This window comes from Bradyrhizobium cajani, assembly GCF_009759665.1.
In the GTDB taxonomy this organism is placed as follows: domain Bacteria; phylum Pseudomonadota; class Alphaproteobacteria; order Rhizobiales; family Xanthobacteraceae; genus Bradyrhizobium; species Bradyrhizobium cajani.
Map to the genome: position 1 here is coordinate 1 of NZ_WQNE01000014.1, position 57,671 is coordinate 57,671.

A 57,671-nucleotide genomic window follows, 5' to 3' on the forward strand; every position below is an offset into this window, starting at 1 on the left:
GCCCCATGTGGTCCCCCAACCCCATGTAGCGCGATCAGAGGGTGATGCCCGTGGAAGTGGCCGCCGATCGATGCGCGCGATGTACGCGAGATCGGGATAGGATTCCATTCCGGATCACTACGGACACAAATGTGGTTGCGTCGGCGCGCTGATGCGTCATCGGCATGCGCGGCGACCGCGGCTGCCTGAATTCGATGCACGCGATCGCCCCGATGTCCACATCTGCCCGATGCTTCGGAAGCTGCCTTTCACGGGCCTGTCACTGAACTGGTCTAGCGCTGCCTTGTCATCTCCGACGGCAAGAGGGAGCAAGCCATGTCCAAGCCGGTGTTGGGCGCCGCGTTGTCCATCAGATCGATCCCCGCGCATCGCGACTGGCTTCTGGAACGGCAGCGCGATCTCGAAATCCAGGATTTCTTTCGCGCCGATCTGCTCGATAGCGACTGGCGCGCGACGGCCGGCGAAATCAAGCAGATGCTCGCCGGCCACACCGGCCGGCTCGGCATTCACGGCCCGTTCTGGGGCTTCAAGATCGACAGCCACGATCCGATGATCCGTCAGGCGGTGACGAAGCGGCTGCTCCAAGGGCTCGACGCTGCCGAGTTCCTCGGCGCGACGCAAATGGTGATCCATTCGCCCTTCACGACCTGGGACCACAACAATCTCGACCTCTATCCTGACAATCGCGGCAACCTGGTCGAGCGTGTGAAGGCGACGCTCGCCGAGGTGATCGCGCGGGCGGAAACCATCGGCTGCGAGATCGTCATCGAGAACATCGAGGACAAGGATCCGCGCGACCGCGTGCGGCTCGCCAAGGCGCTCGAGAGCAGCAAGGTCCGCGTCTCGCTCGATACCGGACACGCCAACTACGCGCATGTCTCCACCGGTGCCCCGCCGGTCGATTATTACGTCGATGCAGCCGGCGACATGCTGACGCATGTGCACCTCCAGGACACCGACGGCTTTGCCGACCGTCACTGGGCGCCGGGCGAGGGCAATATTCCATGGATCGCCGTGTTCCGTGCGCTCGGCCGGCTGACCTCCAACCCGCGGCTGATCCTCGAACTCCGCAACCACGATGACGTTCGCGCCGGCGCAGCCCATCTCGCCGCGCTCGGCCTCGCCGAATAACCGACATCACCAAGGGCAGGGATCACTGTCATGAGCAAGCTCACCCGTCGTACCGTCCTGAAATCCGGCGGCGCTGCCGCAAGCACGCTTCTCTTGCCGCGCTTTGCGATCGCGCAGGGCGACAATCGTCCGTCGGTGACTATCGCCGTGCAGAAGGTGACGAATGCCAACGTGCTCGACGTGCTGCGCGAGCAGTCCAATGTCGGCGAGCGCGTGTTCTTCTCCTCGATCTGGGAAGGCCTGATCTCCAAGAACTGGCGCGGCAAGCTCGAGGCCGTGCCGGGCCTTGCCACCGAATGGCGCCGCATCGACGACCAGACCGTCGAGGTGAAGCTGCGTCAGGGCGTGAAGTTCCACAATGGCGACGAGCTGACGGCCGAAGACGTCGTCTTCACCTTCAGCCGCCAGCGCATGTTCGGCGAGACCGAGGCCAAGAGCCGCTCCACCATCCAGGCTTTCGAAAAGATCCCGACGCCGCGTCCGGGCAAGGAATTGCCGCCGGACGTGCCCGCGGTCGCCCGCCGCATCTGGCCCGACCTCGTGCGCGTCGATGCCGTCGACAAGTACACGGTGCGCTTCTACAACGCGACGCCCGACGTCACCATCGAGGGCCGGCTGTCGCGCTACGGCTCCGACATCATGAACCGCCGCGCCTGGGAAGAGTCCGCGAGCTATCTCGACTGGGCGCGCAAGCCGATCACCACAGGTCCGTACAAGGTCGTCGAGCTCAAGCCCGATGTGTCGCTGACGCTGGAAGCCCACGACGAATATTGGGGCGGCCGCCCGCCGCTCAAGCGCATACGCTTCCTGGAGGTGCCGGAGGTCGCGAGCCGGATCAACGGCCTGCTGTCGGGCGAGTACCAGTTCGCCTGCGACATCCCGCCGGATCAGATCGCCGGCATCGAGAAGAATTCCGCGTTCGAGGTGCAGGGTGGCACCATCCTCAATCACCGCCTGACCGTGTTCGACAAGAACCACGCCCAGCTCGCCAATCCGCTTGTGCGGCGTGCATTCACCCATGCGATCGATCGCCAGGCGATCGTCGACAGCCTATGGGCCGGCCGCACCCGCGTGCCGAAGGGCCTGCAATGGGAATTCTACGGCGACATGTTCAACGCCGACTGGAACGTGCCGGCTTACGATCCCAAGCTCGCGCAGGATCTGTTGAAGCAGGCCAATTACAAGGGCGATCCGATACCGTACCGCCTGCTCAACAACTACTACACCAACCAGGTCGCGACCGCGCAGGTGCTGGTCGAGATGTGGAAGTCGGTCGGTCTCAACGTCCAGATCGAGACCAAGGAGAACTGGTCGCAGATCATGGAGCGTGCGCCGACCCGCGCCGTGCGCGACTGGTCGAACTCGGCTGCCTTCAACGATCCGGTGTCGTCGCTGGTCGCCCAGCACGGCCCGAACGGCCAGCAGCAGCAGATCGGCGAGTGGACCAATGTCGAGCTGAACAAGCTCTCGGAATTCCTGGAGACCTCGACCGACCGCGAGGCCCGCAAGAAAGCGTTCCGTCGCATGCTGGAGATCGCCGAGCGCGTGGACCCGGCCTACACGGTGCTGCACCAGAACGCGACCTTCACGGCGAAACCGAAATCGATCAAATGGAAGGCGGCGCCGGCCTTCGCGATGGATTTCCGCGCCGGCAATTTCGAGGCGTAGGGCGTGCCGCCCCTGGTCAGCATCCACGACCTGCGTGTCGCCTTCAACGGCGTGCAGGTGCTGCGCGGCATCGACGTCAGCTTGCAGAAGGGCGAGGCGCTCGGCCTCGTCGGCGAGTCCGGATCGGGCAAGTCGGTGACATGGCTTGCTGCCCTCGGCCTGCTGCCGCGCCATGCGCAGGTCACGGGCTCGGTGCGCCTCGACGGCCGTGAGATCCTCGGCGCGCCTGCCGCGGAGCTCGACCAGGTGCGAGGCGGGCGGGTCGCCATGATCTTCCAGGATCCGGCGAGCGCGCTCAATCCGGTGCTGACCGTCCGCAGGCAGCTCTGCGAGGCGCTTGTGCTGCACCGCGATCTCTCCGGCGATGCGCTGAAGGCGGAAGCGCGGCGGCTGCTCGATCTCGTCGGCATACCCGATGCGGCGCGGCGGCTCGAAGCCTATCCGCACGAATTCTCCGGCGGCCAGGTCCAGCGCATCATGATCGCGATGGCGCTGGCCGGAAATCCAGATCTGCTGGTCGCGGACGAGCCGACCACGGCGCTCGACGCCACCATTCAGGCCCAGATCCTGGAGCTGCTCTCCACGGTCCGCCGCGAGATGGGCATGGCGATGGTCCTCATCAGCCACGACCTCGGCGTCGTCGCCGAGAACTGCGACCGCGTCGCGGTGATGTATGCCGGCCGCATCGTCGAGGAGGCGCGGAGCAACCAGCTCTTCGCCGATCCCGTGCATCCCTATGCCCAGGGCCTGATCGGCGCGCTGCCGCCGCTCGACGGGCCGCGCCGGCGTCTCACCGCCATTCCCGGGACGGTACCCGATCCCGCCAACATGCCCAGCGGCTGCGCCTTCGCGCCCCGCTGCGCGCTGGCAACGGAGCCGTGCGGCCTCGCGGCGCCGAGCCTTGCGCCGATCGCCGAGGATCGCAGCGTTGCCTGCATCCGCGCCGAAGCGTCGCGGCGGGCACTGCTCGGGGTCGCCGCCGAATGAGCGCGCCGCTCGTCGAGGTGGCCGCGATATCGCGCAGCTATGCCATGCGCTCCGGAATGTTCGGCCGCAGCACCGCCGTTCACGCGGTTGACGGCGTGTCGCTCATGATCCCCAGGGGAGAGACGCTCGGTCTCGTCGGTGAATCCGGCTCGGGCAAGTCGACCACGGGCCGCATCGTGCTCGGCCTCGAGCCGCCGGACAGCGGCGAGGTGCGGTTCGACGGCAAGTCCATGGCTGCGCCCGCGACGGTTTCGTGGCGCGTGCAGCGGGCGCGCATGCAGATGATCTTCCAGGACCCGTTGGGCGCGCTGGACCGGCGTCTGCCGGTTGCTGCCCAGATCCGCGAGCCGCTGGACATTCACGGTCTCGGCACGCCCGCTGAGCGCGAGGCGCGCGTCCGTGAACTGCTGCGCGCCGTCGAGCTGACGCCGGCGCATGGCGCGCGCTATCCCGGCGCGCTGTCGGGCGGGCAGCGCCAGCGCATCGTGCTGGCGCGGGCGCTCGCCACGAAGCCGGATTTCCTGGTTTGCGACGAGCCGGTCAGCGCGCTCGACGTCTCGATCCAGGCGCAGGTGGTGAACCTGCTCGCCGATCTCCAGGCGCAGCTGTCGCTGACGCTCTTGTTCATCAGCCACGATCTGCGCGTCGTCAGGCAGATCAGCAACGTGGTTGCCGTAATGTATCTCGGCCGCATCGTCGAGATCGGCAGCGCCGACGACCTGTTTGCGCGTCCGGAGCATCCGTACACGCAGGCGCTGGTCTCGGCTTCGCCCGCACCGGGCCGCCGCAGCGCAGGTCGCATCGTGCTGGCTGGCGATCCGCCGAACCCGGCGGCGCGACCCGGCGGCTGCGCCTTCCATCCGCGCTGCCCGCGCGCGATCGCGCGCTGTGCGAGCGAGGTGCCGATGCTCTCAGCCGTCGGCGGTAACAGGCAGGTCGCCTGTCATCTCGTGACGGGGCCGCAGGTCCAGAGGAAGGACGCCGCGTGATGGGGCGCTATTTCGCCATTCGCATCGGACGCGCGGCCCTGACGATCGTGCTCGTCGTCACCTTCGCTTTCGTCGTGCTGCGGCTCTCGGGCGATCCCGCGCTGATGATTCTGGGACCGGAGGCGCCGCCGGAGGTCCTCGCGGCCTTCCGCAAGGCCTGGGGCCTCGATGATCCCATCTGGTTTCAGTATCTCGACTATTTTGGCGCCATCGCCAAGGGCGAGCTCGGCCGCTCGATGCGCGACGGACGGCCCGCGATCGAGCTCGTGCTGGAGCGGATCCCGGCGACGCTGGCGCTGACGCTGCCGGCTTTCGCCTTCAAAGTGGCGCTCGGAATTCCCGCCGGCATCTACGCCGCGCTGCACCGGGGCTCGGCGATCGATCGCGCGGTGATGATCGCGGCGGTCGCCGGCTTCACCGTGCCGAGCTTCGTGCTCGCGCTGCTGCTGGTGCTCGTCTTCGCGGTGCAGCTGGGCTGGCTGCCGTCGGGCGGGCAGGAGAGCTGGCGTCACGCGATCCTGCCCATTGCAACGCTCGGCCTCGGCGGCGCCGCGGTGCTGGCGCGCTTCACCCGCAGCGCCATGCTCGAGGTGCTGGGCCAGCCCTATATCCGCACCGCCTCGGCCAAGGGCGTGCCGTGGCGCAAGGTGGTGACGTCGCATGCGCTGCCGAATGCGGCGATCCCGACCGTCACCATTCTCGGCTTCATGGTGGGCACGCTGATCGCGGGCGCGGTCGTGGTCGAGAGCGTGTTCGCCTGGCCGGGAGTAGGGCGCCTGCTCGTCGTCGCCGTCGCCAACCGCGACCTCGCCGTCGTGCAGTGCATCCTCTTGCTGGTCGCGCTGACCATGGTGACGTCGAACCTGATCGTCGACTTCCTCTATGGCTTCCTCGATCCGCGCCTGCGCGCCAAGGGGGCTCATGCATGACCGATGCGACGCTGAAGGACACCGCTGCTCGCCGCCGCATCAGCCTGCCGGCGATTCCGGTCTCGGTCGCGCTCGCGATCAGCTGGATCCTCGCCATGCTGGTGATCGCCGCCTTCGCCGAGAAGATCGCGCCCTACGGCTTCACCCAGCTCGACCTGCGCAACCGCCTGGCGGCGCCCGGCAATGTCGCGCACTGGCTCGGCACCGACGAACTCGGCCGTGATGTGCTGTCGCGACTGCTCGTCTCGATCCGCATCTCGCTGCTGATCGCGTTCGGCGCGACCGCGATCTCGGCCGTGGTCGGCACCACGCTCGGCTTCCTCGCCGCGCATTTCCGCGGCGCTGTCGAGCAGCTCGTGCTGATGCTGACCGACTTCCAGGCCAGCATGCCGTTCCTGATCATGGCGCTCGCGGTGCTCGCCTTCTTCGGCAACTCGCTGCCGCTGCTGATCGGCCTGATGGGACTGTTCGGCTGGGAGCGCTATGCCCGCATCGCGCGGGGCCTTGCCATCTCCGCCAATGCGCAGGGCTACGCGGCCGCGGTCCGCCAACTGGCCGCGACGCCGTCGCGGATCTACCTCCGGCACATCCTGCCCAACATCGCCTCGACCCTGATCGTCTCGACCACGCTGGTCTTCCCCGAGGTGATCCTGATGGAATCCGGCCTGTCCTTCCTCGGCCTGGGCGTGCAACCGCCGATGACCAGCCTCGGCAACATGGTCGGCTACGGCCGGGAATACCTGACGCGGGCGCCCTGGATCATGCTGGCACCGGCCACCACGATCGTGATCACGACCCTGGCGGTCTCCGTGATCGGCGACTGGTTGCGCGACCGGCTCGATCCGACGCTGCAATAGCGCGACTGGCTTGAGGCGTGCGCCGAATTGCCTGTCGGACCCCGGTGGGGACGGCTTCCAGCTAGCTTGGGATCTCGACTTTCCTGCCGCGCCCGAGCGCGAATTGACCGACTGGGCCCTCTATATGCAATTCCAGCTCCGTCATTTTCGCGAACAGATCGATGTCGGTGGTCCCGATGGCACAGCCACCAAGGCCCATATCGGTCGCTGCCAGATAAAACGTCTGAATCAGGCTGCCGACATCCTTCAGGATCAACGAATATGCAATTGAGCTGTATTTCCAGGAGACCCGCCCAAAGCGCGCCGCGATCGTGATCAGGATTTGCGGCTGACCAGGCGCGTCCATCGCGAACTGAGCTGCCACCGAGAGCGCCTGGAGTTGTTGGGCGGAGGCGCTGATCGCTACTAGCGCGTGCCCCCCCGCGTCGTAGTGGTAGAGTCCGCGCGCGAGCCCTTCGCAGTTCGAGACCGCCAGGTACAATTCCAGCTCGTACGCGCTGCCCGCCGACGGATAAGGCCTCGTACTGTAGGTGACTTCGGGACCGCCGTTAAAATACGGTTCGCTCGTCCATTCGGACACAACGCGCGCGGTGGAGTCGAGAAACTGCGCGAGTTCGCAGAGCGTGACCGGATGCTGGTCGTCGAAATCCCGTGTTGAATGGCGTTCGCGCAACAGCTTCGGAAGGAGAGAGCTCGGCACCGAGGAGGAGAATTTACGCAGGTCGATCTTGCTGCCGGGCCAGGGCGAACGCACCGCGGGCGGAGGCGGAACGATGCTCGCATAGGCGAAAGCGGCGCCGACCGGATTGGCTTGACGGCCCTCCGTGCTCCGCGTGTGAAATACCAGATCATGGAAATCCCAGAGAACGAGATTGCCGTCGCCTTCATTCACGCGCAGGCCGTCGCCGCCTTTCGCATCAAGCTTGAGCAGAATCTGGCTTTCCACCAACAGCTCGAGCAGAAGGAGGTTGAAGGAGAGTGCCTTCTGGTTGAGCTTGCCGATCTTCTGAGGCTGTGACAGCGCAGCAAGGGTGGCGGCGATGGCGGGATCGCCAATCCGGAACAGCGCGCCGGCGCGTGGCGATTCCAGCACCATCTCATTGCCGCGCCGGCGCAGATAGGCAAAGCGCGACAACACAACGGTATCGCGGCTGCCCAGCTTCGCGCGTCGCGGCCAGTAGTCGGGGACTTGAGGCTCGATGACCACGAGGTCCAGCTCGTCGCGCGAGGAGGAGAGGCGGTATTCCAGAAGCCCCTGCCGGGCCAGGCGATGCACCAGTGCGTCGATTTCCCTGGCGAGTTTGCTCTTGCCTGCAAACGAAGCGAGCGGAAGACCGGTGCTCAGATGTCGCGCGCGGTCGATCGCGCCGTCGCTGAATTGTCCGAGGTTGACGGAATAGTCGCCCAGAGAGGCCGCGATGTTTCCGTCCGGCTGCATCTGGAGGGAGAAGCCAGGGCTCAATCGGGCAGCAATGTCTGGCGCGATCTTCCTGGTCGGCTTTTTCCTGGGCGCGCGCACGAAAGAGCAGCCCTTCAGGTGTGTGGAAGGAATGAAGTCAGATCGCTTTCCAGTCGCGGCCGATCCAACAATCCGAGCTTCACCGGCACATCGTAAAGGCGGCCCGGTGCAAAGCGGCGATAAAAATGACGCAAGCCGGGAACGAGCACCCTGACGACCGGAACCTCGACGTCGGGACGTGTCTGGTCGAGGACGAGGAAATCGTAGCCCGCACGGGCGGCGATCTCGACGCTGGCAATGACCTGGTCGCGCGTATTGTCGTGAAGCTTGAGGCTCGGCGCAGGGGGGACGATCGGGCGATCGCTCGGTGTCAGGAATGGGTAGTCTTCCAAACGCAGCGGTGTGACACCGTCGAGTGTCGGCTTCTCGCCGCTCGCACCGTCCATCATGCCAACGGACATGAATTGGGTCAGCTCGGTGAGGGAGCGTAGGAGGGCTATACGGCGGTCGAAATGCGCGCCGGAACCGAACTCGATATTCTCGTGCCCGTTCTGCATCCAGTGCATGATTGCCACGTAAGTCGGAATGCCAAGATCGCTGGTGACGTCGAGCACCCATAGCTTGCGCCCGGCTTCCGCAAATTGGGCCTGCAGATCCCGGACATAGAAATCGTCGAACTGCTCGAGGGCGACCTCGGCGCGCTGCACCCGGTTGTACCACCAGATCGCGTAGGCATCGCGCTCGACCAGCTCGAGGAAGCCCTGGACAATCGCTTCGTCGCGGGTGTTGCCGGCCGCGCAGCCGTTGGAATCCGTATGAAAGCCGCCGTAGAAGAAATACAGGAGGCCCGTCGGCAGATATTTGAAGCGTTTGTCGCGCAACGATGAGACCGGCGACCACTCGGTCCGCGTCGCGGGATCGAACGGCTCAGGGACCGGATGTGGATCGTCCGGTTGCTGGAGGAACCTGTTCTTGAACTGCGTTTCGCTGAAGAGCTGGACATCGTTGGGAAGAAGCGCGTTGCCAGGTGCGAAATCGGCGAATCGACGCGCCGTCCGGATCTCATCGCCCTGGAAAATGCCCGAATAGCGTTCAATCGATTCCATCAGCGCGCTGGCTTCGCCCTGCTCGGCGGTCGAGCCCTTGCCAAAACTGCCGCCGCTCAATCCGGACCTGAGCTGGTCGATGCTTCGAGCCGGCGCCGAGAAATTGTGCTGGGCGAAGTAGTTGGTGTTCATCGGCAGATCGACGTCGATTCGTTCGAGCCTGGTTACCACCCCTGTCAGTGGGCTCACATGCTTGCGGAAGCGCGATACCGTCGACCGCGACGTCACGGTACGATATCCACCGCTGGTCATGACGAGCCTCTTGCCCTCGGCAATCTCGATCAGGGCCGGAGATCGGCGCGGGTTGTTCAGCTTCTTGCTGCCGCAGGTCGGACATTGCGGGCGTCGCGTCACGTAGTGCTTGGCGATGGCGGCGCCGGTCAGGTCGAAGCTTGCGATGTGATCGCACAAATCGGTGCGAAAATCCGAGGCAATGACCTTGGCGATCTCGACGGCAGCAAAATGGATTCCTGTCTGGCCGACGCTTTCTCTGACGAGCGGCGATGTGGCAACCGCATGCGCCGGTGCCCGGTCAAGAAATCCCTTGATCTCCCGGTTGCGGATCATGCGATCGAACAGGCAGGTCCAGCAGGCGTTCTCGCCCGGTTTGAACACGGGCCCGACCAGCGGAAACGGGCCGGATGGCTGGACCAGCAACCAGGGCGTCTTGCTGGCCACACGTTCCTGGTTCAGTTCAGCAAGTCGCCGGTCGAGGTAGTCGTTCGCCAGCGTGATCGTGAGCTTCGGCGCTCGCTTGGCGATTTGAACGCCGAGCTTGCTCAACGCCGCGGTCAGCTCCTTGGCGCCTTTGACGTCAATCGACTCGACCAGGACGGGGCAATTGTGAAGATTTTGCTCCGCAATTTCCAAAGACATGCCGAGGCTTGCCAAGAAACCGCCGACGGCGCCGTCGAATGCTTTCGGGGTCCGCGCAACGATATATCGGCGATCGAGCAGCCGCTTGATCGCTTCCTCGATCTTGTCGGCCGGGAAGCGCTTCGAAAGCTGGCGAAGGATTTCCGACCTCGCCTTGCCGTGTTGCCCGATCGCGGTGGCGAGGGCGCAGTAGAGTTCGCCGTGCAGGAAGAATTTGCGGTGCTCGGAATAGAGACAAACCGCGCCAGGCGGCATGGCATAGGCGGTGAAGTTCGGTGCAAATCGCAGAATGTCTTTGCGGATCTGCCGCACAATGCGGGGCTTGCGATCGACCGTCATCGAGTTAGCACGCTGATCCTGTTGCCGTTGCAGTAGATCCCCCGCGCAAGACGGATCGTCGCGCCCGCGCCGGCATTTTTCCAGAGAATTGAAACGAATTCGGCTGTCATCCGCAGGCCGCGGATGCAAGCGTCGTCGCGAAATCAAGCAATTGGCCGGACCCTTTCTTGAGGCCGGCCAATGACCTATCAACCCGTGAATGTGACATTCGGAACGCGCCGAGGCCTAGCACCAGCGGCAGCGGCCCCACGATGCGCAGAAAGCCGCGCATGATACGGCGCATCCCACCACACCAACGGCACAGCCGACAGCACAACCTGCACATCGGCAACCGACGCCACATCGGCAGCCCCGGCAAGCCCGACAGCCTCTGCAGCCGCGGCAACCGCCGCATCCGCGCCATGCCAGTTGCACGCGGCTACCGGCGTTTTCCTTGTCGAAGAGATGGAAGGTGGCGAGGCTGATGTCGGCCATTTCCTCTTCATCGAGCGTGATTGCCTGACCCGGTCCAAGGTGCGGCAATTGTTGTGTGTCGGGCGGCGGCACGGCGGACGCTGATGCGCCTCCCGCCAGCGAGAACGTCAACCCTGCGGCACCGAACGCCGGCACGGCGACTTTGGTTACGCGCTTCTTCCCTTTAGAAGTCTTCTTCGCCTGCCGCATGGTCGAACCTCCGAGCATTGCAAGAAGCATCCCAGCCGCGGTAAGTCTACGCCCAGGAAATCACGCGAGCAACAATGACGCGCACGAAAGCGCGGCGCCGCACGCTCGGGAGGTATTCATCTTCATGAACGGCAATCGGCGCGGCCGGTTGATACAACGCATCAACGATCCAGGCTCTTGGTGCGCATGCCGTTTGGTGCAGTGCCTCAAGAGCATCGCACCTTGAACGGAGAGATCGGCGTGGCAGATCAATCAGGGCGTTTCGCTTGGTATGAGCTCCTGACCACGGATGTCGCGGCGGCGGGCGCATTTTATCGCAAGGCCGTCGGCTGGGGCGTGAAGGATGAATCGACCCCGGAACTGCCTTACGCGGTGCTTCGTAGCGGCGGCGCTCCGCTGGGCGGACTTATGGTTATCCCGGAAGAGGGGCGGAGATTGGGGGCGACGCCAAGGTGGATGGGATACGTCGCCGTCGACGACTTGGACGCCACCGCCGCGCAGATCAGGCGTCTTGGAGGCACGATCCTTGTACCGCCGACCGACACCAACATTGGCCGCATCGCAGTCGTTGCCGATCCGCAGGGGGCGACGTTCGGGCTGATCAAAGAACCGACATATGGCCGACGGAAACCGGGCCGGCTGGACGAGCCGGGGCGCGTAGGCTGGCATGAGTTACTGGCCGCCGACCGGACCGTGATCTTCGATTTCTACAGAGAACTATTCGGCTGGCAGGAGGCCGACGCTCAAAGCGATCCAGCGGCCTGGTATCAATTGTTCTCGGCGGGTGGGCAGACGGTTGGCGGCATCCTCACGAAACTGCCGAGCGTAGCGCAGCCGAGCTGGCTGCATTACTTCAATGTCGACGACATCGGCGCTGCCGCGAAACACGTGAATGCTGGCGGCGGCCGGATCCTCCAGGGGCCGATTGAATTGCCTGATGGCTGCTGGATCGCGCGATGTGTCGATCCCCAGGGCGCCCTGTTTGCATTGCAGGGCGCCCGAGGCCAGACAGGCATTGAGCCGTCCTCGGGCTCGGAAATCGGCTGGTCCACCAAGTGGGGTGGCATTGCGTCCCAGGGCAGAATTGTGCTGCCCAAGCCGAAGCGCTAGCTACAGCGTCCGACCGGCGCTGACGCGACCTTGCAATAGCCCGCGCCGGGAGCAGGGGAGGCCTGCGAAAGGCCGATCCGGCCCTGTCAAAGCCAAGTTCCCGTTGCGCGCGTTCCCCGCGTGCGCTATCCGGCCGGAAAGGCTTGAGGCGGCTTCCATATTTTCCCGCCGGGCCGACCCAACCCAGGACGGAAACCGCCATGCCTCCCTATCGCTCCCGCACCACGACCCACGGCCGCAACATGGCGGGTGCCCGCGGCCTCTGGCGTGCGACGGGCATGAAGGACGCCGATTTCGGCAAGCCGATCATCGCGGTGGTCAACTCCTTCACCCAGTTCGTGCCCGGCCACGTCCATCTCAAGGACCTTGGCCAGCTGGTGGCGCGCGAGATCGAGCAGGCCGGCGGCGTCGCCAAGGAGTTCAACACCATCGCGGTCGACGACGGCATCGCCATGGGCCATGACGGCATGCTCTACAGCCTGCCGTCGCGCGAATTGATCGCCGACAGCGTCGAGTACATGGCCAACGCGCACTGCGCCGATGGTCTCGTCTGCATCTCCAACTGCGACAAGATCACGCCCGGCATGCTGATGGCCGCGCTGCGGCTCAACATCCCCGCCGTGTTCGTCTCGGGCGGGCCGATGGAGGCGGGCAAGGTCAAGCTCCAGGGCAAGACCAAGGCCGTCGACCTCATCGACGCCATGGTCGCCGCCGCCGACTCCAAGGTCAGCGACGACGACGTCAAGGTGATCGAGCGCTCGGCGTGCCCGACCTGCGGCTCCTGCTCGGGCATGTTCACCGCCAACTCCATGAACTGCCTGACCGAGGCGCTTGGCCTGGCGCTGCCCGGCAACGGCTCGGTGGTGGCGACCCATGCCGACCGCAAGCGCCTGTTCGTCGAGGCCGGCCACACCATCGTCGATCTCGTCCGCCGCTACTACGAGCAGGACGATGCTTCGGTCCTGCCGCGCAACGTCGCCAACTTCAAGGCGTTCGAGAACGCGATGACGCTCGACATCGCGATGGGCGGCTCGACCAACACCGTGCTGCATCTGCTGGCCGCGGCCCATGAAGGGCAGGTCGAGTTCACCATGCGCGACATCGACCGGCTCTCTCGTCGTGTGCCCGTGCTGTGCAAGGTCGCGCCGTCAGTGGCCGACGTGCATGTCGAGGACGTGCATCGCGCCGGCGGCATCATGGGCATTCTCGGCGAGCTCGACCGCGCCGGGCTGATCGACACCTCGGTCTCGACCGTGCACGCGCCGACCATGAACGACGCGCTGGAGCGCTGGGACATCAAGCGTACCAAGAGCGAGACGGTGCGGACCTTCTATCGCGCCTCGCCCGGCGGCATCCCGACCCAGGTCGCGTTCAGCCAGGAGCGCCGCTATGACGAGCTCGATGCCGATCGCGAGAAGGGCGTCGTGCGCGACCTCGAACATGCCTTCAGCAAGGACGGCGGCCTCGCCGTGCTCTACGGCAACCTCGCGCAGGACGGCTGCATCGTGAAGACCGCCGGCGTCGACGCCTCGATCCTGAAATTCTCCGGCCCCGCGCGGGTGTTCGAGAGCCAGGACGCGGCCGTCGAAGGCATTCTGGGCGGCAAGGTCGTTGCCGGCGAGATCGTGGTCATCATCTATGAAGGCCCGCGCGGCGGCCCCGGCATGCAGGAGATGCTGTATCCGACCAGCTATTTGAAATCGATGGGCCTCGGCAAAGCCTGCGCGCTCGTCACCGACGGCCGCTTCTCCGGCGGCTCGTCGGGCCTGTCGATCGGCCACCTGTCGCCGGAAGCGGCCGAAGGCGGCAACATCGGTCTGGTGCGGACCGGCGACCGCATCGCCATCGACATTCCCAACCGCAGCATCAGCCTCGAAGTGTCCGACGAGGAGCTTGCGAGCCGCCGCGCGGCAGAGGAGGCGAAGGGCGATGCCGCCTGGCAGCCGCAGAGCCGCAAGCGCAACGTCTCGACCGCGCTCCAGGCCTACGCCGCACTCACCACCAGCGCCGCGCGCGGCGCCGTGCGCGAGGTGAAGCGCCGCTCGAACTGAGCGCGTTTTGCGGGAGAGGTGATCGCAAGCGCAGCGGTCACATCACGCATGGTCAACGAGTCCTTAGCGGCCGGCGCTAGCCGGCCGTTCGCATTAAGGATGCCCCGACGAAGTTCGGCAGCTTCGGGTTTTGCTGCGTATACTGCACCGACCTTCGGATCCAAATCCATTTCGGGCAACTGGGGCACCACCACAATGTCTCGTACTCTCGCTGTCGTTTTCTCAGCAGCCGTCGCCGCGATTTCCATGACGGGCACAGCCTCCGCCGGCTGCTACAATTGCTACACGCCGCCGCCGTGCCAGACCTGCTACCAGCAGCAATACGTCGCGCCGCAATACCGCACCGTCGACGAGACCGTGATGGTCTCGCCGGGCTCCGTGGTCGCGCACCGCACACCGGCGCAGTACCGCACCGTGATGGTGCCGCAGACCGTGATGGTCGCCCCGCCCAGCGTCCAGTACGAGCGCATCCCGCCGCAATACGCCACGCGCCTGCGCGTCGAGATGGTCTCGCCCGGCTATTCCTACTACGCCCCGGTGCAGATGGGCTGTGCCTCCTGCGGCTACTGAGCCGGCGCGGCACTGAAGGTGTCACACGGCGCCCTCACAGGGCGCCGTTCTCTTTTGCGGACAGCACTGGATCGATGCGGTATCGAAATCAGCGAGATCGCGAGCAACGCAAATTCTTTCTTCCCCCATGAGGGTCGTCAGAGGCTTCGCAAGAACCCACTAGCTCGCCTCCGACGGAGATCATGATCATTGAGCGCCCATAACTCTTGAGGGATCTCGTGAAGCACTGAATTTCGTCCGTCTTTGGCAGCCTGCCCCTCTTGCGCATCTCCGCTGCCACGTGCCCGACGATCTCGGAAGGGCAAGTGTTGGATGTGTATGCGCTAGCCGGCACCACTGCTGGTACAAGCACCGATGATGCCAACACGCCCGTCCAGAATGCCGAATGCTTCATTCTGTCTCTCCGGTCTCACGGCGCCAAAGACTAATCGTCGCAAGACGTGCAGCGCAACCAAGCAGTGCTGTAGCCCCGCCAGCATGACCGGCGAGCTGAGCGGCGTGCGAGGCGATGACAGCCGGCATGTGGTCGCGCAGGCTGACGGCTTCCCCCTTGCAGCCCCGCAGCCTGACGCACGGTTCTTCCGAATTCCTGGATCAGGGGCGTCACGCGGCACGGCCCCCGGCACAGCCACGCCAGCCACATGCTTGCCCGCGAAGATCCACCCCAAGGTGGTACAGGAACGGCGAGGCCATTCTTCGGTCGCGATGGACATCTACAGCCATCCGATGCCGAACATGCAGGGGGAGGTCGCCGCGGCGGTTGACGGCGCACTGCGAGCCGCCATAAACAAGCGAACCGACGACGTTGGGTAGCAAAACGGTAGCAGAGTGCACGAACGTTCTCTGCGAACTGACGAAAAGCTCAGCAGTTTCAAGTCTCGGAAGGGTGGCCGAGTGGTTTAAGGCACCGGTCTTGAAAACCGGCGTGCCCGCAAGGGTACCGTGGGTTCGAATCCCACCCCTTCCGCCAGTTGCTAGTCCATCGGTGTTTAAGCACGTCCATCTATGACCAGCTAAAGCATTGTAACGTAAAGCGAAACTTCAGTTTCGTGTCGCTCAATGTTTAAGCCTGTCCAGCAGCATCCAAATCAGCGACGTGGGTAAGGACGTGGGTTTAGGCGGACACATTTGGAGCTTGGGCACATGGGAATCCTCACGCATTGAAGGTTAAAAACGCCAAGGCCGGCGATAAGCTGGCCGATGGCGATGGGCTCAGACTTGACGTCGACAAGAACGGGAACGCGAGCTGGGTCTCTCGATTCAAACGGCGGGTACTAGCTAGGACGAAGTAAAGCTACGTTTCATCGTCCGAACCAGACGCCGACAAAGCTTCAGCATTCCATCCCGGAACGATTTCCGCGATACGACGTCCGAACGGATAGGCATTTCGTCGGTCGTCGGCGGTCGTCTGTTGATGCACATTGAACAGAAACCAGCCTCGAAACTCGGGCGTCACGGCAGCCCGGAGCGCTTCAATCAGAGTTTCCTCCGACGCCCTTTCCAGCGTATTCTCGAAATCATCGATCGAACAGAATAGTACCGATCTACGGTCTTCTTCAGTGATGTTAGCATCAATTTGGGCAGCTAGTTTCCGAGCCTCATCGAAGACGCGGTCGGTCTGGTGCGACATCTGCAACCACGGGTCCAAGGTAAGCACTACGCCTATTGACTCTGGATGGATTGCCTTGATTTGCGGGCTGCGACGACAGTGAGAGTTGAATCGCCAGATTTGAACCACGCCCTTGATAATCTCCGAAAACGCGTCTGCGGCACTAGCAAATGGATCGTCCGAAAACTTTGCTGCAATCGACATCTTCTTGGCTTTGCACTCGAAGATGACGTTGGCTACGCCGTTTTCATCGTGCAGAAACAGATCAGGGGAGTCGTAGTTCTTGGTGAACTTATATTTGAAGCTTCCCGCCGGCTGCGTCTTCGGAAGCAATGCGACGGCCAAATCCACGCAATAGTTCTCGAACCGTGTCCCGATCTCTCGCCAAATGCGGGAGCCGCCTCCCACTAGGTCATAATAGAGGCCACTCGTAATTCGTTGAAGGATCAACGAAGGAAGAGGCGCCCGCGCGACATCATCTCCGAATACTAGAATGGGTGTTTTGCGGAGCACGCTGCGCTGATAAGCCGTGGATTTACCGTCAACCTGGCGAAAGGAACTGGCATCCTTTCGAACTGAGGCTAAGGGCGCAGAGAGCAATCGAAGCGCGCGATCACGCGCATGGTCTGATAACTGAACCTGCGCGAGGTTAACGCCAGTTTTGAACCCTGGGGTGTCCTGGCAAAGGGCGTAGAAAGCAAACCCGCAATTGAAGAATTCTGCGATCGAGAGTTGGTAGCTTGAACGGAAATGGTCCGCGGCTAAATCACCTCCAAAGACTGTCAGGTTCCTGTAAATCTGAGAGTAGCTGAAGAAGCCACGCTGCCATTCGAACTGCCGGTGGCCGATTTTGTGCATGATGTTGAAGACGGTGAACTGCGATAGGACAATGCCATCTTCCGCATCTTCGAGATTCCGAAGCGTATTCAGACACGCTGCGACGGTTGAGAATTTTGTACAATCGAGTCGGCGCGTCGGCCCACCTATCGGGAGCGCCTTCTTCTTCGTGCTGAGCAATTCGTTGATCAGCGTCTCTAGCGCCCATTTGAAAACGAAATACCGCTCACCGAATTTGGCTTCCGCCACCTGTTTAGGGAAAGATAAGAACCGCCTTGCTGCTTGGGCTCTTCCGGATTGGGCAGCATCGATAGCCCAAACCATGATGACGAACGACTCGTCATGCGCGAGGCCAAACATTCGATTTAGCCGTTTTCGCGCTTTATCCCGTCTCAATCGGCTCATCGTGGGGGCAATCTCGGCGGATTCGCTTGATTGAGATTAGCAGCCGCAACCGAATTTGCCGAAACCGATCAATGCGCTCATCGTTTTTCCTCGGGATTCGGGGGCGGACAACGAAAAGGCCGCCCGAAGGCGGCCCATAACGTTGGACGCTGGACGCGATCAACGCGGCGGGTAGTTCTCAAGATCATACGCCTTCGCAGGGCGTCAATGGCAGCAGTCGCGGCCTTGTCGTCCCCGTTGGCTTCAAGGTATTCGCATACGCGCCAGGAATGAGTTTGGCCGCCTCGTCGAGCGTGATTAGGTCGTCGCCCGCCACTCAGATCGGCCGTCAGCGGTTCAAGACTGTCACCGTTCCGGATCGCTGGCTTCCGGGATTTAGACCCGCAGAGAAGTTATTGTATTTGCGTTCGTCTGCCTCCATCGCCAGTCGCAATCCTTCGCAATTCTGCGGAGCGGAGGGGTTGGCAGAGAGGCAGGTTTTGTATTGTGCTTCGGACGCTTGGTAGTCGTTTCGAGCGTCCACCCTGGCAGCAACGCCGCAGCCGGCGAGGGTCACGCAAGCGAATACGGTCAAAAGAAATCGCATCTCAAATCCCCCAAGAAGCCGATATCATGCGCTCTTCCCTGGCGGGCTGTCTAGCTCACACTCAACTTGTGGACGACGTGGGGTAGGACGTGATTTGAAAAGCCGAAAAGCGCTCTTAGGTTGACACCCTTCCGCCACGCATATTGCTCTCCCAGTGTGTTCGCAGTCGATCGAACTCCGGAGGAGTATCAGCGACTTAGTGGGAATAGCCTCGCGCTTTGTCGGTGCACTGCCTGACTTGGCAATGACGGTCGCTTTTGCCTGTAGGTTCCGAGGAGGGGCGCGCAAACGGAGCTCAGCTCGTAGCCGTGACGCGCATTCCCATCTCGGCTGCCGGCTTTGAACGACGTGAATCTCAGCTCTTCGGACCGCCGCCCTTCAGCGCGTCCCACGCGGCCTGGTTCGCTTTATCGAACGCTTGCCGGGATTCCGCCAGCGCAGCGCTCAGGACAGACCAGGATTCACTGCCAGCCTGCTTCAGCTTCTGCAGACGTGCTTCCGCTTCAGACGCATCGGTTCTCATTTGCTTGAGCGCGGCGTCGACGTCGACGGTGCGGGCTGCGGTCACTTTGCCCGCGGCCTCGCGCAATTTCTCCGCCGATTCGCGCCAGGCCTTGGCCTGTGCAGCCGCGAGGTCCTTGAACGTGGCCTGCTGCTGCTCGAATTGTTTGCCGGCGTCTTCGAAGTAGGTCTTCACCTGGGCTTCGAATCCATTCCATTGCTTTTCGAGGTCGGCCTTGGCGCCCGCCCAGGCGGCTTCACCGGCCTCGGCCTGGGTCTTGAGCCGCGCCTGAAACTCGTCGCGACGCGTCTTCAGGTCGGACAGGAACTGATCGGTCTTGACCTTGGACTCAGCCTTGGCCTGGCCGGCCTTGACCTCGAATGAGGCCAATGCGGCATCCATTTCGTCGATCCGCTCCTTGGCCCAATTGAGGTAGAAATGCATGCTGCTCTGCTGTGACATGAGGGCCTCCGTTACTTGCCGACGGGTGAAGGATCGCAGAGCTTGGGCTTGCTTGTATTGACCTGTCTCAACGACGTTGCGGTCTGAGCTCGGCCCAAAGCGTTCGTGCTCGTCACGACGCCATTTGGCGCCTCGCACGATACGGAAACACGTGGTCAACGGATTTTCCGAAGATGGCAGAATGCCACTGTTTTGCCCGACGCGTCAAACGGCTTTTTGCGCGGGGTCGCAGAAGTTATTGTGACAGCAGGACTTAGCTACTGTGCATGGGGTTGTTTTCGCGATTTTTGCGCCGTGATGCTTTTTGTCGGCCGATGCCGCGAGTTCACCTGTACTTCCAATAGGTCGAGGGCTGCGGAGGTTCGGGGAACTTCCGCACCTGGGCCAGTCGCGGCAACTTCATCCCGTTGATGAGAAGAAGCTTCAGGTCGTCCATGACGGCGCGATTGGTCGCAAACACCGTATGATTCAATCCGAGGATCTCGTCTCCGATCGCGGTCACGTCGATGGTATCGAGATTTGGGAGGAGAACCGGGCCGCTGGCGGAGACCATCCCGGCTCTCGGGAAATCGGCCAGCTCGGCGGATGCGATCAGAGCCTTGTCGGCGGACGATGCATACAGCGTGGACCCCGCCACGATCTTCTGCGCCAGGGGAAGCTGGATCATGAACTTGTCGCGGGCAACATCGGGCGCAGCCATCACGAGCTGACGCACCCTGACCGGGCTGGATCCTGTCGCCAGCTGATCCAGCGCCGGCAGGACGACGCGATTGCCCATGCTGTGGGCGATGATGTCGATGTGCTCGATGCCGCTTTCATGAAGCTTGGTCAGGAGCTCGACGAACTCGGCTTGCGCGATGTCTGCACTGTCCTGGTCATAACCGTAGTCGCGCACCTTGCCTTTCGAGCTCCAGGAGAAGAGCACCGAGACACCCTGATACTGGAGATCCCAGACGATCTGCGCGTTTCGGTAAAGCGCGTCCTCGAACCCCGTGTTGAAGCCGTGCACGAAGACGAGGGCCCGATTTTCCGATTGGTCGGCTTGCCTTTTGACCAGGTCTTTCCAGTCGTCGTACGACGTCGCCGCGAGGCGCTTGATCGAGAAATGCTTCGTCTCGTCGGTGGCCGCCTTGTAGTCGAAGCTCAGAAAATGCCACTCGGACGGTAGCTCGATCTTGCCGGGTTCGTGATCCTCCGGAATGCGAACGCCGGCGACGCCATAGGTCAATATTCCCGACCGCGGAGCATTGGTATCGAGCGTCGACACGTTGTTCGTGATCTTGATGTTCCGGTCCGTTGCGTAGAAGAACTCGACCAGTCGAGCATCCTGATTGCAGGAACTCGGAGACGATTCACAGGACAGCACCACCGGGCGTCGCTGCCCACCCGAATAGCGACGATGATGATAGCGGGCGAAGCCTCCCGTTGTCGTCTTTGTGGACGTGGCCGGTGCCCTGGCGCCATAGACGCTGGCGCTGGTCATTTCGGCGGCCAAGATCCTGCTTCCAGCCTGGATGCTGAACGTCCAGGACGAGGCGCCGTTGGCATGTCGTACCTCCGCGTCGACGATGGTTTGTTTCGAGAAGCGCCTTGCGTCGCCAAGGTCGACGTCCGTCACCTGTCCCAGCCGCGAAAGGATCGCATATTTGGGCTGGTCGCCGGCACGGTAGCCTTGAACTGTCGTCGACTTCACCTTCGCGAGGTCCGATGTCCGAACGCCCTCTATGAACGTGGAGATGCTCTGCGCCAGCGCAGTTTGGTCCGGGCCCGTCGCTGCGGCCGGCTGGAAAGCGAACAGGATCAGGAAGGGCAGGGACGCGACGACGTGCGACAGCTTCATAAGTGACCTCCGCCTTCCCAGAGCAAGACAGCGCTCGACCCATCCAGCAAGGAGCGCGGCTTTGGACGGTGGAGGTATGAAATGGATCACGCACCCCCACAAAAATGCTTTCGTGGGGCGCGTAAGGCCGTCGACGTCATGGCCCAACCCGGCTGGCGGACAGATTGAGAACCAACTGATATGCCGGAGCCTTAAGGGACCGCGTCGGTTCCCTTTGGCGCGGTTTGTGGAACCCTTTCGCGGCTTCCGCGTTATCTGGTTATGACAGAAGACCTTTCCTTCCGACGCAAACCCCTGACCCCCGAACAGCGCCAGGCGCGTGATGCGGCGCGCCGGATCGAGGCCGAGAAGGCCATGCGCGATCACGAAGAGGCCCAGAAGGCGTTTCACGCCAACCGGGAACGGCTGAAGGCCGAGCGGCTCGCCCGTGAGGCGGCAGCAGCGAAGGGCTGACCGTAGAGAACGCAGAGACCCCCTGAATGGATCGTCTAATGCCGGCGCCCGGAATGGTGCCCGCTGGACGACCTCATCGCGCCGAGCGCAAGCCTGAGCGCCTGCACGGCGCCGGCGAACGTGCCGGGCGGCCGTGACCGGGCTTCGATGGTGTCGGCCGCCAATCGGCAGTCGTTGGCCACCTTGAGCAGTCCGCTTCGCGCCCAATCCAAGGTGGAGAGCGCCGCCTGCTCCAGGCAGAGGCGCTCAAGCCGTCGAAATTCCCGCAGCTCTCTGTTCATGCGTCGTCTCTCGATATCCCCTGAAGCGCCCATGCGGCCGCGAGTCCGCTTAACGAACGGTAAACACGATCATATGGCCGGTCTGGCTGGTGCGGACCTGACAGAGGCGCCGACCTAGGCTGAAGGCTTGACGGCGTTCGGCTTCCGGGAGGAAGATTCAAATGAAGCTCAACTGACAAGAACCGCGGAGACGATCGCGTCCAGTCATTTGCCCACCGGCGAAAACGCACAATGGAGCTGACCATGACCACGTTCGACAAGCGCGAGCAGGGCTTTGAGGCCAAATTCGCCCACGACGAGGAGCTGATGTTCAAGGCCACGGCCCGGTCGAACAAGCTGCTCGGGCTCTGGGCCGCAAGCCAGCTCGGGCTCAGCGGCGATGCCGCGGCAGGCTATGCGACGGCGCTGGTGACGGACAATCTGGCGAGCCGGACGATGGACGATGTCGTCGGCAAGGTGTCAGGCGATCTTGCAGCCAAGGGCGTGGCGCGCGAGCAGGTCGCGCTGAAGCTGCAGGAGTGCCTGCACCAGGCGCTCGCGCAGCTCGAAGCAGACAAGTAAAAGGGAGGCTGGCTCCTACGCCTCACTCGGCGCGCTTGCGCATGCCGGAATCGCTGAGCTTGTCGACATAGGCGATGCCGAGCGCCGAGACAATGAAGGTCAGGTGGATCAGCACCTGCCACATCACGCCGGTCTCGGTGAAGCCGGCGCGGTTCGAGCCGAGATTGCCGGCTTCGATGAAGGTGCGCAGCAGCGCGATCGAGGAGATGCCGATGATGGCCATGGCGAGCTTGATCTTCAGCACGCTCGCATTGACGTGGCCCAGCCATTCCGGCTCGTCGGGGTGGCCCTGGAGCTCGAGGCGGGAGACGAAGGTCTCGTAGCCGCCGACGATCACCATCACGAGCAGGTTGGAGATCATCACGACGTCGATCAGCGCCAGCACGCTCATCATGATCTGCTGCTCGGTGAGGTCGAGAGCGTGCCAGGACAGATGCCAGAGCTCCTTGAGGAACAGCGCGATGTAGACGCATTGCGCCACGATCAGTCCGAGATAGAGCGGCAGTTGCAGCCAGCGCGAGCCGAAGATGATCATCGGCAGCATACCCAGGCGCGGCGGAGACGCGTGGGATTCGGTCCTCGATCCAGACTCAACCGACATTCAGACAGCATCCTCGTATCGAGATGATCTCGCCCTCTGTAACCCGGCAAGATGGCCGGCGGAAGACGCGCGGCGCGCTTGCGGCTGTCTGGGGATCGTGCAGTCTTGTGCTACCGTGCCCGCGTGGCCGGCGCGCGGCGGCCGGGACAGGGTTCAGGATGGGGAGGCGGGGAGTGTTTCGCAGCGACCTCGGCAAATGGGCGGGCGGACTTGCGCTCGCTGCCGCAGTCATGATCGGTACCGGTGGCACAGAGGCGTCGGCGACCCCGCTGACGCCGTTTCGCTATGAGGCGCAGGCGCAGCGTCATTGTCCGCACGATCAGGTGGTCTGGGTCGATTTCAGGAAGGGCGTCTACTACACCAGGGGCCAGAAACGGTATCGCCAGGGGTTTGACGGCAGCTTCGTCTGTCTGGGCGAGGCTCGCGACAATTTCTATCGCCGCTCGCTGCTCGGCCTGCGCTGAGCGGCGCGTGACTAGGGGCTCGACGGCGAGCCGGCTATTTCTGGCTCGGCAGCTTCACCGGCACGTGCGGGGCGGTGCTGATGACCCGGGGGCTTCCGTCGGGATAGGTGCGTTCGCTGCGGATCAGCGATTCCAGAACCAGTATGAATTTCTCGGCAAGCATTTGCGTCACCCTCGTTGGTGATGGCCTCTTGAAATTGAGTCGAGGCACCAAACGCGGAAATTCAATCAACTAAACGGGAGCCGGCCAGTTGCCGGACAGTACTGTATGCTGCGTCGCGGTGTAGCTGTGGTCAGAACAAAGGGAAGGTGGGGGGCTCAGCCGAAGGCCAGTGCCACGAGGCTCGAGCAGAGCAGGACCAGGCCGCCGGCGGTCAATACCAGGAAGCTATCGGATACGAGGTCATGGTTGCGCATGGGACACCTGCCGCTCTCGTCTTCGATGCTCGGTCGGAGCTGTTAAAATTGTCCGAACGTGCCGCCTTGAAAGAGGTGATGCTTGCCGCCCGCGCGATTGCCGTCAGGCCCTCGTGCGGTAACCTTCAAACGCATGGGCCAGGAAGATCCCCGCGCTTACCAGACCCATCAGTGCCGAAACCGTCTCGATCATCGTCAAATTCCATTCCGCCCCAGCGCAGGCGAGAAAACGCGTGCAGCCTTGCACAGTCAAAAGAATTCCAGTGTGGAGGGCGACAATCGGGGTGGGGTGAGGATTTGGCGCAACAGAATGTCCAGCCGTGGCACAGACCAGGGCGCCCGCGCTCCGTAGATCAACGGGGGGGAAACGAACGCCCCGTTTACCATCCCGGCGCGATCGCTGTGGGCTCCCCATTTCCGCCGTGTTCGGGTTGCGATATCGTCACCACGTCCGGCGCGGTGGTGGGCCGCCTCGGAGCACACGACCGGACGGCGTCTCCCGTAGCCAAAGCGGGTTGGGTACGCCTCCGGCGAAATGGTATTTGGGGCGAATGGGGATCCGACGATCAGATTCGGTATTGCGGGCCGCGCGCGGTGTTGCGGCAGCCGCGACCTGCCTCGCGCTCGCCAATTGCGCCTCGTCCAACAAGTTCGCCAGCCGCGTCGATCCGAAATACGGCGTGTCCTCGAGCCCCCGGGTGGTGGCCTGGGGTGATCCGGTTCCGAAGGGCGGCGGCACCTACCGCGTCGGCAAGCCCTATGTGGTGGCCGGCCGGACCTACGTGCCGGAGGAGGACGTCAACTACCGCGCCGAGGGCATGGCGTCCTGGTACGGCGACGATTTCCACGGCCGCCTGACCGCCAATGGCGAAGTGTTCGACATGACGTCGCTGACCGCGGCGCATCCGACCCTGCCGATGCCGTCCTATGCGCGGGTGACCAACGTGTCGAACGGCAAGTCGCTGATCGTGCGCGTCAACGACCGCGGGCCCTATCACGGCAACCGGCTCATCGATGTCTCGAACAAGGCCGCCGAACTCCTTGAATTCAAAGGCAATGGCGTCGCCAAGGTCCGCGTCGAATATGTCGGCCGCGCGCCGCTCGAAGGCTCCGACGACCGCCAGCTGATGGCCACCCTGCGTACCGGGATTCCGGCGCCGTCGCCCTCGATGGTGCGCGTCGCTTCGGCGAAGCCCTTCGTGCCCGAGCTGCCGTCATCGACCCGCGGCGCCATTCGTGGCGAAGTCCCGATGCCGGAGGGGCGGCCCTACAATCTCGGCAACACCTCCGCCGACATGGCCTCGCTCAATGCGACCTCGGAAATGTCGGCCTCGAGCCGCGGCCGGAGCCGGGCGCTCCAGAACGCCCGCGCGGTGTCCTATGACGAGGACGGCCGCTACGCGACCGAGAGCGCGTCGTCGGCCGCCAATGCCTCGGACGGCGCGGCCGAGGCCCGCAGCATCCTGAGCGGCCGCGGCCTCTACTGAGCCGCGTTCTCCCGCAGGAAGCTCACCAGCGCAGCGTTCACCTCGTCGGGCCGTTCCTGCTGCACCCAATGGCCGGCCCCCTCGATGATCAGCTTGCGCTTGAGATTGGGGAGCACGCGCTCCAGCTCGTTGACCCGCTTGGACCCGATCAGGCCGGTGATCACCGCGTCTTTCGAACCCGCGATGAAGAGGGAGGGCTGGTGGATCTGCGCGTCCTGCCAGGGCGCCGTCAGCTCCCAATTGCGGTCGATGTTGCGGTACCAGTTCAGTCCGCCGCGGAAGCCGGACTTGCGGAAGCTTTCGGTGAAATAGGCCAGGTCAGCCGCGCTCAGCCAGCCGGGCAAAGGCTCCTCGGAGGTGGCGTGGCCGAGAAAGCCCTTGCCCTCCTGCACGAACATGGCCGCGGTCGGGTCGGCGAGGCCGCGTCCGCCGAGCACAATGCGCATAGTGCGGGCAACGTCGCGCTCGAGCTCGGCCTCGGCGACGCCTGGCGCCTGGAAGTACTGCCAGTAGAAATTGGTGACGCCGCCATGGCGTAACAGGTCGAGCGGCTTGCCGCGGCCACGGAACGGCGGCGGCACGCTCAGGCCCGCCACCGCGGTGAAGATGTCGGGCCGGAACAGCGCCGCGTGCCAGGCGACCGGCGCGCCCCAGTCGTGGCCGACCACCATCGCCTTGGTCTCGCCGAGCGCCTGCACCAGGCCAACGACGTCACCGACCGTGTCGAAGATCGAGTAGGCCGTCACGTCCGGCGGCGCCGAGCTCTGGCCGTAGCCGCGCATGTCGGGGGCGACCACGTGAAAGCCGGCGGCCGCCAGCGCCGGGATCTGGTGGCGCCACGAATAGGAGAGTTCCGGCCAGCCATGGCACAGCACCACCAGCGGTCCCTGGCCGGCTTCGCGGACGAAGAGTTCGATCCCGTTGGCGGTGATCACGCGGGTGGAAGACATCGCTTTTCCGCCTTGTTTCAGGGATTTGGTCGAGAAACATGAGATGTCACGATAGGGGCGTGGCCAGAATCATGCAATCTCGGGGGCCGGCGGCCAGCGTCGTGTTGTTCGTGCCGGTTCCAACTGTTAGAACGCCGCTCTCAGGGCTTGGCCATGGCATTTCGTCTTGTTTCGCTCCGTCGTACCCGGTTCACGGCCGGAGCGCTGGTGCGCGGGCTGATCGCAACGGCGCTGGTGGCGAGCATCGGCTGGGGTGGGGCGCTCTACGCCGCCAACCAGAGTGTCCAGGGCGCCAAGAAGACGGAAGATGCCGGTTTCGATGGCGACGCCCCCACCGCGATCCTGATCGAGGCCTCCTCAGGCAGCGTGTTGTTCGAGAAAAACGCTGACGAGCTGCGCGCACCCTCCAGCATGATGAAGCTGATGACGGCGGAGGTGATCTTCAACGCCGTCAAGAAGGGCGACATCAAGCTCACCGACGAATACCGGATCAGCGAGAATGCCTGGCGCCGGGGCGGGGCGCCCTCGGGCGGCTCGACCATGTTCGCTGCCATCAACAGCAAGGTCTCGGTCGACGATCTCCTGCATGGTGCGATCATCCAGAGCGGCAATGACGCCTGCATCGCGCTTGCCGAAGCCATGGCGGGCAATGAGCGGATCTTCGCGGCCGACTTCATGACCAAGCGCGCGCGCGAACTCGGCCTCGTCAAATCAACCTTCGCCAACTCCAACGGCTTGCCCGATCCCGGCAACAAGATGACGGTGCGCGAGCTCGGCATCCTCGCCCGCCATATCATCCTGGACTTCCCCGAATTCTACAAACTGTTCGGCGAGAAGGAGTTCACCTGGAACAAGATCCGCCAGCCCAACCGCAATCCGCTGCTCAACTCGATGGAAGGCGCCGACGGCCTGAAGACCGGCTACACCAAGGAAGGCGGCTACGGCATGGTCGGCTCTGCGGTGCAGAACGGGACGCGGCTGATCGTGGTCGTCAACGGCCTTGACGACCCCGAAGACCGCGCCACGGAAGCCAGGAAGATGCTGGAATGGGGCTTCCGCAATTTCGAGACCCGCACCCTGATGGCGGCCGAGCAACCCGTCGGCTACGCCAAGGTGTTCGGCGGCGAGAGCCGCTCGGTGAAGCTCGTCGCCAAGACGCCCGTGAAGGTGATGGTGCACAAGAACGGCAGCGACAAGCTGATCGCCCGCATCGTCTATAGCGGCCCGGTGCGCGCGCCGGTGGAGGCCGGCCAGCGGGTCGGCGTGGTCAAGGTCTGGCGCAGCGGCAACATCGCGGTGGAGACGCCGGTCTATGCCGCCGAAGCGGTCGGCACCGGCTCGACCATGCGCCGCGCGATCGACGGCGCCAGCGAGCTCGTGATTGGCATGTTCCGCGCAGGCGCCGAGAAGCTCTGACCATGAGTGAGAACGCGGTACAGCGGCGGTCCGGACGCGGACGCTTCATCACCTTCGAAGGCGGCGAGGGGGCGGGCAAGTCGACTCAGATCAAGAAGCTCGCCGACCGGCTCAATGCGGCCAGGATGCGGACCCTCGTCACGCGCGAGCCGGGCGGCTCGCCGGGCGCCGAGATCATGCGCCACCTGGTGCTGCCGGGGATGGGCAAGCTGCTGGGACCCGAAGCCGAGACGCTGCTGTTTGCCGCTGCCCGCGACGATCATGTCCGCACCGTGATCCAGCCCGCGCTCAATCGCGGCGCCTGGGTGCTGTGCGACCGCTTCGCCGACTCGACGCGGGCCTATCAGGGCAGCCTTGGCCGGGTGCCGATGGGGCTGATCAACGCCATGCAGCGGGTCACGATCGGCGATCTCAAGCCCGACCTCACCATCATCCTCGACCTGCCGGTCGAGATCGGCTTGCAGCGCGCCGCCGCGCGTCGCGGCAACGGCACGCCTGACAGGTTCGAGGGTGAGAACCTCAAGTTCCACCAGGGTTTGCGCGAGGCTTATCGCAAGATCGCCGCGGAAGAACCTGAGCGCTGCGTGCTGATCGACGCCAATTCCGATCCTGACACCGTCGCAGGACGGGTCTGGACCGCGCTGCGCGAGCGTCTCCTTCCCACGCCTGCATCGGTGATCTCGGCATGAGCCCGCGTCAGACCGAGCGCGAAACTGCCATCCCGCATCCGCGCGAGACCTCGCTTCTGTTCGGGCATCGTGAGGCCGAGACGGCGCTGCTGACGGCCTATCGCAGCGGGCGCATCCCGCATGCCTGGCTGATCGGTGGGCCGCAAGGGATCGGCAAGGCGACGTTGGCCTATCGCATGGCGCGCTTCGTGCTCGCCCACGGCCAGCCGCTGGCACCTGCGGTGCAGAGCGCCGAAAACCTCGCGATCGATCCTGACGATGCCGTGGCGCGGCAGGTTGCGGCGAGCTCGCATGGCGGCCTCTTGACGCTGGAGCGCACCGCCAACGACCGCGGCGTGATGCGCACCGTCATCACCGTCGACGAGACGCGCGAGACCATCGCCTTCTTCGGCTCGACGGCAGCGGCCGAAGGCTGGCGCGTCTGCATCGTCGACACCGTCGATGAGCTCAATCCGAACGCGGCCAACGCGCTTCTGAAAATTCTCGAAGAGCCGCCGCAGCAATCGCTGTTTCTGCTGGTGAGCCACGCGCCCGCGCGGGTGCTCGCCACGATCCAGTCCCGCTGTCGCAAGCTGCGCCTGCGCGCGCTTTCAACCGACGAGGTTGTCGGTGCTGCGGCCGCAGCCGCCGACCTCGATGCGAATGATCCCGCGCTGCACGAGGCGGCGGAGGCCTCGGAGGGCAGCGTCGCGCGGGCGCTGACGCTGCTCGGCGGCGATGCGCTCAAGCTCCAGCAGCGGACCGCAGCGCTGCTCGCGCGCCTGCCGCAGGTCGATCCGCGCGAACTGCACACGCTCGGCGATTCGCTCGGCACCAGCGACCGCGTCGCGCTTGCGGCCTTCATCGACGGCATCGACCGCTGGATTGCGGAACGCCTGCATGCGGACGAAGCCAATGCCAACCAGAACCTGCCGCGCCTTGCGCGCCTAGCTGAGGTATGGGAAAAGATCGTCCGCGCCGCGCGCGACACCGAAACCTACAATCTGGAGCGCAAGCCCTTGGTTTTCTCGGTGTTCGGCTGGCTGGCGGACGCAACGCGCTAGAGCATGATCCGGAAAAGTGTGGAGCGGTTTTCCGGAAGGATCATGCGCAAAACAACAACCTAACGCAGGTTCGTTTCCAAATTTTGAGAAGCCGATAAAGGAATTCGTCGTGGCAACGCGAGCTAAGAAAACCGTCAAACGCAAGAGCGGCAAGAAAGCTGCGAAGAAGCCTGCGAAAAAGGCCGTGAAGGCGCGCGCGCCCAAGGCTGCCAAGAAGGCCGGGACCAGGAAGACCGGGACCAAGCAGGCCGGGAAGAAGGCGAAGAAAGCTGCCGCCAAGAAGGGCGTGAAGAAGAGTGCAGCGAAGACGGTGAAGAAGGCGAAAAAGGCCGGCAAGAAGGCTGCGAAGAAGCAGGTCATCGCCAAGAACACTTCGAAGACGAAGGCCGCGCGCCAGCCAGCCAAAGGTCCGGCAAAGAAGGCAAGCGTGGTTGCGCCGCCGGCTGCTGTCGTCGCTCCGCCGAAAGCGGTGAAGCCTAGGGTGTCGAAACCTGCGACGCCGCGTGCGCCGAAGCCTGTCGCGGCTCCACAAGCCGCAGCGCCTGCCGTGGCTCCCGCGCGCGACAACGTCTTCTACCTCACGACCGCGATCGCCTATCCCAATGGCAGCCCGCATATCGGCCACGCCTATGAGGCGATCGCGACCGACGTGCTGGCGCGCTTTGCACGGCTCGACGGCAAGGACGTGTTCTTCCTGACCGGCACCGACGAGCACGGTCAAAAAATGGTTCAGACGGCGGCCGGTGAGAAAATGGCCGTCTCCGCGCTGGCGACCCGCAATGCCGGCCGCTTCAAGCAGATGGACGAGCGTCTGAACGTGTCGTTCGACCGCTTCATCCGGACCACCGAAGAGCAGCATCATCGCTCCAGCCAGGAGATCTGGCGACGCATGGAAGCGAACGGGGACATCTATGCCGACACCTATGCCGGCTGGTATTCCGTGCGCGACGAGGCGTACTACGCCGAGGACGAGACGCGCCTGAACGACGACGGCGTGCGCCTCGGTCCGCAAGGCACGCCGGTCGAATGGGTCGAGGAGAAAAGCTATTTCTTCCGCCTGTCGGCCTATCAGGACAAGCTGCTCAAGCTCTATGCGGATCATCCCGATTTCATCGGCCCGGACGCGCGCCGCAACGAGGTGACGAGCTTCGTGCGCGGCGGCCTGCGCGATCTCTCGATCTCGCGCACCACCTTCGATTGGGGCGTGAAGGTGCCCGGCGACGAAGAGCACGTGATGTATGTCTGGGTCGACGCGCTGACCAACTACATCACCGGCGTCGGCTTCCCTGACGAAGACGACAAGAACTGGCGCTATTGGCCGGCGGACGTGCACATCATCGGCAAGGACATCATCCGCTTCCACGCGGTGTACTGGCCGGCATTCCTGATGTCGGCCGGCATTGCGCTGCCGAAGCGGGTCTATGCCCACGGCTTCCTGTTCAGCAGAGGCGAGAAGATGTCGAAGTCGGTCGGCAACGTCGTCGATCCCTTCAACCTCGCCGACCAGTATGGCGTCGACCAGATGCGCTATTTCTTCCTGCGCGAGGTGCCGTTCGGACAGGACGGCAACTACAGCCACGAAGCCATCGTCGCGCGCATCAATGCCGATCTCGCCAACGATCTCGGCAATCTCGCGCAGCGCTCGCTGTCGATGATCGCAAAACAGCTCGGCGGCGTGCTGCCCGAGCCTGGCGAGTTCAGCGACAACGACAAGGCGATCCTGGCGATGGCCGACGGCATGATTGCCGCGTCACGCGAGGCCATGGCGACGCAGCAGATCCATCACTGGCTCAACGCCGTGTGGGCCGTGGTCGCGGAGGCCAACCGCTATTTCGCGGGCGAGGCGCCGTGGGCGCTGGCGAAGACCGATCCTGCCAGGCAAAAGACGGTGCTCTATGTCACCGCCGAGGTCGTGCGCCAGATCGCGATCCTGGCCCAGCCCGCGATGCCGACCGCCTCGGGATTGCTGCTCGACAGTCTCGGAATCCCCGAGGGCGAGCGCAGCTTCGCCATGCTCGGCGGCGCCAAGCGCATTGCGCCTGGCTCGACCTTGCCGGCGCCGACGCCGGCGTTCCCGCGCTACATCGAGCCGGCGGCCTGAGGACGTTCGCGCGATGCTGGTCGACAGTCACTGCCATCTGGATTTTCCGGACTTTGCGGAAGATCTCGACGGGATCGTGTCGCGTGCCCGCGCCGCCGGCATCGGGCGCATGGTCACGATCTCGACGCGGGTGCGGCGGCTGAACCAGCTCCTGGCCATCGCCGAGCGCTATGACGACGTCTATTGCTCGGTCGGCACCCATCCGCACAATGCGGACGAGGAGGACGGCATCGCGCCGGACGAGCTGATCGCGTTGACGCAGCATCCCAAGGTCGTCGCGCTCGGCGAAGCCGGGCTCGATTATTTCTACGACAACGGCTCGCCGGAGGCGCAGGCGAGGGGCTTCCGCGCCCACATCGCCGCCGCCCGCGCGACCGGCCTGCCGCTGGTGATCCACACCCGCGAGGCAGACGAGGACTGCGCCCGCATCCTCGAGGAGGAGGCCGCGAAGGGGCCGTTCCGCGCCGTGCTGCATTGTTACACCGGCGGACGCGAGCTGGCACTGAAGGCGGTGTCGCTCGGGCTCTATATCGGCTTCACGGGCATCCTGACCTTCAAGAAGTCGGAAGCCCTGCGCGCGCTCGCGGCCGAACTGCCGTCGGACCGTATTCTGGTTGAAACAGACTCGCCCTATCTTGCGCCCGGCAGGTTCCGGGGCAAACGCAACGAGCCGGCCTATGTAGTCGAGGTCGCCAAGGTGCTCGCCGAGACGCGCGGCGTGTCGCTCGAGGAGATCTCACGCCAAACAAGCGAAAACTTCTTCCGCCTGTTCGCCAAGGTGAAAGCTTGAGACTGGGAGCCGCATGACGCTGACGCTGACCATCCTGGGCTGCGGCTCCTCCGCCGGCGTGCCGCGCCCGGCGCTCGGCTGGGGTGCCTGCGACCCCAACAATCCCAAGAACCGCCGCCGCCGCTGCTCGCTGCTGGTCGAGCAGGCCGGCGAGCACGGCACGACGCGGATCGTCATCGACACCTCGCCTGACCTGCGCGAACAGCTCATCGACGCCAATGTCGATCACATCGACGCGGTCTTCCTGACCCACGAGCATGCCGACCAGACCCACGGCATGGACGATCTGCGCTCGGTCGTGCTGCACATGCGCAAGCGTATTCCGACCTATTTCAATCAGTCGACCGCCAAGGACATCATGGCGCGGTTCTCCTATTGCTTCATTTCGCCGGAGGGCAGCGACTATCCACCGATCCTGACGCGACATTCAATCGAGGCGGGCGAGAGCCAGACCATCCTGGGCAAGGGCGGCGCGGTGGGGATGACCGCCTTCCTGGTGCAACATGGCCAGATCCCCGCGCTCGGCTATCGCATCGGCAACGCGGCCTATACGCCTGACCTCAACGATATCCCGCGCGAGAGCTGGGGCGCGCTGGAACATCTCGATCTCTGGATCGTCGACGGGCTGCGCTACACCAGCCATTCCAGCCATTTCAGCATCAAGGACGCGCTGTCCTGGATCGAGCGCTTCAAGCCGAAGCGCGCCGTCATCACCAACATGACCGCGGATGTCGACTACGAGGTGATCCGGCAATCGCTGCCATCTGGCGTTGTGCCGGCCTATGACGGCATGCGGCTCGAGACGCACTGAACCCGCAGTGGAAATTGCGGTGCAACACGGCATACTCCTTGCTTACGCCGGCCCCATCATGTTGATCTAACGTCTGAAAGACAGGGCGCCGGGCAAGGGCGATATTCAAGCAGAACCGGCAGCGCCTGTTGTGCGATCGCCGGGCCGGTTGAATCGCCGCGTGTGAGGATGGGATCGCGTTGGCAGGGGACGATGTAACGACCGGAGGACCGGTGCGACGTGCACTGGATCTTCTTTACCTCGGTGCAGGCTACGCAGCGGGCGTCTTCCTGGTCGCGATCTTTGCCATCATGATGGTCATGTCGGTGGGACGGCAGTTCGCGCTCAACATCCCCGCCGGCGACGATTTCGCGTCCTGGTGCATGGCCGCGATGGCGTTCCTCGGTCTCGCCCACACCTTCAAGCGCGGCGAGATGATCCGCGTCGGCCTGCTGCTGGAGCGTCTGCACGGGCGGACCAAACAGATCGCGGAGATCGTGGCGCTCGGCATCGCGACCGCGTTCATCCTCTACTTCACCCGGCATGCGATGCAGATGACCTACGATTCCTGGCGCTTCAACGACGTCGCGCAGGGCGTGGTCGCGCTGCCGCTCTGGATTCCGCAGCTCGGCTTTGCCGGCGGGCTTGCGATCCTGTCGATCGCGCTGATCGATGAAATGGTCAATGTCGTCCGCGGCAACCGGCCGAGTTACGAGAAGGGCTCGCCGGACGAGACGCCGGACGAATTCATCGAGCGCATATCGCAGGGCGGGGGAGGTTGACCATGGCCAATCTCGGCATGATCGAGCTGTCCTTCATCCTGCTCGGCATCATGATCCTGCTGCTCGGCAGCGGCGTCTGGATTGCTGTTTCGCTCGGCCTCGTCGGCTTCGCGGCGATGGCCCTGACCACGAGCCTGCCGCTCGGCTCGGTGCTCGCAACCACCACCTGGAGCGCCAGCTCGTCGTGGACCCTGGCGGCGCTGCCGCTGTTCATCTGGATGGGGGAGATTCTTTTCCGAACCAAATTGTCGGAGGAGATGTTCCGCGGTTTGTCGCCCTGGGTGCAGTGGCTGCCGGGGCGGCTGACCCATGTCAACGTGATCGGCTGCGGCATCTTTGCGGCGGTGTCGGGCTCGTCGGCTGCGACCTGTGCGACCATCGGCAAGATCGCGCTGCCCGAGCTCGACAAGCGCGGTTACGACAAGGGCCTGAGCCTCGGATCACTCGCGGGCTCCGGCACGCTCGGTCTCTTGATTCCGCCCTCGATCCCGATGGTCGTCTACGCGGTCACGGCGAACGTGTCCGTGCTTCAGGTGTTTCTCGGCGGCTTCCTGCCGGGAGTGCTCGTGATCGTGCTCTATTCCGGCTACATCATCATCTGGTCGCTGCTCAACCCGAAGAAGATTCCGCCGCGCGATCCGCCGATGCCGTTTCGCCAGAAGCTGCGGGAATCCGCCAAGCTCGCGCCGTGTCTGCTGCTGATCCTCGCGGTTTTCCTGTCGCTCGTTCTGGGCTTTGCGACCGCCACCGAATGCGCCGCGTGGGGCGTCAGCGGTGCGTTGCTGCTGGCATGGTGGAGCGGCACGCTCACGCGCAAGAATCTGTTCGAGAGCATCATGAGCGCGACGCGCCTGACCTGCATGATCATGCTGATCCTGGCGGGCGCGGCGTACACCACAGCCGCGATGGCCTATACGGGCATTCCGGCTGCGCTCGCCACCTGGGTCCAGGGGCAGCAGCTTACGCCGGGCATGCTCGCGCTGTATCTGAGCATCATGTACATCATCCTCGGATGCCTGATCGACGGCATCTCGATGATCGTGTTGACTGCGGTCATCGTGTTGCCGATGGTGAAGCAGGCCGGTCTCGATCTGGTCTGGTTCGGCGTCTATCTCATCATCCACGTCGAGATGGCGCAGATCACGCCGCCGGTCGGCTTCAACCTGTTCGTGCTCCAGAACATGAGCGGCCGAGATACGTTCACCGTTGCACGGGCGGCCTTCCCATTCTTCGTGCTATTGCTCGCTGCTGTGTTCATCATCACGGAGTATCCGCAGATCGTGATGTTCTTGCCGAAGCTTGCTTTCCCGGACTGAGCATATCCGTTTTTCAGATTGACCGTGAGGAGAAGCCCGATGATGTCTCGTTTAGCCTGCGCATCCCTGATCGCCGGCGTCGTGATGGCCGCGACACCTGCTTTGGCCCAGACCAAATGGAATTTGCCGGCAGCCTATACCGCCGACAATCCGCACTCCGAAAATCTCGTCGCCTTCGCCAAGGACGTCGAGGCCGCGACGTCCGGCAAGCTCCAGATCACGGTTCATCCCGGCGCCTCACTGTTCAAGGCGCCCGACATCAAGCGCGCGGTGGTGACGGGGCAGGCGCAGATCGGCGAGGTCCTGCTGTCGATTCACGAGAACGAGGATCCGCTCTTCGGTGTCGACGTCGTGCCGTTCCTCGCAACCAGCTTCCCCGACGCAATGAAACTGTATCAGGCCTCCAAGCCGGCGATCGTCAAGAAGCTCGATGCGCAAGGGCTCAAGCTCCTGTTCGTCGTGCCGTGGGCGCCGCAGGGCGTCTATGTCAACAAGCCGCTCGCGACGATCGAGGACATGAAGGGCCTGAAATGGCGGGCCTACAATGTCGGCACCGCGCGCATTGGCGAGCTGGTCGGCGCGCAATCGGTCACGATCCAGGCGGCCGAACTGCCGCAGGCGCTTGCGACCGGGGTCGTCAACTCGTTCATGTCGTCGGGCGGCACGGGCTACGATGTGAAGGCCTGGGAGTCCCTGAAATACTTCTATGACGTGCAGGCCTGGGTTCCGAAGAACTACACCTTCGTCAACAAGGCCGCATTCGAGGCGCTCGACAAGCCGACGCAGGACGCCATCCTGAAAGCCGCAGCGACCGCGGAAACGCGCGGCTGGAAAGCCTGGGAAGAGAAGGCCAATTGGTACATCGATCAGCTCAAGGCCAAGGGCATGACGGTCGAGCCGCCGAGCCCGGCGCTGAAGGCCGGCTTCCAGAAGATCGGCGACCAGCTCACCGCCGACTGGCTCAAGAAGGCTGGGCCCGACGGCCAGGCATTGATCGACGCCTACAAGAAGATGTGAGGACGGCAAGACCTCCGCTCGCCTCGCGAGCGGAGGTCACCAAGCGTAGCGCAGTACCGCCTTGCCGCGCGCAGCGTATGTTTCCAGATGTTTCTGCGGCGTCGATGGGCTCAGGCCGAGATCGCCTTCACTGATCCGACCTCGTTGCGCAGCAGGAATTTCTGGATCTTGCCGGTCGACGTCTTCGGGATCGGTCCGAACACTACGGCCTTCGGCGTCTTGAATCCCGACATGTGGCTGCGGCAAAACGCGATGATCTCGGCCTCGCTCGCGCTAGCGCCGTCCTTCAGCTCGACGAAGGCGCAGGGCACCTCGCCCCATTTCGGATCGGGCTTTGCGACCACGGCTGCGAACAGCACGGCCGGGTGCTTGTAGAGGATGTCCTCGACCTCGACGGAGGAGATGTTCTCGCCGCCAGAGATGATGATGTCCTTGGAGCGGTCCTTGATGATGACGTAGCCGTGCTCGTCGAGCACGCCGAGATCGCCGGTGTGAAACCAGCCGCCCTCGAACGCTTCCTTGGTCGCCTTCTCGTTCCTGAGGTAGCCCTTCATCACGATGTTGCCGCGGAACATGACCTCGCCGATGGTCTCGCCGTCGCGCGGCACCTCCAGCATCGTCTGCGGATCGATGACGGTGACGTCTTCCTCGAGCGGGTAGGGCACCCCCTGCCGGCGCTTCATGCGCGCGCGTTCGGCCGGCGGAAGCTCATCCCAGCCTGGCTGCTCGGCGCAGACGGAGGCGGGGCCGTAGACCTCAGTCAGGCCGTAGACGTGGGTGAGCTTGATGCCGATGCTTTCTGCGCCTTCGAGCACCGCGACCGGCGGCGCAGCCCCTGCGATCAGGCCAACGACGCGGCGGGCGGCGTCGCCTTTGGGCGCATCGGGCGCATTGATCAGCGTGTTGTAGACGATCGGTGCGCCGCACATGTGGGTGACACCGTGCGTCCTGATCAGCTCGAAGATCCTGGTCGGCTCGACCTTGCGCAGGCAGACGTTGATGCCGGCGGCCGCCGCAATGGTCCAGGGAAAGCACCAGCCGTTGCAATGGAACATCGGCAGGGTCCAGAGATAGACCGGGTGCTGGCCGAGATTGCCGGCGAGGATGTTGCTGACGGCGTTGAGGTACGCGCCGCGGTGATGGGTCACGACGCCCTTGGGATTGCCCGTCGTGCCCGAGGTGTAGCTCAGCGCAATCGCGTCCCATTCGTCACCCGGCGGGATGACGGCGAAGTTCGGATCGCCCTGCGCGACGGCGGCCTCGTACTCGATCTCGCCGATGCGCTTGCCGCCCTTGAAGGCGGCATCGTCGACGTCGATGACGAACGGCTTTGGTCCGGTCATCTGTGCGAGCGCATCGGTGATCACGCCCGAAAACTCGGGATCGACCAGGATGATTTTCGCCCCGCCATGATCGAGCTGGAATGCGATGGAGGGCGCATCGAGGCGGATGTTGAGCGCGTTGAGCACGGCGCCCGTCATCGGCACCGCGAAATGCACCTCGTTCATCGCGGCGATGTTCGGCAGCATCGCCGCCACGGTGTCGCCGACGCCGATGCCCTTGCCGGCGAGCCAGGATGCGAAGCGCTTACAGCGCTCATGGGTCTCACGCCAGGTGAAGCTGCGTCCCTCATAGACGGTGCTGACGTGATCGGGATAAACGGCGGCGCTGCGTGCGAGGAAGCTCAGCGGGCTCAAGGGCACATAGTTGGCGGGGGTCTTGTCGAGGCCGATATTGTACTGGTTCTGCTGCTTACTCATCGACACCCTCCTGAAATGCGCTTCAAAGGAATCCGATCGAGATCCAGGGGAAGATCGCGACGATGATCAATCCCACCAGCAGCGCCAGCAGATAGCCCCAGATCGGCCTGATGCCTTCGGCCGGGTCGACGCGTCCGATGGCGCAGGCGGCATAATAGCCGACGCCGAAGGGCGGGGCGAATAGCCCGATACCCATGGCCAGGATGATCACCATGGCATAGTGCACCTCGTGCACGCCGACGGCGCGGGCGATCGGAAACAGCAGCGGCCCGAACAGCACGATCGCCGGGATACCCTCCAGTACGCTGCCGAGGATGGTGAAGGCCAGGATCGAGACGGCGATGAAGGTCGCAGCTCCCCCGGGCAATCCGGTCATGGCGGCCGCCAGCGAGCGCGAGAAGCCGGATTGGGTCAGGCCCCAGGCCATGCCGGTCGCGGTGCCGATGATCAGGAGGATCGCGCCCGACAAAGCCGCGGTCTCGACCAGCATCGGAAACAGCCGCCGCCAGTCGAAGCGGCGGTAGACCAGGAGGCCGACGAGGGCGCCATAGACGATGCCGATGGTGGAGACCTCGGTCGCAGTGGCGATGCCCTCGACCACGGCGTAGCGGATCACGAAGGGCAGCGCGAGCGCGGGCAGGGCGATGATGAAGGTTTTGCCGATCTCGCCACCCGTGGCGCGGCGGACATGACTCATATCCTCGTGGCGATAGCGCCACCACACCAGCATGCAGAGCGTGACCGCGAGCACCACGCCGGGCAAGAGGCCGCCGGTGAACAGTGCCGCGATCGAGACGCCGGTGACCGAGCCGATCGTGATCAGCACGAGGCTCGGCGGGATGGTCTCGGTCTGCGCACCGGTGGCCGCCAGAAGCGCGACGAGATCGCCGGGCTTGGCGCCGCGCTGCTTCATCTCCGGGAACAGCACGGGCGCGACCGCCGCCATGTCGGCGGCCTTGGCGCCGGAAATGCCAGAGACCAGATACATGGCCCCGACCAGCACGTAGTGCAGGCCGCCGCGGACGTGACCAAGCAGGCTCGCCAGGAATGCCACCATGGCCCGCGCCATGCCGGTCATCTCGATCAGGAGGCCTAAGAACACGAACAGCGGCACCGAGAGCAGGATGAGGTGGCTCATGCCCTCGTCCATCCGCCCGACCAGCACCATCACGGGCGTGCGCGTGGTCAGCGCCAGGTAGCCGAAGATTGCGAGGCCAAAGCCGAACGCAATGGGAACGCCGGCAAAGACGCAAAAGCCGGCGACGCCGACGAAGAAGATGACGAGGTTGAGATTGCCGAGCGGCCGCAACGACGGCTCCGCCAGCCAGAACAGGCCGATCACGACGGCGACCGACAGCACGGCGGCCGCGACCGTCCGGTGGTCGGCCGCGCGCAGCAACCGCAGCAAGGCAAAAGCCGCCATCAGACCGATACCGGCCGGCAGCGCGGCGGCGCGCCAGACGTTCGAGATCTGCAGCGCCGGCGTGGTGATGTAGCTTTCCTCATAGGCGTAGTCGAAGGACGGCCAGACGATCAGCGCCAGAAACGCCAGCGCCGCAGAGGTCGCGACCAGGTCGAGATAGGCCCGCATGGCCGGCCTGGCGCTGGCGACGACCGCGGTCATGCGCATGTGCTCGGAGCGGCGGAATGCGACCGCAGCGCCGAGCATGGCCAGCCACAGGAACAGGATCGAGGCGAGCTCGTCCGACCAGATCAGCGGCCGGTGCAAGCCATAGCGCGCCACCACGCCGGCGAACAGGATCACGATCTCGGCGACGACCAGGATCGCCGCCGGGATCTCGACGAGGAGGCCGAGCACGCGCTCCAGCGACGCAAGCAACGAAGGTCGGCGAGGGGACTGAACAGTCGCCTCGCCCGCCACTTCGATCACCTCGACCTCGACATGAGCCATGATGGGCCCAACGCGTTACGACAGCTTCCCGACGGCCTTTTCCAGGAGGTCCCAGGCCTGATCGCCATATTTGCCTTTCCACTCGGCATAGAAGCCCGCGGCACGCAGCTTCTCCCGGAACGGCGCGACGGCCGGCTGGTTGAAGGCCAGGCCCTTGCCGGCGAGCTCCTGCTGGAGATTGGCATTGAGCTTGGCGGTATCCTCACGCTCCTTGACGGCGGCGGCGTTGATGTTCTTGGCGACGACGGTGCGCACGTCCTGTGGGAGCTTTTCCCAGGCTCTGCGGTTCGCCAGGAACCAGAAGCCATCCCACATATGGTTGGTCAGCGAGCAATACTTCTGCACCTCGTAGAGCTTGGCGGTCGAGATGATGGCCAGCGGGTTCTCCTGGCCCTCGACGATCTTGGTCTGGAGCGCGGAATAGACCTCGCTGAAATTGATCGAGGCGGGCGCCGCATCGAACGCCTTGAACATCGAGGTCCACAGCGGCGACACCGGCACGCGGATCTTGAAGCCCTTGAGGTCATCCGGCCCGGTGATCGGCTTGGTCGAGGACGTGGTCTGGCGGAAGCCGTTGTCCCAGATCTTGTCCATGACCTCGAGGCCGGCCTTCTTGATCTCACCGCGGACATGGGCGCCGAGATCGCCGTCCATGGCCTTCCAGACCGTGTCGTAGTCCGGGAACGCGAAGCCGATGCCGTTGATGGACGCGGCCGGCACCAGGGTCGACAGGATCAGGCCCGACAGCGTGAAGAACTCGACGCCGCCGGAGCGGATCTGGCTCAGCATGTCGGTGTCGGACCCGAGCTGGTTGTTCGGGAAGATCTGGAGGTCGAACTTGCCGTTCGTCTCGGCCTTGATAGCCGCCGCCATCTCCTTGGCACGCACGTTCAGCGGATGGGTGTCAGGCAGGTTGTTTGCGTACTTGTAAGTGAACTCGGCGCTTTGGGCGCGGGCCACATGGGGCGCACCGAGGCCGCCCAGGACCGCGGTCGCGGCGGAGGCCTTGAGGAGTGTGCGTCGGGAAAAGCTCATCGGTCTGCTTCCTCGGAAGGTTTGTTGTTGTTCTGAGATGCAAACCTATACGGACGGAAGGCCTGAAGGTCATCTGCGATCTCGCGAAGCCTCGCTTATTGCAGCCGGACAACGACACGGCAATATCGGCTTTCGGAGACATGGAGCGGGCTCGAAAATGCGGATCGAAGCGGGACTTGAGTGAAGGCGCGATGGCAGGAGTTTCATCTAAATATTTGATCTGATTGTATATAAATATATTCCATAATATACCTTATGCGAATTATGGGTATGGGGCTGAGGACGCGTGGATTCCGTGTGCCCCATCGACCTATTGAGCTGTCGAGCCCGACTCTTGAGGAGCCTGGAAAGTCCAGCAGCCCCTTTCGCAACGCCCGGTCTCGGCTTCGCGCGATAACGGACGGTGCGCTTCGCGCGCGGTTGCTTCGGGCACTTGCACGACTGCGAGAGAGCCGGTGTCGCAAAGGGCCGGCGTCGAGAATTGGACGGAATGGTCTGCTGGCCTGGATGGCCGGGTGGTGCGCCCCACCCCTCCGCCACTCGGTTGGTTCGGGCGACTTTTCAGTCTGCGCAACTCCGAAGGAAAGTTCTGGATTGTGGGCTAGTTCATAGAAGCAAGGACGTCGGAGTCGCAGAGTTGGCGACGCCATTGGCTCGGAGCGCCGCTTCAAGGACACCGATAAGCCTGCGTCAAAATTCATGCCCGCGCCGGCAACATTGTGAGCCAAGTTACATATTCGCGGAAGAAAACACGTAATAGTTGCATTTTAGCGGGGGCACGATGATGGGTCGGCCGCTTGCACCAGGGGAGACAGAGACATGCGTCGGGATTTGACAATCAAGACCGGCAGCATGGCCGGCACGTCGGATTTCAGGGTCCTTGCTCCGATCAAGAAAGGGTTCGTGCCGTCGCTGGACGCGACCACGTACACGACACGCGTCAAATACGTGCTGCGGACGCTGAATGCCGGCCGCGCTGGCGCGTTCGAATTCGAACTCGCCCGCATCTTGTCCGACGCCGTGGATCGCGTTGGACGTATCCACTCCGTGGGCATCGCGGTGATCGAGGCCAAGGATCTCGCGTACAAGATCGGTGATCCCGTGCTCGATCCCGTGGACTACGTGCTGCTGACCGTGACGTTCGACGGCGCGTGGGAAGCCTACGTACGCATCATCTGGCAGAAGGTTTCGCGGCTGCTCGATCTCATCTTCTGCAATACCGAGGGTTACGTCCTCGGTTTTGAGAGCAGCTACGAAACATGGGGCGTATGGCTGAAGAGCAGGCAGACTGAGGCCTATTTTCTCTACGCCACACCCGATCTGACCGTGGATGACACCCGCTACCTGCGGATGGAGGAACGGGTCTACCGGCGTGCCGAGGGCGCCGACGCCGAACGGCTGACCACGCAGATCAGGATTCCATCGCCGGAAGACATTGCGCGGCGGGGCATATTCCAGGTCGACGGCTTGGTCGGCGTGGATCCCACCAATGCCGGATTCAGCAAGCCGCTAACTCTCGAGGCCGCCGGCCGGCCCCCATTCCGTCACGGGGTGCGTACCCTGGTCGGCCTCTACCGCTTGGCCGACTTCTATCCGCCCGACACGACCGACGGTCAGATTTTGCTCCGTGCCGCGCACGAGCTGCTGCCGGAATTCGTCGCCATGATCAACGACGGCACCGGCTACGAGCAAGGCGTCGGCCGCGCGCGTGAGCGCTTTGACGAGGCCATGGCCTGGTTGATGACCCCGCCCGACGTCGCGGACGTGCGGCGCAACCTGCCGCTTGCCCTTCCCTCCGCGCCTCCGTTGCAGGATCGCGGCAATGTGCAAGGCGGGATTCTGACGGCCTACCGTGATCCCCACCGTGATATGAGTCACGGCGGCCTGCTGTTGTTGCAGTTCTCGACGCCGGCTGCGTTGGCCGCGTTCCTGGACGCCCTGCACGTGACGTCGGAAGCCGACGATCTGAGCCAGCTGCAGTTCACCACCAATATCGCGTTTACGGTCGAGGGCCTGCGTCAGGCCGGACTGTCCGATGACGAAGTGCGCAGCCTGCCGGACGAATTCGTGCAAGGCATGGAGCGGCGCGCCGGCCTGTTGGGCGACGTCCGCTGGAATCATCCCCGGCGCTGGCGCCTGCCGGCAAGCAACTGGAGCGACGGGATCAATGCGCCAGACCTGCGCGAGGACGACCCGGCGGCCCGCATCGATATGAGCGCCGTCCACGCCGTGCTTCAACTCCGCCTGTTGTCCAGCGCTTCGCTGACGACAGCGGAGGCGAGAACACCGTTGCTGGACGAAATGAAGCGCCTGGTCCGCGCGGATCCTGGTGTAAGGCCGCTCTCGATCCAGTGGATGCAGCGTCAGTGCGATGCGTCCGGCGCGGTGCAGGACCATTTCGGTTTCCGCGACGGCACTTCGAACCCGGTGCTGAACAAGAGCGACGCAGGCAGGCTCTATCCCAATCAGGTGCATCTCGGCGAGATCCTATGCGGTCATCCGAACCTGGCCGACGAGAAGGGCCCATTCGGCGACGATTCCAAGCGCGTTCACAGGCTGCTTCGCGACGGCAGCTTTCTGGCGCTGCGTAAACTGCGACAGGACGTCGAGGCGCTCGAGGAGGTCCTGTACCGCACGACGCGACAGGCGACCGAAGCGGCGACGCCCGGCGCCCCTGCCCTGACGCGCGAAACGCTGATGGCCAAAATGATGGGGCGCTGGCCTACCGGCCATCCGAAGGCGGGCGAGCCGCTGACCCCGGTGGCGCCGACGGATCCCGCGTGCAACGACTTCAACTTCGACTACGATACACAGGGGCAACTGTGCCCATTTCACGCGCACATACGGCGCGCCAATCCGCGGGTGCGGATCACGCCGGCAGATGGTGGCGCGCGGCCGCCCCGCATTGTCAGACGCGGCATGTCCTACGGTCCGCCCGTCAGGCCCGACGACTCGCAAGCCGTCAAGAATGCGCTGCAACAGGAACGCGGCCTCATCTTCATGGCGTACAACGCCAGCCTCGGCGAACAGTTCGAGGTGGTGCAGCGCTGGCTCGCCAGCGGCAACAGCTCGGGCTCCTACTCCGGCGAAAGCGATCCCCTCCTCGGCCTCGCCGAACCGGGCCGGCTCCGGCATTTCCGTTTCGAGCATAATGGCCAGACCGTCCGCATGGCGCTGGACGGTTCGGACCGGCTGCACGACGAACCCCGTCCGTTCGTGCGCCTGGAATGGGGTGCGTATTTCTTTGCGCCATCGAAGAAGGCGCTCGCAGATTTGCGGCAATGGGCGGCGAGCCGTGATCGCCAGCCATCGGTGACGTGGAGTGCGGATGAAGGCGAAGAATACATCGCATGTCTGCACGAGATCGAAAGACGGCAAGGCGAAGCCGCGGCGAAGGACGCGTGGAAGACGGCGCTCGAAGATCCGGGTTCAGCAATGCATTTCGTCAATGCGTCGATCTGGGCCGCGATCCGCGAGCGCCACGGCGGCGTGTTGCGCACGCCCTTCGGGGTATTGGTGGCCGACCGGGACATGGTCCATCAGGTCTTTGCCGATCCCGAGCGCAGGTTGACGATCACCGGCTACCTCCCCCGCATGCGACAGTCGTTCGGCATTCTCTACCTCGGCCTGGACGCCGGACAGCAAGACCAGGCCTACGAGCAGGAATCCGAAGCCTGCAATAGGGCCATCATGTACCTCGACCAGCCGAAGGCGTTCGAGCTGGCGCGAAAGACGATCAACAGAGTGCTGGAACGTTTGGTCGATGACGCGAAGAGATATGCCGAGATGGATGGGGAAGCGCGCTGGGATCTGACGGTCGATGTGGACGAACTGCTGGAGCCGTTGCTGGCCGAGTTCTGTGAAGAGTGGTTCGGGCTGAGTGAGCAAGGCGGTTACTTCCGTCGCGACGGCTATCGCTGGGACTGGAGGCCGGGCAAGCCGCCAACCTATCCCGGTCATTTCCTCTCACCTTCGCGCTACATCTTCCAGCCGCATCCAAACGCGGAAGTGGAGAAGATCGGCGCCGCACATGGCAGCGCCGTACGCGCCGTCATGGTCGATTTCCTCAACCGGTTCAAGGCAACGATCAGCGCACCTGTCACGCGACAGGTGCTCGATTCTCCGCGCGCCCAGGACGACATCCCATTCGTGGCGCGCACGATCGCCGGCGCCATGATGGGCTTTATCCCGACCGTCGACGGCAATCTGCGCCGGATATTGAATGAATGGCTGCGCGAAGGAACGCTGTGGTCGTTGCGCGCGCGCTATGCCGGCACCTATGCAACGGATTACACCGATGCCCTCAACCGGTTGAGAGACGACTTCATCCCGGCGATGCAACTGCGTGCGGTGCCCGAATTGATATGGCGGACGGCCGTCGTGTCGCACACGCTGGGAGAGGGCAAGCATGCGGTCGCGGTCGAGCCGGGCGACGTCATCGTCGCTGGCGCGGTTTCAGCCACCCAGCAAAACCTCGCCGAAGGCAGCCAGGACGTCTATCCCGCCTTCGGGGGCAGCCGCAGCGCCCCTGGCCATCCTACGCATTCGTGCCCCGGAGCGCATCCGGCGCTGGCCGTGATGATGGGTTTCTTCAGCGCGCTGGTGGAATCGCCGCTGCGGTTACGCGCCGGCGCCGGCCCGCTGACTTTGAACGTGGACGGAAGGCTGCCGTCGCAGCCCGGCTCTCCCCTCACCCTTGCCCTGGAGTCCAGAATGCTGACCGCCAACGACTTCCGTTCGTTTGATCTCCGTTCGTCGCCCGTTTCGTCGCTCCACGATCCCCATGCATTTCAGATCCAGGACGCCACCAGGGTGCAGAGAGCGGCCCTGGCGGAGCTGGTGACGCTTGGTGATTCCTGGCTGTTCAAATTCCCGTTCGGTTTACGTCCGAGCCTCGTCGCATCACTTGAGAAGCTCGGATACTTTGCGGCCAACAGCCATCGCTTCGGCACATCCGGCGCGCGCCTGGAGGACATGGCCAGTGAGCAAAGCCTTGATGCACTGAGAAACTGTTTCCAAAACCCCAATCCCTTCGACCCGGCACCGCGGGCGCTGCTGATCGGCGGCGGCGGAAACGACGTGGTCTTCCGTCCCAGCACACCGACGACCACGGCGCTCTACAAGATGTTGCGCCAGGCGCCGGCGGCCGGCGTCGACCCGCTGATCGAGGACGAGGTCCATGCGTTCATCGATGTCAAGATCGCCAACTTCTACCGGACCATCCTCAATGCCGTCGTCGACGTGACCGACATTCCCATCCTGATCCACAACTACGACCATTCGATTCCCGACGGCCGAAGGGATCCGGCGGCCGGGCCATGGCTGTTTCCAATCTTCACCGCACGCGGCATCACCGACCTGTCTGTGTCGCGAGAGCTGACGCGACGTCTGATCGACCGGGTTGGCGCTATGGTGGCGACTGTCGCAGCCGAGTATCCGGGCCGCGTGTCGCTGGTCAAAACCGCCGGCACGCTGGAGGCGGATCCCCGTTATCAAGTGGACTACAAGCTGTTGTGGGCCAATGAATTCCATCCCAACGAGGATGGCTACGACCTGCTGGCAAAGGTGGTCGGCAGCAAGCTCAGGGATGTACTCCACGTTGGCTGACGGGCGTGCCGCTCACGGAGCGGATCGCCCTTTCGGCGTGCCAATGCATGCCGAGCGCGGATAGTTGCGCGGCGGCTTCCGTTGCGATCTGGTGGGCCGCCTCATCCTGCCCTTGTCGCGCGAGAAGTTCACCGCGCGTGGCCAGGTTCAGCGCCCCCTCGCGTAGCGAACCGCGCCAGCCGGCGGAAGCTTCGGCGCGCCGCAACCAGCGGTGGCTTAGTCCAAAATCCTGGCGCAAGGCCGCGAGCTTCGCGAGCGAGCGGCATGCCGTCGCCTCGCCCAGCCGCTCGCCCTCACGTGCGCGGCGCAGGATATGGGCGGCGTACCGCCGTGCAGTATCGACATCGCCTTCGGCCGTCGCCGCCTCGACCAGCCAGCTATATTGAACCGACGTGTAGAAGTGGAAGTTTCGCCCCTCCATCCATTGCACGGCGTTCCGCAATTGTTGCAAAGCGTCGGCATCGCCGGTCGCCGACCAGCGGGCAAATCCGGACGCGGCGCGGCATGACGCCAGCAGCAGCAGGCTGCGCATGTTCTCGGCGACCCGCGCGCCCTCGACCGCGAGTCGCTCCGCCTCCTGCCAGCGACCTTGCCAGACCAGGACGACCGAAATCCAATTGCGCACTGAACTGACGACCGGGTGGGTCGAGCCTTCGACGAGTGCCATCGCTTCGTTGAAGCAGTCATGAGCGCCTTCGAAGTCGCCCCGATCGGCCAGCACACTGCCCTTGCACGACAACCCGTAGGCCGAGCCGAAGGAAATAGCTCCGTGCCGGCGGCTGCGCTTCTGCTGCGTCGAGATGGCAGCGTCGATCAAGGCAATGGCTTCGTCGTATTGGCAGCTTGCGGCGAGAATCTGGCCCAGCACGGCTTCGATCTGGGCCACCAGGCGGTGGTCACCGATCTCGCGCGCCAATTCCAGTGCTGTCCTTGTATGTGTCACCCCCTCCCGAAAGCGCCCGAACCCATAACACATGTAGCCAAGCCATTCATACGAATTGGCCATCGCTCTGGTGTCACCGAGCGAGCGCGCGATCGCGACCGCCTGCTCGAACACTGTGGTGTCATCGGTCAACGAGAGCGGGTCGAATATGTTGGCCATGCCCAATTTGTTGGCCAGCAAGCACCATTGCAGAGACTGCTCGCGCGAGCGGTCCTGCACGCGATCCAGCGCTTGCATGGCCACCTGATACTGGGCACGAGCACGGTCCAGCGCGAACGCAGCCATGGCCTTGTCGCCGGCGCGTTCGGCATAATGGGCAGCGCTCTCCCAGAGGCCTGCGCCGCGCGAGTGGTAGGCCAGCGCTTCAAGCGTGTCTTCGCGATTGGCCTGCTCGGACAGTGCCAACAATGTGGCTTCGATGCGCTTGTGCAAGGCCTGACGCTCATGCAGGCCGATCGTGTCGTACACCGCGTCCCGCGTGATGCCATGCTTGAAGCGAAGGACACCGCCCGCCGGATCGGCATAGAGAAAATCGGCATCCGCCAATGCCCGCACGGTGGCCGGGTCGGGTTCGCTGCCGCAAGCCGAAACCAGCAATCCGTGCGGCACCGTGTTTCCGATCACCGCCGCTGCGCGTACCACGCTCATCTCATCAGGCGGCAGGCGCGCCAGCCTCGAGGCGACCAGCGTTCCGATCCAGCCCTGCTTGCTGCGGGCTTCGAATGAAACGGGATCGTTGTCGTTGGCCGCAACGGAATGGCACAGCTCTTCGATAAACAGTGGCACCCCGCCGGCATAGGCATGAATGCGGGCCACCAGGAAGGGATCGGCCTGTGGCACCCAGCGTCGTACGGCAAGGTCGGTTTCCGGGCCCTGAAACGGCTCCAGTTGCAGGTGCGGCGCGCCGGAAATCCACGCGGTGCCGTCGTCGCGCGGCCGGCTGGCGAGGATGACGCGCGGTCCGTTGGGCAATTGCAGGAGCGCCTCCAGCAACTGCCGGCTCGCGTCGTCGGACCATTGCCAGTCATCGATCGCCAGCACCAGCGCACCCTGCGCGGATATGGCAGTGAAGAATCCGAGCAGGTCACCGACCACGCCATCGACGGTCATCCGGCCGCCGCGCGCATCGGCGCCGGTCGACGCCAGCCCGAGGATCGATTCAGCGCGCGGACCGAGCTGATCGGCCCATGGCTGGAGGCAGGCACGGGCCGTCTCGTCGGCCTCGACGATGGATGCGTCCGGTTGGATTCCCAGGTAGGCGCGCAGCATTTGCAGGAATGGTTGCAGAACCTCGGCGCCGACATAGCTTTCGCAGTTACCCCGCAGCAGCTTGAACTGTTCGCTACCGCAGTGTCGCAACACTTCTTCCAGAAGGCGCGTCTTCCCGAGCCCGGGACCGCCGACGACGACCACGCAACGTTGCGTGGCCGGATGTCCCTGCTCGAGGAAGTCTGTCAGAAAGTCGAAGACCTCGGTGCGACCAATAAAGGGCGTCAAACCGCGACGGGACGTTGCCTCGAAGCGCCGGGTGGCCGAGCTTCGTCTCAGCACCACGCGCGCCTGCGGCATTCCAGGCGCGGCACCCTCAAGGTAGGCGCCGAGCTCGAAGAAATTTGCAAGCGGACCAAGGGCATCGACGCTAGCCAGGACCTGGCCCGGTGCGGCGTAGCGCGACAGGTGCGCCGCTGTGTTCACGACGTCGCCGATCAGGTCGTACCGCCCGGACTCGATATCCCCCTCCGTCAGGAGCAAGGTGCCGGCGTGGATGCCGGAGTGCATTCGAAGCGGCATCAGAGCCGGCGACACGCCATGGTGGCGCAACTGCCCGACCCACTCGTGGATATCGAGTGCCGCTTCCGCGGCACGACGACCGTCATCCTCGCCCGACCGGGGATAGCCGAACACGGCGAGGGCGCCGTCCCCCTGCGTTCTGATGATACGACCGCCGTGCTTGTCCACCGCGCGATGCCAGATCTCCCGCAGTTGACTCAGGAGTTCGGAAAGGTGCTCGGACTCGATATCCCTGCCCAGGGCGGTGGACCCCACGAGGTCAGAGAAAAGCACCGTCAAGCGATGACGTTCGCCTTTCGGGTCGCGGGTGTGCGTGTTCATCGTCGGTCGCGGCCAGCTCGTTGCCAAACAGCAAGTACGGTCCCCAGCAGGCGCCAGACCGGATGCCGCAAGGCATCATACACACCCCTAGTATCCCGCCTACCCTCCGCAAGCACAAGGTGAAAGCTAGTGAGGTCGCATTTTCCGAACCCGGCTCTCGGCGTGGCCGCCTCGAAACCAAATCTAACCCATTCAAAAATTTGATGCATTTCCCCTGATGGACAGTCCACGAGGTCCGCTGCGTGCACGAAAACCCGCCCCAGCCCATCCCATCCGGCAACGCGAATGCCCCCGGGGGGCAGTCCTCGGCGCTGCCCTGCGGCGCTAGCGCAGCGGCAACAGATCGAGCTGGCTCTGCGCCTTCTTGACGATTGCGGCGAACCAGCTCTGGCTTGGCGCTTCCTTGGCGAAGCACGCCGTAAAGGCTGCCATCGCATTGTCTTCACGGGTCATGTCGCCGCGCGGGTCCTTCTTGTCCACCGGCTTTGCCATCATCTGCTTCCAGATCTTTTCGCAAGGCGGGATCGGGGCGGTCTTCACCGCGTCGCTCGTGGCGACGAAGAAAACCTTGTCGCCCTGGATCGCGACGACGTCGATTTCATCGGGGGGCCCCTTGAGATCGCCGTTGCCGCGCACGCCGAGCACGGCGACCGCTGTGCTCGCGGATGCAGGTTTCGTGATCGGCAGCTCCGCATATTTGGCGAAGGCCGCATCCTGGATCGCATAATAGTAGAAGCGGTCCGATCTGAGCGCGGCGCCGATCTCCTGCGGCATGCCGTCGTCGCGGTGCTCGGCAAGCCAGTGCTTGAGCAGCGCTGTCGTGGTCACCACGGCTTGCGTCTTGTCGCCTTCCGAGGCGAAGCCAAGCCCGTCGAGATGTCCGAAGCCGATGTCATTTTTGAACAGCGTGTCGACATTGGATTTGCCCTCCGTCGGCAGCCCCTTGATGGTGACCGGTCCCACAAGGCTGCGCAGCGCGCCCGCCAGCTCCTTCAGGGCGGCGTCGTGCTGCTTATAGATCTCGTCGCTCTCCTTGGCCTTGGAGAACTTTGCGATGTAGCGATCGCGCAGATCGAGATAGTGCTGCTCGGGCGTGGCCGCATATGCGGGCGTGGCCAGGACGAGCAGGCAGAGCAAGGCAAGCGATCTCATGGCAAGTTCCGGCGGGGGCGATCTCCAGTCTTTGTGCCGGGGCCGGCCGGGAAGGTTCATCCGCGAAACCGATGCGGGAGTCCTACTCCGCCGGCGTGAGCTGCTGCTGGCTCAGGCGTAGCGCGGCGGTCTCGCGCACGCGGACACGGGCGCGGCGCTTGCGCCACCAGATCACGACGCCGGTGACCGAGAGGGCCGCCACCACGAGTCCCATGATCGAGATCAGGATCCGTCCGAACAGCCCGACGATGCGGCCCGAATGCAGCGGGAATTGCGCCTGCACGAAGATGTCGGCGGCAGTGCCGACCCACGGCAGCCGTTCGCCGATGGGGCGGCCATCCTCGCTGTCGTAATAGAGCTGCGCCGGGCCGACGCCGCCGGCGCCGTGATCGTCGCCCGGATGGAAGAAGGCGGCGGCATAGACGCCATGGGCGGGGCCGTAGCTGATCGCGCCGACCGGGGTGGTCCACCCTCGCCCCTTGCCGTCGGCTGCCGCGCGGGCGGCGATGTCGGCGAAGCCGACCTTGGGCTCGATGGGGTCGTCGAGGTCGCGATAGGGCCGCTGCTCATAGGGCGTCGGCGTATAGTTCGAGACCATCTTCATCAGCGGCGAGAACACCTCGAAATAGAGGTTCAGCGAGAACGCCGTGAAGGCGATGATGAACAGCACGCCCCAGGTCCACAGGCTGAAGGCGCGGTGGATGTCGAAATTGATCCGGTAGGCACTGCCCGAGGTCTTGATGGTCCAGGCCGGCGCCCAGCGCGCCCAGAAGCCGCGCTCGAGCTGGCGCGTGACTTGGGGCGCCCGCGCCGCCTTGGCGCGCCGCCGCGAGGGCAGCGTCAGATAGAAGCCGACGAAGCAGTCGATAGTCCAGATGATGGCGATGATGCCGAGCACGCGCATGCCCCAGCGGTCGCTGCCCCAGAATTCCGGGATGTGCATCGTGTAGTGCAGCTTGTAGAGGAACGAGACGAAATTCTCCCGCGTCACCGGCCATACCGCGCCCCAATAGCGCCGGCCGAGCTCTGCGCCAGTGTTGGGATCGAGGAAGACCTGATTGTAGTCGAGGGCGTAACGCTTGCCGGTCGCGGGATCGATCCGCGGCATGATGAAGAACCACAGCGAATGGCCCTCCTCCGGCGTCATGAAGAGATAGACGACGCGCGCGCGGGGATCGCGCTGCTCGATCATCTTGGCGAGCTCGATCGAGGGTATAGCCGGGCCCTTGCTGGTGACGTCGAACAAATGGCTGTTCAGGACATCGTCGATCTCATGATCCCAGGAGATGATCGCGCCAGTGATGCCGGAGAAGAACAGGAAGCCGGCCGTCAGCAGCCCCGCCCAGCGATGCAATCTGCCGAATATCGCTCTCATCGTCCTCGACTTTCATCAACCGGGCCCGGCCCCCCGTTGCCAGACCCATCACGTCACCAGCGATAGGTGAGCTTGCCGATCGCCTTGCGCCCTTCCGCGTAGAAGCAGCCCGACAGGCTGTAGCACGCAGCGACATAGCGCGTGTCGGCAAGGTTCGTCACGTTCAGCGACAGGCGCCAATTGTCACGGGTGTAGGCCAGCAGCGCGTCCAGCACGGTCGACGATCCCACCTTGAACGTGTTGGCGTCATCGCCCCAGGTCGCGCCGACATAGCGGATGCCGCCGCCGAATTGCAGGCCCGCCAGCGGCCCGTTCTGGAGCGTGTAGTCGCTCCACAGCGAGGCGCGGTTGAGCGGCACCGTGACCGGGGCCTTGCCGACATTCACCGGATCCTGGGTCACCATGGCATCGACATAGGCATAGGCCGCGCGCAGGTTCCAGCCGTCGGCGAGCGACATGGTGCCTTCGAGCTCGATGCCGCGGGATTTCACCTGGCCGGTCTGTTCTGCGAGATAGCTCGGCGGCGCATAGGTCACGACGTTGTCGCGCGTCAGGTCGAAGGCCGCGAAGGTGAACAGCGCGTTCCAGCCGAGCGGCTGGTACTTGACGCCGACCTCGTACTGGACGCCGGTCTCGGGATTGAGCAACTGCCCGGCCGGACCGGTCGCGAGCACCGGCAGGAACGACTCGGAATAGCTGAAATAGGGCGCGATGCCGTTGTCGAAATTATACATCACGGCAGCGCGGCCGGTGAAGGCCGACGCATCCTTCGAGACCGACCTATTGAAGGTGGGAAGGTTGCTGTCGACCTGCGTCGTCACGAAATCCTGGCGGCCGCCGAGCTGGAACGACAGCCGGCCGAGCCTGATCTGGTCCTGCGCGTAGAGGCCGACCTGGGACTGCTTGACGCCGGTGTTGTCGCTCATCGCGCCCATCGTCCAGTCGTAATTGTAGACGGGATTGAAGACGTTGATCTCGGGGGCCGAGGTCGAGACGCCAAAAGCGGTGTCGCGGAAGGAGGTGTTGCGATAGTCGATCCCGACCAGCGTGGTGTGGCTGAGAATGCCGGTGGTGAACTTGCCCTGGAGCTGATTGTCCACCGCAAAGGAGTTGATGTAGGAGTTGCTGTAGCTGCCGACGCGATTGAGCTGGCCCGCGGCTTCATCGGCGTATCCAGCGCCGTAGAACACCTTCTCCTCGTTGTGCTGATAGGCGTAGCGCAGGTTTTGCCGGAACGTGATGTTGTCGGTGAAATTGTGCGAGAGCTGGTAGCCGGCGGTCGCGATCTCGGTGTTGAACGCGTTGAAGCTCGGCACGCCCGCGAAGAACGAGACCGGGATGGTACGGCCGTTGTTCGGCCACACCGTGCCCGAGGCCGGCAGGAACTGGAGGCCCCACCCTGCCCGGTCCCTCTGGTAGTTGGCGAGCAAGGTGATGGTGGTGTCCTCGTTCGGCTTGAAGGTGACGGCGGGCGCAATGAAGACGCGGTTGTCCTTGGTGAAGTCGACCTGGGTCTCGCCGTCGCGGACCACGCCGGTGAGGCGCCACAGCACGGTGCCTTCCTTGTTGGCGGGGCCGCCCATGTCGAACTGGCCCTGATAGCGGTTGAAGCTGCCGCCCGAGATCGAGACCTCGCCGAACTGCTGCGCGGTCGGCAGCTTGGTCACGTAGTTGAGGATGCCGCCGGTGCCGCTGCCGCCATACATCGCCGAGGACGGTCCTTTCAGCACCTCCAGGCGCTCTGCGCCGTAGGGATCGAGGCCGTTGAAATGCACGTAGTTGCTGGAGGGAATCCGCAAGCCGTCGACATAGAGGCCGGTCATGGTCGTGTCGAAGCCGCGGATCTGGAGGGCTCCGAAGCGGGTGTCGGAGCCGCCATTGACGTCGCCGCTGACGCCGGCGGTGTAGCGCAGTGCCTCGCCGATCGAGACCGCGCCCTGGTTCCTGACCTGGTCGGTGGTGACGACGGACACCGACTGCGGCGTTTCGATCAGCGGCGTATCCGTCTTGGTGGCGGTGCCGCTCCTGGTGGCGACGAAGCCGCGCACCGGCCCATTGGCGCGTTCGCCCGTCGCGCCATTCGATGATGCCGACTGAGTTGGAGCGCCTTGCTGCGCCGGAGAACGACGATTGGCGCGCAAGGTGCGCGTCGTCGCCCTTCGCGACGAAGCAATCGCCGCAGGACGGGCGCGCTGACCGGGCGCTTCCACGGTCACAGCGGGAATCTGCGTCTGCGCCTGCACGGGACTGAAGGGAACGCCGAGAGCAAACGTGCAGACAGCCCCGAGGAAAAGCACCTGAATCTGTCGGCGACGCGTGTCGGAACGCGAAGGAAGCTGGAAGTCGGTCACGTTTGTCGGGGCCTCACGCACTGCCGGCTTCGCCGGTATCGTTCTTGAAGCCCCGCCCTAACCCAGGCGATTTCGGAGTGCGATAGGAACAGTGTTAGAATTTCTCCAGACGTGTGCGCAGCTTGTGCGACGAATGCGCTCACCTGTGTCTGTCAGCGGCGCGATCGGGACGAGACCCTTGCCGATCGGCTCACGGCCAGTCGGCAAAGTTCAGCATCGGCCTTGATCGTCCCGCCCTCGCGCGAGCAGCAACGCGTCGCCGCCACATGCCGGGCGCCTCGCCGGTGTGCTTGCGGAAGAAGCGGCTGAAATACGCGGTGTCCTTGAAGCCGAGCGCGAAGGCGACCTGCTTGACGGCGGCGGTGCCCGCCTCCAACCGCGTCGCGGCTTCCTTGACGACGCGCTGCTGGATCAACTCGCTCGGCGACCGCTGGAGTTCGCGGCTGCACAGCGAGTGCAGGCGGTCCGCCGTTATGCCGAGCAGATTGGCGTAGTCGCTGACGCGCAGGTGCTGGTGATATCGTTCCTCGAGCAGCCGGCGAAAGCGGCTCAGGATCTCGGCACTGCTGCCCTGCTCATCCTGATCGTTGTTGGCGGCAAAGAGGCGCCAGAAGCGCAGCACACACAGCGTTAGCTCGGCGGACATGATCGACCCTGCACCGCTGCGCGTCGGCGATGCGATCTCGCTTGCGATTGCTCCGATCGAGCGTGACATCGTCGTCACGAGGTCGGGCTCGACCGGCAATGTCATGATGCCTGCGGCGCCTTCGAGAGCCAGATAGGCCGGCTCGGCCGAGGGCGGCAAGAAGCGGTGCCACACGCCGGTGCGCAATTGCAAGAGTTCGGCAGTCGCCCCCGCCGATATCTCCAGATACTCGGCCGATCCCGCCGGCAGCCAGATCAGGGCGGGCCCCGTCAATACAATCGCCTGACCGGCCTGGCGGACCTCGGCGGCGGAGTTGCGGTGAAGGCAGAGCAGGTGGATGAACGGTCGCGCCGCCTTCGACACCAGCATCCAGCGTCTCGCAACATAGTGCGATCCGATCAGCGCAGCGCCGACCGGTGCGGATCCCCCCGGTGCGGCCGTCGAGGGCGGATTGGCGCCCGCGACCGCTCGACGCACCCGACCCGTACGACCGGAAACGTCCAATCTTTCCCCGGATTTGTCCATTGTGCGAACAAAACCGAGAGTGCTTGCTAGGTCAAGTCCCGGTCGCGGCGGGCTTCCGAGCGGCGCCGAAAGAAATCGGGACGATAGGGAAACGACCCAACTTTCATCGTTGCGAACAATCGCTTGAGTGAAACACGAGGGAGGATCGACATGTTTTCGGCGAACCGTCGAACGTTGCTGCGCGCCACTGGCCTGGTGGCTTTCGCCACGGCGCTGGGGACCTTTGCGTCCGCAGCCGATGCGCAGGAGAAGATCCGGATCGGCTATGCCATTTCCAAGACCGGGCCCTATGCCGGCGGCGCCGGCATCACCACCCTGCCGAACTACGAGCTGTGGGTGAAGGACGTGAACGCCGCCGGCGGCATCAAGCTCGGCGACAAGAAGCTGCCGATCGAAGTCGTCGAATACGACGATCGCAGCAGCTCGGAGGAAGCGGTCAAGGCGATCGAGCGCCTCGCCAACCAGGACAAGGTCGATTTCATCCTTTCGCCCTGGAGTACGGGCCTCAATCTCGCGGTCGGCCCAACGCTGAACCGTCTCGGCTATCCGCACCTCGCGGTCACCTCGGTGACCGACAAGGCGCCGGAGCTGGCCAAGCGCTGGTCGAACGCGACGTTCTGGCTCGGCACGTCGGCGCAGATCTCCGAGGCGCTCGCCGATCTGCTCGGTAAGCTGAAGAGCGACGGCAAGATTGGCGCGCGCATCGCGATGGTCAGCATCGCCGATCAGTTCGGCATCGAACTGTCCGCCGCCGGCCGCGAGGCCTTCAAGAAGCACGGCTTCACGCTCACTTACGACAAGACCTATCCCATGGGAACACAGGACCTTCAGCCGCTGCTGAAGGACGCGGTCGCGTCCACCCCGGATGCGTTCGTCGCTTTCAGCTATCCGCCGGATACGATCGCGCTGACCGAGCAGGCGCAGCTCTTGAAGTTCAACCCGAAGGTTTTTTACGTCGGCGTCGGTACAGCTTTCCCGCTCTACAAAGGCAAGTTCGCCGCCAACAGCGACGGCGTGATGGGGATCGGCGGCTGGAATGCGGACTCGCCGCAGCTCAAGGAGTATCTCGCGCGCCACAAGGCCGCGACCGGCAAGGAGCCCGATCGCTGGGCGAGTTCGATCACCTATGCGAGCCTCCAGGTGCTCCAGCAGGCCATCGAGAAGGTCGGCAAGGTGGACCGCGCTGCGGTCGCAGCCGAGATACGTTCGGGCACGTTCGACACCATCATCGGCAAGATCAAGCTGAAGGACGGATTGCTGCAGGAAGTCTGGGGCGTCGGCCAGTGGCAGAACGGCGAGTTCTATGCCCTCGCTCCCGCCTCGCTTCCGGGCGCGCGTGCGCCGGTCGTGCCGAAGCCGCAGTGGCAGTAAGGCTGGCCGGCAGGCCTTGCACTGTGAGGCCTGCCCGCCGCCCGCTCTAGAGGACGATTGATGCTGCTTGTCGACATCATCCTGCCGGGCCTCGTGCTCGGCGGCATGTACGCGCTGATCGCGCTCGGGCTGACTCTGCAATATGGCGTGGCGCGGATCATGAACCTGTCCTATGGCGAGTCGCTGGTCGCGGCGGCCTTCGGCGCGCTTTCGCTCTACAGCGGGCTTGGGCTGAGCCCGCTCGTCGCGCTCTTGCTGGCCGTGCCGGTCGCGATGATGCTGAACTGGCTGCTCTATCGCTTCCTGCTGGAACGGCTGATGCGGCGCGGCAAGGACCGGGGCGCGCAGGAGATCGACAGTATCCTCGTCACCTTCGGCGTGTTGTTCGTGATCCAGGGCGCCATGCTGGTCGCCTTCGGCGGCCAGTATTACAGCTACAGCTATCTCTCCATTCCCCTGACGATTCTTGGATCGACCCTTGCGGTCAATCGCCTCGTCGCGCTGCTGTTCGCAGCATTGGTCGGCGGTGCCGTGTATCTTGCCCTCACCCGCACGCGGATCGGCACAGCGGTCCGTGCCATCGCAGTGGACGCGACTGCCGCGCGCCTTGTCGGGATCGACGTGGCGGCTCTGTCGGGGCTGGCTTTTGCCTTCGGCGGCGGCTTGGTGGCGGTCGGCGGCGTGCTCGTCAGCATGTTTCTCACCTTCAATGCGGCGATGGGCGTGGTCTTCACCATGAAGGCGCTGG

The 57,671-nt window shown here is 64.1% G+C and carries 43 protein-coding genes and 1 tRNA gene (1 of these 44 running past the window's edge); 26 read left to right on the forward strand and 18 right to left on the reverse strand.

Translation table 11 applies throughout. From position 1 onward, the window contains the following. The first annotated feature begins 315 nt into the window (after positions 1-315). The 6 genes from GPL20_RS18030 to GPL20_RS18055 are packed head-to-tail and all read left to right on the forward strand — an operon-like array spanning position 316 to position 6,561. A complete protein-coding gene (locus GPL20_RS18030) occupies positions 316-1,131 on the forward strand; it encodes a sugar phosphate isomerase/epimerase family protein (RefSeq protein WP_157330859.1) in 816 nt (271 codons plus the stop codon). Positions 1,132-1,161: 30 nt separating this feature from the next. After that, entirely contained in the window at positions 1,162-2,799 is a 1,638-nt protein-coding gene (locus GPL20_RS18035) for an ABC transporter substrate-binding protein (protein ID WP_157330860.1), read from the forward strand. A 3-nt stretch (positions 2,800-2,802) separates the two neighbouring features. Continuing rightward, positions 2,803-3,786 carry an ABC transporter ATP-binding protein gene (locus tag GPL20_RS18040; protein ID WP_254126423.1) on the forward strand — a complete coding sequence of 328 codons (984 nt, stop codon included), beginning with the start codon at positions 2,803-2,805 and terminating at the stop codon, positions 3,784-3,786. Then, positions 3,783-4,775: an ABC transporter ATP-binding protein gene (locus tag GPL20_RS18045; RefSeq protein WP_157330861.1), complete on the forward strand. Its 993-nt coding sequence runs from the start codon at positions 3,783-3,785 to the stop codon at positions 4,773-4,775. Before GPL20_RS18040 ends, GPL20_RS18045 begins: the two co-directional genes overlap by 4 nt. After that, entirely contained in the window at positions 4,775-5,704 is a 930-nt protein-coding gene (locus GPL20_RS18050) for an ABC transporter permease (RefSeq protein ID WP_157330862.1), read from the forward strand. The genes GPL20_RS18045 and GPL20_RS18050 overlap by 1 nt, the downstream gene beginning before the upstream one ends. After that, on the forward strand, positions 5,701-6,561 hold the full coding sequence (locus GPL20_RS18055; protein WP_157330863.1) for an ABC transporter permease: 861 nt from the start codon (positions 5,701-5,703) through the stop codon (positions 6,559-6,561). The genes GPL20_RS18050 and GPL20_RS18055 overlap by 4 nt, the downstream gene beginning before the upstream one ends. Positions 6,562-6,622: 61 nt before the next feature. Here GPL20_RS18055 and GPL20_RS18060 read toward each other — a convergent pair whose 3' ends face one another. Further along, positions 6,623-7,999, reverse strand: coding sequence for a SagB/ThcOx family dehydrogenase (locus tag GPL20_RS18060; RefSeq protein WP_167533100.1), 1,377 nt, complete (start codon positions 7,997-7,999; stop codon positions 6,623-6,625). 95 nt (positions 8,000-8,094) lie between these two features. Beyond that, complete coding sequence (locus tag GPL20_RS18065) at positions 8,095-10,341, reverse strand: TOMM precursor leader peptide-binding protein (RefSeq protein WP_157330864.1); 2,247 nt, start codon at positions 10,339-10,341, stop codon at positions 8,095-8,097. A gap of 885 nt (positions 10,342-11,226) precedes the next feature. Here GPL20_RS18065 and GPL20_RS18070 point away from each other — a divergent pair. Continuing rightward, on the forward strand, positions 11,227-12,114 hold the full coding sequence (locus tag GPL20_RS18070; protein WP_167533086.1) for a VOC family protein: 888 nt from the start codon (positions 11,227-11,229) through the stop codon (positions 12,112-12,114). Positions 12,115-12,314: 200 nt separating this feature from the next. Beyond that, entirely contained in the window at positions 12,315-14,165 is a 1,851-nt protein-coding gene (ilvD, locus tag GPL20_RS18075) for a dihydroxy-acid dehydratase (RefSeq protein WP_157330865.1), read from the forward strand. On the opposite strand, the gene GPL20_RS38880 is transcribed toward ilvD, so the two are convergent. Further along, on the reverse strand, positions 14,099-14,413 hold the full coding sequence (locus GPL20_RS38880; RefSeq protein WP_167533087.1) for a hypothetical protein: 315 nt from the start codon (positions 14,411-14,413) through the stop codon (positions 14,099-14,101). The genes ilvD and GPL20_RS38880 overlap by 67 nt on opposite strands. Between GPL20_RS38880 and GPL20_RS38885 the strand changes: the two genes are divergently transcribed. Together GPL20_RS38885 and GPL20_RS18090 are read left to right on the forward strand one after the other, a co-directional pair. Continuing rightward, positions 14,412-14,735: a hypothetical protein gene (locus GPL20_RS38885; protein WP_167533088.1), complete on the forward strand. Its 324-nt coding sequence runs from the start codon at positions 14,412-14,414 to the stop codon at positions 14,733-14,735. The two genes, GPL20_RS38880 and GPL20_RS38885, sit on opposite strands and share 2 nt — an antisense overlap. A gap of 880 nt (positions 14,736-15,615) precedes the next feature. Then, positions 15,616-15,705 (forward strand) — tRNA-Ser (locus GPL20_RS18090). Positions 15,706-16,029: 324 nt separating this feature from the next. On the opposite strand, the gene GPL20_RS18095 is transcribed toward GPL20_RS18090, so the two are convergent. The 3 genes from GPL20_RS18095 to GPL20_RS18105 form a co-directional block, all read right to left on the reverse strand. After that, complete coding sequence (locus GPL20_RS18095) at positions 16,030-17,541, reverse strand: hypothetical protein (RefSeq protein WP_157330867.1); 1,512 nt, start codon at positions 17,539-17,541, stop codon at positions 16,030-16,032. A 986-nt stretch (positions 17,542-18,527) separates the two neighbouring features. Continuing rightward, positions 18,528-19,136 (reverse strand): sll1863 family stress response protein, encoded by a 609-nt coding sequence (locus tag GPL20_RS18100; RefSeq protein ID WP_157330988.1) that lies wholly within the window; start codon positions 19,134-19,136, stop codon positions 18,528-18,530. Between the two features lie 325 nt (positions 19,137-19,461). Continuing rightward, complete coding sequence (locus GPL20_RS18105; protein WP_157330868.1) at positions 19,462-20,976, reverse strand: alpha/beta hydrolase; 1,515 nt, start codon at positions 20,974-20,976, stop codon at positions 19,462-19,464. 261 nt (positions 20,977-21,237) lie between these two features. Between GPL20_RS18105 and GPL20_RS18110 the strand changes: the two genes are divergently transcribed. Next, positions 21,238-21,429: a hypothetical protein gene (locus GPL20_RS18110; protein ID WP_092290343.1), complete on the forward strand. Its 192-nt coding sequence runs from the start codon at positions 21,238-21,240 to the stop codon at positions 21,427-21,429. 35 nt (positions 21,430-21,464) lie between these two features. On the opposite strand, the gene GPL20_RS18115 is transcribed toward GPL20_RS18110, so the two are convergent. Next, entirely contained in the window at positions 21,465-21,710 is a 246-nt protein-coding gene (locus GPL20_RS18115; RefSeq protein ID WP_157330869.1) for a hypothetical protein, read from the reverse strand. A gap of 243 nt (positions 21,711-21,953) precedes the next feature. Here GPL20_RS18115 and GPL20_RS18120 point away from each other — a divergent pair, with 243 nt between their 5' ends. Further along, positions 21,954-22,271 (forward strand): DUF1476 domain-containing protein, encoded by a 318-nt coding sequence (locus GPL20_RS18120; RefSeq protein ID WP_167533089.1) that lies wholly within the window; start codon positions 21,954-21,956, stop codon positions 22,269-22,271. Between the two features lie 22 nt (positions 22,272-22,293). On the opposite strand, the gene GPL20_RS18125 is transcribed toward GPL20_RS18120, so the two are convergent. Further along, a complete protein-coding gene (locus tag GPL20_RS18125) occupies positions 22,294-22,872 on the reverse strand; it encodes a TIGR00645 family protein (protein WP_157330871.1) in 579 nt (192 codons plus the stop codon). Between the two features lie 158 nt (positions 22,873-23,030). Here GPL20_RS18125 and GPL20_RS18130 point away from each other — a divergent pair, with 158 nt between their 5' ends. After that, on the forward strand, positions 23,031-23,336 hold the full coding sequence (locus GPL20_RS18130) for a hypothetical protein (RefSeq protein ID WP_157330872.1): 306 nt from the start codon (positions 23,031-23,033) through the stop codon (positions 23,334-23,336). 34 nt (positions 23,337-23,370) lie between these two features. On the opposite strand, the gene GPL20_RS39960 is transcribed toward GPL20_RS18130, so the two are convergent. Beyond that, positions 23,371-23,499, reverse strand: coding sequence for a hypothetical protein (locus GPL20_RS39960; protein ID WP_256557411.1), 129 nt, complete (start codon positions 23,497-23,499; stop codon positions 23,371-23,373). 805 nt (positions 23,500-24,304) lie between these two features. Here GPL20_RS39960 and GPL20_RS18140 point away from each other — a divergent pair. Next, positions 24,305-25,240, forward strand: coding sequence for a septal ring lytic transglycosylase RlpA family protein (locus tag GPL20_RS18140; RefSeq protein ID WP_157330873.1), 936 nt, complete (start codon positions 24,305-24,307; stop codon positions 25,238-25,240). Here GPL20_RS18140 and GPL20_RS18145 read toward each other — a convergent pair. Further along, positions 25,234-26,190, reverse strand: coding sequence for an alpha/beta fold hydrolase (locus tag GPL20_RS18145; protein ID WP_157330874.1), 957 nt, complete (start codon positions 26,188-26,190; stop codon positions 25,234-25,236). The genes GPL20_RS18140 and GPL20_RS18145 overlap by 7 nt on opposite strands. 153 nt (positions 26,191-26,343) lie before the next feature. Between GPL20_RS18145 and GPL20_RS18150 the strand changes: the two genes are divergently transcribed. The 9 genes from GPL20_RS18150 to GPL20_RS18190 all read left to right on the forward strand — a co-directional run bounded on the left by GPL20_RS18150 (position 26,344) and on the right by GPL20_RS18190 (position 36,134). After that, positions 26,344-27,606 (forward strand): D-alanyl-D-alanine carboxypeptidase family protein, encoded by a 1,263-nt coding sequence (locus tag GPL20_RS18150; RefSeq protein WP_157330875.1) that lies wholly within the window; start codon positions 26,344-26,346, stop codon positions 27,604-27,606. A 2-nt stretch (positions 27,607-27,608) separates the two neighbouring features. Next, positions 27,609-28,295 (forward strand): dTMP kinase, encoded by a 687-nt coding sequence (gene tmk / locus GPL20_RS18155; RefSeq protein ID WP_157330876.1) that lies wholly within the window; start codon positions 27,609-27,611, stop codon positions 28,293-28,295. Next, a complete protein-coding gene (locus tag GPL20_RS18160) occupies positions 28,292-29,338 on the forward strand; it encodes a DNA polymerase III subunit delta' (protein ID WP_157330877.1) in 1,047 nt (348 codons plus the stop codon). Before tmk ends, GPL20_RS18160 begins: the two co-directional genes overlap by 4 nt. A 109-nt stretch (positions 29,339-29,447) precedes the next feature. Continuing rightward, on the forward strand, positions 29,448-31,439 hold the full coding sequence (gene metG / locus GPL20_RS18165; protein WP_254125395.1) for a methionine--tRNA ligase: 1,992 nt from the start codon (positions 29,448-29,450) through the stop codon (positions 31,437-31,439). Between the two features lie 13 nt (positions 31,440-31,452). Further along, positions 31,453-32,229, forward strand: coding sequence for a TatD family hydrolase (locus GPL20_RS18170; protein WP_157330878.1), 777 nt, complete (start codon positions 31,453-31,455; stop codon positions 32,227-32,229). Between the two features lie 13 nt (positions 32,230-32,242). Further along, positions 32,243-33,040, forward strand: a complete 798-nt coding sequence (locus GPL20_RS18175) for an MBL fold metallo-hydrolase (RefSeq protein ID WP_157330879.1) — start codon at positions 32,243-32,245, stop codon at positions 33,038-33,040. A 212-nt stretch (positions 33,041-33,252) separates the two neighbouring features. Then, complete coding sequence (locus GPL20_RS18180) at positions 33,253-33,801, forward strand: TRAP transporter small permease (protein WP_254125393.1); 549 nt, start codon at positions 33,253-33,255, stop codon at positions 33,799-33,801. A gap of 2 nt (positions 33,802-33,803) precedes the next feature. After that, positions 33,804-35,117, forward strand: coding sequence for a TRAP transporter large permease (locus GPL20_RS18185; protein WP_157330881.1), 1,314 nt, complete (start codon positions 33,804-33,806; stop codon positions 35,115-35,117). Positions 35,118-35,156: 39 nt separating this feature from the next. Then, positions 35,157-36,134 (forward strand): TRAP transporter substrate-binding protein, encoded by a 978-nt coding sequence (locus GPL20_RS18190; protein ID WP_157330882.1) that lies wholly within the window; start codon positions 35,157-35,159, stop codon positions 36,132-36,134. A gap of 110 nt (positions 36,135-36,244) precedes the next feature. Here GPL20_RS18190 and GPL20_RS18195 read toward each other — a convergent pair whose 3' ends face one another. Genes GPL20_RS18195 through GPL20_RS18205 form a run of 3 tightly spaced genes read right to left on the reverse strand, consistent with a single transcriptional unit; the run spans position 36,245 to position 40,841 of the window. Beyond that, entirely contained in the window at positions 36,245-37,894 is a 1,650-nt protein-coding gene (locus GPL20_RS18195) for an acyl-CoA synthetase (RefSeq protein WP_157330883.1), read from the reverse strand. Positions 37,895-37,916: 22 nt separating this feature from the next. Beyond that, positions 37,917-39,806, reverse strand: a complete 1,890-nt coding sequence (locus GPL20_RS18200; RefSeq protein ID WP_157330884.1) for a TRAP transporter large permease — start codon at positions 39,804-39,806, stop codon at positions 37,917-37,919. A 15-nt stretch (positions 39,807-39,821) separates the two neighbouring features. Next, the gene (locus tag GPL20_RS18205; protein WP_157330885.1) at positions 39,822-40,841 is read right to left on the reverse strand and encodes a TRAP transporter substrate-binding protein; all 1,020 of its coding nucleotides are present in this window, start codon (positions 40,839-40,841) and stop codon (positions 39,822-39,824) included. An 819-nt stretch (positions 40,842-41,660) separates the two neighbouring features. On the opposite strand from GPL20_RS18205, the gene GPL20_RS18210 reads away from it, so the two are divergent. Further along, positions 41,661-46,448, forward strand: coding sequence for a Dyp-type peroxidase (locus tag GPL20_RS18210; RefSeq protein ID WP_157330886.1), 4,788 nt, complete (start codon positions 41,661-41,663; stop codon positions 46,446-46,448). On the opposite strand, the gene GPL20_RS18215 is transcribed toward GPL20_RS18210, so the two are convergent. The 5 genes from GPL20_RS18215 to GPL20_RS18235 all read right to left on the reverse strand — a co-directional run bounded on the left by GPL20_RS18215 (position 46,423) and on the right by GPL20_RS18235 (position 55,396). Further along, entirely contained in the window at positions 46,423-49,503 is a 3,081-nt protein-coding gene (locus tag GPL20_RS18215; protein ID WP_157330887.1) for an ATP-binding protein, read from the reverse strand. The two genes, GPL20_RS18210 and GPL20_RS18215, sit on opposite strands and share 26 nt — an antisense overlap. Positions 49,504-49,827: 324 nt before the next feature. Then, a complete protein-coding gene (locus GPL20_RS18220; protein WP_157330888.1) occupies positions 49,828-50,655 on the reverse strand; it encodes a hypothetical protein in 828 nt (275 codons plus the stop codon). Between the two features lie 82 nt (positions 50,656-50,737). Next, the gene (fsrB, locus tag GPL20_RS18225) at positions 50,738-52,030 is read right to left on the reverse strand and encodes a siderophore utilization protein FsrB (RefSeq protein ID WP_157330889.1); all 1,293 of its coding nucleotides are present in this window, start codon (positions 52,028-52,030) and stop codon (positions 50,738-50,740) included. A 53-nt stretch (positions 52,031-52,083) separates the two neighbouring features. Continuing rightward, positions 52,084-54,078 (reverse strand): TonB-dependent siderophore receptor, encoded by a 1,995-nt coding sequence (locus GPL20_RS18230; protein WP_254125403.1) that lies wholly within the window; start codon positions 54,076-54,078, stop codon positions 52,084-52,086. A 493-nt stretch (positions 54,079-54,571) separates the two neighbouring features. Beyond that, positions 54,572-55,396, reverse strand: a complete 825-nt coding sequence (locus tag GPL20_RS18235) for a helix-turn-helix domain-containing protein (protein ID WP_246250655.1) — start codon at positions 55,394-55,396, stop codon at positions 54,572-54,574. A 306-nt stretch (positions 55,397-55,702) separates the two neighbouring features. Here GPL20_RS18235 and GPL20_RS18240 point away from each other — a divergent pair, with 306 nt between their 5' ends. Beyond that, positions 55,703-56,923: an amino acid ABC transporter substrate-binding protein gene (locus tag GPL20_RS18240; RefSeq protein ID WP_157330891.1), complete on the forward strand. Its 1,221-nt coding sequence runs from the start codon at positions 55,703-55,705 to the stop codon at positions 56,921-56,923. 60 nt (positions 56,924-56,983) lie between these two features. After that, positions 56,984-57,671, forward strand: the 5' portion of a protein-coding gene (locus GPL20_RS18245; RefSeq protein ID WP_157330892.1) for a branched-chain amino acid ABC transporter permease. It continues 188 nt past the right edge of the window; only the first 688 of its 876 coding nucleotides appear in the window; its start codon is at positions 56,984-56,986; its stop codon lies off the right edge, out of view.

What these genes read in the sequence shown, in the direction of transcription:
- GPL20_RS38880 (WP_167533087.1), bottom strand. Translation starts at nt 14,413, where the DNA reads ATGGAAATCGCGGCGACGGCTGCTGAGAAAACGACAGCGAGAGTACGA.
- GPL20_RS18095 (WP_157330867.1), bottom strand. Translation starts at nt 17,541, where the DNA reads ATGTTTGGCCTCGCGCATGACGAGTCGTTCGTCATCATGGTTTGGGCT.
- GPL20_RS18145 (WP_157330874.1), bottom strand. Translation starts at nt 26,190, where the DNA reads ATGTCTTCCACCCGCGTGATCACCGCCAACGGGATCGAACTCTTCGTC.
- GPL20_RS18115 (WP_157330869.1), bottom strand. Translation starts at nt 21,710, where the DNA reads ATGAACAGAGAGCTGCGGGAATTTCGACGGCTTGAGCGCCTCTGCCTG.
- GPL20_RS18065 (WP_157330864.1), bottom strand. Translation starts at nt 10,341, where the DNA reads ATGACGGTCGATCGCAAGCCCCGCATTGTGCGGCAGATCCGCAAAGAC.
- GPL20_RS18140 (WP_157330873.1), top strand. Translation starts at nt 24,305, where the DNA reads ATGGGGATCCGACGATCAGATTCGGTATTGCGGGCCGCGCGCGGTGTT.
- GPL20_RS18050 (WP_157330862.1), top strand. Translation starts at nt 4,775, where the DNA reads ATGGGGCGCTATTTCGCCATTCGCATCGGACGCGCGGCCCTGACGATC.
- GPL20_RS18045 (WP_157330861.1), top strand. Translation starts at nt 3,783, where the DNA reads ATGAGCGCGCCGCTCGTCGAGGTGGCCGCGATATCGCGCAGCTATGCC.
- GPL20_RS18030 (WP_157330859.1), top strand. Translation starts at nt 316, where the DNA reads ATGTCCAAGCCGGTGTTGGGCGCCGCGTTGTCCATCAGATCGATCCCC.
- GPL20_RS18240 (WP_157330891.1), top strand. Translation starts at nt 55,703, where the DNA reads ATGTTTTCGGCGAACCGTCGAACGTTGCTGCGCGCCACTGGCCTGGTG.
- GPL20_RS18215 (WP_157330887.1), bottom strand. Translation starts at nt 49,503, where the DNA reads ATGAACACGCACACCCGCGACCCGAAAGGCGAACGTCATCGCTTGACG.
- GPL20_RS18220 (WP_157330888.1), bottom strand. Translation starts at nt 50,655, where the DNA reads ATGAGATCGCTTGCCTTGCTCTGCCTGCTCGTCCTGGCCACGCCCGCA.
- GPL20_RS18125 (WP_157330871.1), bottom strand. Translation starts at nt 22,872, where the DNA reads ATGTCGGTTGAGTCTGGATCGAGGACCGAATCCCACGCGTCTCCGCCG.
- GPL20_RS18105 (WP_157330868.1), bottom strand. Translation starts at nt 20,976, where the DNA reads ATGAAGCTGTCGCACGTCGTCGCGTCCCTGCCCTTCCTGATCCTGTTC.
- GPL20_RS18175 (WP_157330879.1), top strand. Translation starts at nt 32,243, where the DNA reads ATGACGCTGACGCTGACCATCCTGGGCTGCGGCTCCTCCGCCGGCGTG.
- GPL20_RS18160 (WP_157330877.1), top strand. Translation starts at nt 28,292, where the DNA reads ATGAGCCCGCGTCAGACCGAGCGCGAAACTGCCATCCCGCATCCGCGC.
- GPL20_RS18185 (WP_157330881.1), top strand. Translation starts at nt 33,804, where the DNA reads ATGGCCAATCTCGGCATGATCGAGCTGTCCTTCATCCTGCTCGGCATC.
- GPL20_RS38885 (WP_167533088.1), top strand. Translation starts at nt 14,412, where the DNA reads ATGACGGGCACAGCCTCCGCCGGCTGCTACAATTGCTACACGCCGCCG.
- GPL20_RS18210 (WP_157330886.1), top strand. Translation starts at nt 41,661, where the DNA reads ATGCGTCGGGATTTGACAATCAAGACCGGCAGCATGGCCGGCACGTCG.
- GPL20_RS18035 (WP_157330860.1), top strand. Translation starts at nt 1,162, where the DNA reads ATGAGCAAGCTCACCCGTCGTACCGTCCTGAAATCCGGCGGCGCTGCC.
- GPL20_RS18130 (WP_157330872.1), top strand. Translation starts at nt 23,031, where the DNA reads ATGGGGAGGCGGGGAGTGTTTCGCAGCGACCTCGGCAAATGGGCGGGC.
- GPL20_RS39960 (WP_256557411.1), bottom strand. Translation starts at nt 23,499, where the DNA reads ATGCTTGCCGAGAAATTCATACTGGTTCTGGAATCGCTGATCCGCAGC.
- GPL20_RS18055 (WP_157330863.1), top strand. Translation starts at nt 5,701, where the DNA reads ATGACCGATGCGACGCTGAAGGACACCGCTGCTCGCCGCCGCATCAGC.
- GPL20_RS18205 (WP_157330885.1), bottom strand. Translation starts at nt 40,841, where the DNA reads ATGAGCTTTTCCCGACGCACACTCCTCAAGGCCTCCGCCGCGACCGCG.
- GPL20_RS18190 (WP_157330882.1), top strand. Translation starts at nt 35,157, where the DNA reads ATGATGTCTCGTTTAGCCTGCGCATCCCTGATCGCCGGCGTCGTGATG.
- GPL20_RS18060 (WP_167533100.1), bottom strand. Translation starts at nt 7,999, where the DNA reads ATGCAGCCGGACGGAAACATCGCGGCCTCTCTGGGCGACTATTCCGTC.
- tmk (WP_157330876.1), top strand. Translation starts at nt 27,609, where the DNA reads ATGAGTGAGAACGCGGTACAGCGGCGGTCCGGACGCGGACGCTTCATC.
- GPL20_RS18195 (WP_157330883.1), bottom strand. Translation starts at nt 37,894, where the DNA reads ATGAGTAAGCAGCAGAACCAGTACAATATCGGCCTCGACAAGACCCCC.
- ilvD (WP_157330865.1), top strand. Translation starts at nt 12,315, where the DNA reads ATGCCTCCCTATCGCTCCCGCACCACGACCCACGGCCGCAACATGGCG.
- GPL20_RS18150 (WP_157330875.1), top strand. Translation starts at nt 26,344, where the DNA reads ATGGCATTTCGTCTTGTTTCGCTCCGTCGTACCCGGTTCACGGCCGGA.
- fsrB (WP_157330889.1), bottom strand. Translation starts at nt 52,030, where the DNA reads ATGAGAGCGATATTCGGCAGATTGCATCGCTGGGCGGGGCTGCTGACG.
- GPL20_RS18120 (WP_167533089.1), top strand. Translation starts at nt 21,954, where the DNA reads ATGACCACGTTCGACAAGCGCGAGCAGGGCTTTGAGGCCAAATTCGCC.
- GPL20_RS18200 (WP_157330884.1), bottom strand. Translation starts at nt 39,806, where the DNA reads ATGGCTCATGTCGAGGTCGAGGTGATCGAAGTGGCGGGCGAGGCGACT.
- GPL20_RS18170 (WP_157330878.1), top strand. Translation starts at nt 31,453, where the DNA reads ATGCTGGTCGACAGTCACTGCCATCTGGATTTTCCGGACTTTGCGGAA.
- GPL20_RS18235 (WP_246250655.1), bottom strand. Translation starts at nt 55,396, where the DNA reads ATGCTGGTGTCGAAGGCGGCGCGACCGTTCATCCACCTGCTCTGCCTT.
- GPL20_RS18100 (WP_157330988.1), bottom strand. Translation starts at nt 19,136, where the DNA reads ATGTCACAGCAGAGCAGCATGCATTTCTACCTCAATTGGGCCAAGGAG.
- GPL20_RS18110 (WP_092290343.1), top strand. Translation starts at nt 21,238, where the DNA reads ATGACAGAAGACCTTTCCTTCCGACGCAAACCCCTGACCCCCGAACAG.